General features: G+C 69.2%; 80 protein-coding genes (2 of these 80 running past the window's edge). 68 read left to right on the top strand and 12 right to left on the bottom strand.

Going from position 1 to position 49,944, the window contains the following annotated elements; translation table 11 throughout:
• Positions 1-726, top strand: partial view of a class I SAM-dependent methyltransferase gene (locus ABZX79_RS20700; protein ID WP_355259437.1) — the 3' portion only. It extends 198 nt beyond the left edge of the window; 726 of the gene's 924 nt are visible here — the last part of the coding sequence; its start codon lies off the left edge, out of view; its stop codon occupies positions 724-726.
• Positions 727-749: 23 nt separating this feature from the next.
• Here ABZX79_RS20700 and ABZX79_RS20695 read toward each other — a convergent pair whose 3' ends face one another.
• The 7 genes from ABZX79_RS20695 to ABZX79_RS20665 form a co-directional block, all read right to left on the bottom strand.
• Positions 750-1,250 carry an RICIN domain-containing protein gene (locus ABZX79_RS20695; RefSeq protein ID WP_355259434.1) on the bottom strand — a complete coding sequence of 167 codons (501 nt, stop codon included), beginning with the start codon at positions 1,248-1,250 and terminating at the stop codon, positions 750-752.
• A gap of 161 nt (positions 1,251-1,411) precedes the next feature.
• Positions 1,412-2,242 (bottom strand): aldo/keto reductase, encoded by an 831-nt coding sequence (locus tag ABZX79_RS20690; protein WP_355259431.1) that lies wholly within the window; start codon positions 2,240-2,242, stop codon positions 1,412-1,414.
• Positions 2,243-2,289: 47 nt separating this feature from the next.
• Positions 2,290-3,096 (bottom strand): ABC transporter ATP-binding protein, encoded by an 807-nt coding sequence (locus ABZX79_RS20685; RefSeq protein WP_355259428.1) that lies wholly within the window; start codon positions 3,094-3,096, stop codon positions 2,290-2,292.
• Positions 3,093-6,833, bottom strand: a complete 3,741-nt coding sequence (locus tag ABZX79_RS20680) for an ATP-binding cassette domain-containing protein (RefSeq protein WP_355259425.1) — start codon at positions 6,831-6,833, stop codon at positions 3,093-3,095. Before ABZX79_RS20680 ends, ABZX79_RS20685 begins: the two co-directional genes overlap by 4 nt.
• A gap of 16 nt (positions 6,834-6,849) precedes the next feature.
• Positions 6,850-7,098 (bottom strand): hypothetical protein, encoded by a 249-nt coding sequence (locus tag ABZX79_RS20675; RefSeq protein WP_355259422.1) that lies wholly within the window; start codon positions 7,096-7,098, stop codon positions 6,850-6,852.
• Between the two features lie 120 nt (positions 7,099-7,218).
• A complete protein-coding gene (locus ABZX79_RS20670; protein ID WP_355259419.1) occupies positions 7,219-8,673 on the bottom strand; it encodes an integrase in 1,455 nt (484 codons plus the stop codon).
• A gap of 430 nt (positions 8,674-9,103) precedes the next feature.
• Positions 9,104-9,535, bottom strand: coding sequence for a hypothetical protein (locus tag ABZX79_RS20665; protein WP_355259416.1), 432 nt, complete (start codon positions 9,533-9,535; stop codon positions 9,104-9,106).
• Between the two features lie 175 nt (positions 9,536-9,710).
• On the opposite strand from ABZX79_RS20665, the gene ABZX79_RS20660 reads away from it, so the two are divergent.
• From ABZX79_RS20660 to ABZX79_RS20550, 23 genes are all read left to right on the top strand, one after another.
• On the top strand, positions 9,711-9,953 hold the full coding sequence (locus ABZX79_RS20660) for a helix-turn-helix transcriptional regulator (RefSeq protein ID WP_355259413.1): 243 nt from the start codon (positions 9,711-9,713) through the stop codon (positions 9,951-9,953).
• A 1-nt stretch (position 9,954) separates the two neighbouring features.
• Positions 9,955-10,200, top strand: a complete 246-nt coding sequence (locus ABZX79_RS20655; RefSeq protein ID WP_355259410.1) for a hypothetical protein — start codon at positions 9,955-9,957, stop codon at positions 10,198-10,200.
• 92 nt (positions 10,201-10,292) lie between these two features.
• Positions 10,293-10,574, top strand: coding sequence for a hypothetical protein (locus ABZX79_RS20650; RefSeq protein ID WP_355259407.1), 282 nt, complete (start codon positions 10,293-10,295; stop codon positions 10,572-10,574).
• The gene (locus tag ABZX79_RS20645) at positions 10,571-10,819 is read left to right on the top strand and encodes a hypothetical protein (protein WP_355259404.1); all 249 of its coding nucleotides are present in this window, start codon (positions 10,571-10,573) and stop codon (positions 10,817-10,819) included. Before ABZX79_RS20650 ends, ABZX79_RS20645 begins: the two co-directional genes overlap by 4 nt.
• On the top strand, positions 10,816-11,397 hold the full coding sequence (locus ABZX79_RS20640; protein WP_355259401.1) for a hypothetical protein: 582 nt from the start codon (positions 10,816-10,818) through the stop codon (positions 11,395-11,397). Before ABZX79_RS20645 ends, ABZX79_RS20640 begins: the two co-directional genes overlap by 4 nt.
• A complete protein-coding gene (locus ABZX79_RS20635) occupies positions 11,394-11,660 on the top strand; it encodes a hypothetical protein (protein ID WP_355259398.1) in 267 nt (88 codons plus the stop codon). Before ABZX79_RS20640 ends, ABZX79_RS20635 begins: the two co-directional genes overlap by 4 nt.
• Entirely contained in the window at positions 11,657-11,959 is a 303-nt protein-coding gene (locus tag ABZX79_RS20630) for a hypothetical protein (protein ID WP_355259395.1), read from the top strand. The genes ABZX79_RS20635 and ABZX79_RS20630 overlap by 4 nt, the downstream gene beginning before the upstream one ends.
• Positions 11,956-12,708, top strand: a complete 753-nt coding sequence (locus tag ABZX79_RS20625) for a hypothetical protein (protein WP_355259392.1) — start codon at positions 11,956-11,958, stop codon at positions 12,706-12,708. The genes ABZX79_RS20630 and ABZX79_RS20625 overlap by 4 nt, the downstream gene beginning before the upstream one ends.
• Positions 12,705-12,923: a hypothetical protein gene (locus ABZX79_RS20620; protein WP_355259389.1), complete on the top strand. Its 219-nt coding sequence runs from the start codon at positions 12,705-12,707 to the stop codon at positions 12,921-12,923. Before ABZX79_RS20625 ends, ABZX79_RS20620 begins: the two co-directional genes overlap by 4 nt.
• Positions 12,920-13,597: a hypothetical protein gene (locus ABZX79_RS20615; RefSeq protein WP_355259386.1), complete on the top strand. Its 678-nt coding sequence runs from the start codon at positions 12,920-12,922 to the stop codon at positions 13,595-13,597. The genes ABZX79_RS20620 and ABZX79_RS20615 overlap by 4 nt, the downstream gene beginning before the upstream one ends.
• A gap of 99 nt (positions 13,598-13,696) precedes the next feature.
• The gene (locus tag ABZX79_RS20610) at positions 13,697-13,858 is read left to right on the top strand and encodes a hypothetical protein (protein ID WP_355259383.1); all 162 of its coding nucleotides are present in this window, start codon (positions 13,697-13,699) and stop codon (positions 13,856-13,858) included.
• Positions 13,855-14,322: a hypothetical protein gene (locus ABZX79_RS20605; protein ID WP_355259380.1), complete on the top strand. Its 468-nt coding sequence runs from the start codon at positions 13,855-13,857 to the stop codon at positions 14,320-14,322. The genes ABZX79_RS20610 and ABZX79_RS20605 overlap by 4 nt, the downstream gene beginning before the upstream one ends.
• Complete coding sequence (locus ABZX79_RS20600) at positions 14,319-14,543, top strand: hypothetical protein (protein ID WP_355259377.1); 225 nt, start codon at positions 14,319-14,321, stop codon at positions 14,541-14,543. Before ABZX79_RS20605 ends, ABZX79_RS20600 begins: the two co-directional genes overlap by 4 nt.
• Before the next feature lie 120 nt (positions 14,544-14,663).
• Complete coding sequence (locus ABZX79_RS20595; RefSeq protein ID WP_355259374.1) at positions 14,664-15,197, top strand: hypothetical protein; 534 nt, start codon at positions 14,664-14,666, stop codon at positions 15,195-15,197.
• 120 nt (positions 15,198-15,317) lie between these two features.
• The gene (locus tag ABZX79_RS20590; protein ID WP_355259371.1) at positions 15,318-15,560 is read left to right on the top strand and encodes a hypothetical protein; all 243 of its coding nucleotides are present in this window, start codon (positions 15,318-15,320) and stop codon (positions 15,558-15,560) included.
• Positions 15,561-15,663: 103 nt separating this feature from the next.
• Positions 15,664-16,527, top strand: a complete 864-nt coding sequence (locus ABZX79_RS20585) for a PD-(D/E)XK nuclease-like domain-containing protein (protein ID WP_355259368.1) — start codon at positions 15,664-15,666, stop codon at positions 16,525-16,527.
• On the top strand, positions 16,524-17,372 hold the full coding sequence (locus tag ABZX79_RS20580; protein WP_355259365.1) for a hypothetical protein: 849 nt from the start codon (positions 16,524-16,526) through the stop codon (positions 17,370-17,372). Before ABZX79_RS20585 ends, ABZX79_RS20580 begins: the two co-directional genes overlap by 4 nt.
• 70 nt (positions 17,373-17,442) lie before the next feature.
• Positions 17,443-18,087 carry a hypothetical protein gene (locus ABZX79_RS20575; RefSeq protein WP_355259362.1) on the top strand — a complete coding sequence of 215 codons (645 nt, stop codon included), beginning with the start codon at positions 17,443-17,445 and terminating at the stop codon, positions 18,085-18,087.
• A gap of 67 nt (positions 18,088-18,154) precedes the next feature.
• Positions 18,155-18,535, top strand: a complete 381-nt coding sequence (locus ABZX79_RS20570; protein ID WP_355259359.1) for an ASCH domain-containing protein — start codon at positions 18,155-18,157, stop codon at positions 18,533-18,535.
• On the top strand, positions 18,532-18,900 hold the full coding sequence (locus ABZX79_RS20565; protein ID WP_355259356.1) for a hypothetical protein: 369 nt from the start codon (positions 18,532-18,534) through the stop codon (positions 18,898-18,900). Before ABZX79_RS20570 ends, ABZX79_RS20565 begins: the two co-directional genes overlap by 4 nt.
• Entirely contained in the window at positions 18,897-19,184 is a 288-nt protein-coding gene (locus ABZX79_RS20560) for a hypothetical protein (RefSeq protein WP_355259353.1), read from the top strand. The genes ABZX79_RS20565 and ABZX79_RS20560 overlap by 4 nt, the downstream gene beginning before the upstream one ends.
• Positions 19,184-19,900 carry a hypothetical protein gene (locus ABZX79_RS20555; RefSeq protein WP_355259350.1) on the top strand — a complete coding sequence of 239 codons (717 nt, stop codon included), beginning with the start codon at positions 19,184-19,186 and terminating at the stop codon, positions 19,898-19,900. The genes ABZX79_RS20560 and ABZX79_RS20555 overlap by 1 nt, the downstream gene beginning before the upstream one ends.
• The gene (locus tag ABZX79_RS20550) at positions 19,897-21,582 is read left to right on the top strand and encodes a DNA cytosine methyltransferase (RefSeq protein WP_355259348.1); all 1,686 of its coding nucleotides are present in this window, start codon (positions 19,897-19,899) and stop codon (positions 21,580-21,582) included. Before ABZX79_RS20555 ends, ABZX79_RS20550 begins: the two co-directional genes overlap by 4 nt.
• A gap of 70 nt (positions 21,583-21,652) precedes the next feature.
• On the opposite strand, the gene ABZX79_RS20545 is transcribed toward ABZX79_RS20550, so the two are convergent.
• Positions 21,653-22,018 (bottom strand): hypothetical protein, encoded by a 366-nt coding sequence (locus ABZX79_RS20545; protein WP_355259345.1) that lies wholly within the window; start codon positions 22,016-22,018, stop codon positions 21,653-21,655.
• A gap of 105 nt (positions 22,019-22,123) precedes the next feature.
• Between ABZX79_RS20545 and ABZX79_RS20540 the strand changes: the two genes are divergently transcribed.
• The 22 genes from ABZX79_RS20540 to ABZX79_RS20435 all read left to right on the top strand — a co-directional run bounded on the left by ABZX79_RS20540 (position 22,124) and on the right by ABZX79_RS20435 (position 31,908).
• Positions 22,124-22,987 carry a hypothetical protein gene (locus ABZX79_RS20540; protein WP_355259342.1) on the top strand — a complete coding sequence of 288 codons (864 nt, stop codon included), beginning with the start codon at positions 22,124-22,126 and terminating at the stop codon, positions 22,985-22,987.
• Between the two features lie 2 nt (positions 22,988-22,989).
• Positions 22,990-23,709 carry an ATP-binding protein gene (locus ABZX79_RS20535; RefSeq protein ID WP_355259339.1) on the top strand — a complete coding sequence of 240 codons (720 nt, stop codon included), beginning with the start codon at positions 22,990-22,992 and terminating at the stop codon, positions 23,707-23,709.
• On the top strand, positions 23,709-24,023 hold the full coding sequence (locus tag ABZX79_RS20530; protein ID WP_355259336.1) for a hypothetical protein: 315 nt from the start codon (positions 23,709-23,711) through the stop codon (positions 24,021-24,023). The genes ABZX79_RS20535 and ABZX79_RS20530 overlap by 1 nt, the downstream gene beginning before the upstream one ends.
• Complete coding sequence (locus tag ABZX79_RS20525) at positions 24,020-24,451, top strand: hypothetical protein (protein ID WP_355259333.1); 432 nt, start codon at positions 24,020-24,022, stop codon at positions 24,449-24,451. Before ABZX79_RS20530 ends, ABZX79_RS20525 begins: the two co-directional genes overlap by 4 nt.
• Positions 24,448-24,756 (top strand): hypothetical protein, encoded by a 309-nt coding sequence (locus ABZX79_RS20520; protein ID WP_355259330.1) that lies wholly within the window; start codon positions 24,448-24,450, stop codon positions 24,754-24,756. Before ABZX79_RS20525 ends, ABZX79_RS20520 begins: the two co-directional genes overlap by 4 nt.
• Positions 24,753-25,832 carry a hypothetical protein gene (locus ABZX79_RS20515; protein WP_355259327.1) on the top strand — a complete coding sequence of 360 codons (1,080 nt, stop codon included), beginning with the start codon at positions 24,753-24,755 and terminating at the stop codon, positions 25,830-25,832. The genes ABZX79_RS20520 and ABZX79_RS20515 overlap by 4 nt, the downstream gene beginning before the upstream one ends.
• Complete coding sequence (locus ABZX79_RS20510) at positions 25,829-26,119, top strand: helix-turn-helix domain-containing protein (RefSeq protein WP_355259324.1); 291 nt, start codon at positions 25,829-25,831, stop codon at positions 26,117-26,119. Before ABZX79_RS20515 ends, ABZX79_RS20510 begins: the two co-directional genes overlap by 4 nt.
• Positions 26,120-26,186: 67 nt before the next feature.
• On the top strand, positions 26,187-26,708 hold the full coding sequence (locus tag ABZX79_RS20505) for a hypothetical protein (protein ID WP_355259321.1): 522 nt from the start codon (positions 26,187-26,189) through the stop codon (positions 26,706-26,708).
• A 76-nt stretch (positions 26,709-26,784) separates the two neighbouring features.
• Positions 26,785-27,186: a hypothetical protein gene (locus ABZX79_RS20500; RefSeq protein ID WP_355259318.1), complete on the top strand. Its 402-nt coding sequence runs from the start codon at positions 26,785-26,787 to the stop codon at positions 27,184-27,186.
• Positions 27,183-27,482 carry a hypothetical protein gene (locus ABZX79_RS20495; RefSeq protein WP_355259315.1) on the top strand — a complete coding sequence of 100 codons (300 nt, stop codon included), beginning with the start codon at positions 27,183-27,185 and terminating at the stop codon, positions 27,480-27,482. Before ABZX79_RS20500 ends, ABZX79_RS20495 begins: the two co-directional genes overlap by 4 nt.
• Before the next feature lie 26 nt (positions 27,483-27,508).
• The gene (locus ABZX79_RS20490; RefSeq protein ID WP_355259312.1) at positions 27,509-27,796 is read left to right on the top strand and encodes a hypothetical protein; all 288 of its coding nucleotides are present in this window, start codon (positions 27,509-27,511) and stop codon (positions 27,794-27,796) included.
• Between the two features lie 45 nt (positions 27,797-27,841).
• Positions 27,842-28,069 (top strand): hypothetical protein, encoded by a 228-nt coding sequence (locus tag ABZX79_RS20485; protein ID WP_355259309.1) that lies wholly within the window; start codon positions 27,842-27,844, stop codon positions 28,067-28,069.
• Positions 28,066-28,260, top strand: coding sequence for a hypothetical protein (locus ABZX79_RS20480; protein WP_355259306.1), 195 nt, complete (start codon positions 28,066-28,068; stop codon positions 28,258-28,260). The genes ABZX79_RS20485 and ABZX79_RS20480 overlap by 4 nt, the downstream gene beginning before the upstream one ends.
• Entirely contained in the window at positions 28,257-28,442 is a 186-nt protein-coding gene (locus ABZX79_RS20475; RefSeq protein ID WP_355259303.1) for a hypothetical protein, read from the top strand. The genes ABZX79_RS20480 and ABZX79_RS20475 overlap by 4 nt, the downstream gene beginning before the upstream one ends.
• Positions 28,442-28,792, top strand: coding sequence for a helix-turn-helix transcriptional regulator (locus ABZX79_RS20470; protein WP_355259300.1), 351 nt, complete (start codon positions 28,442-28,444; stop codon positions 28,790-28,792). Before ABZX79_RS20475 ends, ABZX79_RS20470 begins: the two co-directional genes overlap by 1 nt.
• Before the next feature lie 166 nt (positions 28,793-28,958).
• Entirely contained in the window at positions 28,959-29,453 is a 495-nt protein-coding gene (locus ABZX79_RS20465) for a hypothetical protein (protein ID WP_355259297.1), read from the top strand.
• The gene (locus ABZX79_RS20460; RefSeq protein WP_355259294.1) at positions 29,446-29,997 is read left to right on the top strand and encodes a hypothetical protein; all 552 of its coding nucleotides are present in this window, start codon (positions 29,446-29,448) and stop codon (positions 29,995-29,997) included. Before ABZX79_RS20465 ends, ABZX79_RS20460 begins: the two co-directional genes overlap by 8 nt.
• Positions 29,994-30,209 carry a hypothetical protein gene (locus tag ABZX79_RS20455; protein WP_355259291.1) on the top strand — a complete coding sequence of 72 codons (216 nt, stop codon included), beginning with the start codon at positions 29,994-29,996 and terminating at the stop codon, positions 30,207-30,209. Before ABZX79_RS20460 ends, ABZX79_RS20455 begins: the two co-directional genes overlap by 4 nt.
• On the top strand, positions 30,206-30,400 hold the full coding sequence (locus ABZX79_RS20450) for a hypothetical protein (RefSeq protein WP_355259288.1): 195 nt from the start codon (positions 30,206-30,208) through the stop codon (positions 30,398-30,400). The genes ABZX79_RS20455 and ABZX79_RS20450 overlap by 4 nt, the downstream gene beginning before the upstream one ends.
• Positions 30,401-30,461: 61 nt before the next feature.
• On the top strand, positions 30,462-31,076 hold the full coding sequence (locus ABZX79_RS20445; RefSeq protein WP_355259285.1) for a hypothetical protein: 615 nt from the start codon (positions 30,462-30,464) through the stop codon (positions 31,074-31,076).
• 157 nt (positions 31,077-31,233) lie between these two features.
• A complete protein-coding gene (locus ABZX79_RS20440; protein ID WP_355259282.1) occupies positions 31,234-31,677 on the top strand; it encodes a hypothetical protein in 444 nt (147 codons plus the stop codon).
• Between the two features lie 15 nt (positions 31,678-31,692).
• The gene (locus tag ABZX79_RS20435; protein ID WP_355259279.1) at positions 31,693-31,908 is read left to right on the top strand and encodes a hypothetical protein; all 216 of its coding nucleotides are present in this window, start codon (positions 31,693-31,695) and stop codon (positions 31,906-31,908) included.
• A 49-nt stretch (positions 31,909-31,957) separates the two neighbouring features.
• Here the strand turns inward: ABZX79_RS20435 and ABZX79_RS20430 are convergent, their stop codons facing one another.
• Positions 31,958-32,425 (bottom strand): hypothetical protein, encoded by a 468-nt coding sequence (locus ABZX79_RS20430; RefSeq protein WP_355259276.1) that lies wholly within the window; start codon positions 32,423-32,425, stop codon positions 31,958-31,960.
• Between the two features lie 759 nt (positions 32,426-33,184).
• Here ABZX79_RS20430 and ABZX79_RS20425 point away from each other — a divergent pair.
• From ABZX79_RS20425 to ABZX79_RS20370, 12 genes are all read left to right on the top strand, one after another.
• On the top strand, positions 33,185-33,940 hold the full coding sequence (locus ABZX79_RS20425; protein WP_355259273.1) for a GntR family transcriptional regulator: 756 nt from the start codon (positions 33,185-33,187) through the stop codon (positions 33,938-33,940).
• Between the two features lie 145 nt (positions 33,941-34,085).
• A complete protein-coding gene (locus tag ABZX79_RS20420) occupies positions 34,086-34,313 on the top strand; it encodes a hypothetical protein (protein WP_355259270.1) in 228 nt (75 codons plus the stop codon).
• Positions 34,313-34,561 (top strand): hypothetical protein, encoded by a 249-nt coding sequence (locus ABZX79_RS20415; RefSeq protein WP_355259267.1) that lies wholly within the window; start codon positions 34,313-34,315, stop codon positions 34,559-34,561. The genes ABZX79_RS20420 and ABZX79_RS20415 overlap by 1 nt, the downstream gene beginning before the upstream one ends.
• Positions 34,562-34,655: 94 nt before the next feature.
• Positions 34,656-34,895 (top strand): hypothetical protein, encoded by a 240-nt coding sequence (locus ABZX79_RS20410; RefSeq protein ID WP_355259264.1) that lies wholly within the window; start codon positions 34,656-34,658, stop codon positions 34,893-34,895.
• A complete protein-coding gene (locus ABZX79_RS20405) occupies positions 34,895-35,044 on the top strand; it encodes a hypothetical protein (protein WP_355259261.1) in 150 nt (49 codons plus the stop codon). Before ABZX79_RS20410 ends, ABZX79_RS20405 begins: the two co-directional genes overlap by 1 nt.
• 41 nt (positions 35,045-35,085) lie before the next feature.
• The gene (locus tag ABZX79_RS20400; RefSeq protein WP_355259258.1) at positions 35,086-35,268 is read left to right on the top strand and encodes a hypothetical protein; all 183 of its coding nucleotides are present in this window, start codon (positions 35,086-35,088) and stop codon (positions 35,266-35,268) included.
• A gap of 256 nt (positions 35,269-35,524) precedes the next feature.
• Positions 35,525-35,698, top strand: a complete 174-nt coding sequence (locus ABZX79_RS20395; protein WP_355259255.1) for a hypothetical protein — start codon at positions 35,525-35,527, stop codon at positions 35,696-35,698.
• A gap of 88 nt (positions 35,699-35,786) precedes the next feature.
• A complete protein-coding gene (locus ABZX79_RS20390; RefSeq protein WP_355259252.1) occupies positions 35,787-35,981 on the top strand; it encodes a hypothetical protein in 195 nt (64 codons plus the stop codon).
• A gap of 32 nt (positions 35,982-36,013) precedes the next feature.
• Positions 36,014-37,279 (top strand): hypothetical protein, encoded by a 1,266-nt coding sequence (locus ABZX79_RS20385; protein ID WP_355259249.1) that lies wholly within the window; start codon positions 36,014-36,016, stop codon positions 37,277-37,279.
• Positions 37,276-39,477: an FtsK/SpoIIIE domain-containing protein gene (locus tag ABZX79_RS20380; RefSeq protein ID WP_355259246.1), complete on the top strand. Its 2,202-nt coding sequence runs from the start codon at positions 37,276-37,278 to the stop codon at positions 39,475-39,477. The genes ABZX79_RS20385 and ABZX79_RS20380 overlap by 4 nt, the downstream gene beginning before the upstream one ends.
• A 211-nt stretch (positions 39,478-39,688) precedes the next feature.
• Positions 39,689-40,159, top strand: coding sequence for a hypothetical protein (locus tag ABZX79_RS20375; protein WP_355259243.1), 471 nt, complete (start codon positions 39,689-39,691; stop codon positions 40,157-40,159).
• A 24-nt stretch (positions 40,160-40,183) separates the two neighbouring features.
• Entirely contained in the window at positions 40,184-40,489 is a 306-nt protein-coding gene (locus tag ABZX79_RS20370; RefSeq protein WP_355259240.1) for a hypothetical protein, read from the top strand.
• A gap of 70 nt (positions 40,490-40,559) precedes the next feature.
• On the opposite strand, the gene ABZX79_RS20365 is transcribed toward ABZX79_RS20370, so the two are convergent.
• Positions 40,560-40,736: a hypothetical protein gene (locus tag ABZX79_RS20365; RefSeq protein ID WP_355259237.1), complete on the bottom strand. Its 177-nt coding sequence runs from the start codon at positions 40,734-40,736 to the stop codon at positions 40,560-40,562.
• Positions 40,737-40,833: 97 nt separating this feature from the next.
• On the bottom strand, positions 40,834-41,025 hold the full coding sequence (locus ABZX79_RS20360) for a hypothetical protein (RefSeq protein WP_355259234.1): 192 nt from the start codon (positions 41,023-41,025) through the stop codon (positions 40,834-40,836).
• A 106-nt stretch (positions 41,026-41,131) separates the two neighbouring features.
• Here ABZX79_RS20360 and ABZX79_RS20355 point away from each other — a divergent pair, with 106 nt between their 5' ends.
• The 3 genes from ABZX79_RS20355 (at position 41,132) to ABZX79_RS20345 (ending at position 42,647) form a co-directional block, all read left to right on the top strand.
• Positions 41,132-41,515: a hypothetical protein gene (locus ABZX79_RS20355; protein WP_355259231.1), complete on the top strand. Its 384-nt coding sequence runs from the start codon at positions 41,132-41,134 to the stop codon at positions 41,513-41,515.
• Positions 41,516-41,781: 266 nt separating this feature from the next.
• On the top strand, positions 41,782-42,456 hold the full coding sequence (locus ABZX79_RS20350) for a ParB/RepB/Spo0J family partition protein (RefSeq protein WP_355259228.1): 675 nt from the start codon (positions 41,782-41,784) through the stop codon (positions 42,454-42,456).
• On the top strand, positions 42,456-42,647 hold the full coding sequence (locus ABZX79_RS20345; protein WP_355259225.1) for a hypothetical protein: 192 nt from the start codon (positions 42,456-42,458) through the stop codon (positions 42,645-42,647). Before ABZX79_RS20350 ends, ABZX79_RS20345 begins: the two co-directional genes overlap by 1 nt.
• A 77-nt stretch (positions 42,648-42,724) precedes the next feature.
• On the opposite strand, the gene ABZX79_RS20340 is transcribed toward ABZX79_RS20345, so the two are convergent.
• Positions 42,725-42,934, bottom strand: a complete 210-nt coding sequence (locus ABZX79_RS20340) for a hypothetical protein (protein WP_355259222.1) — start codon at positions 42,932-42,934, stop codon at positions 42,725-42,727.
• Positions 42,935-43,168: 234 nt separating this feature from the next.
• Between ABZX79_RS20340 and ABZX79_RS20335 the strand changes: the two genes are divergently transcribed.
• From ABZX79_RS20335 to ABZX79_RS20305, 7 genes are all read left to right on the top strand, one after another.
• Positions 43,169-43,810, top strand: coding sequence for a hypothetical protein (locus ABZX79_RS20335; protein ID WP_355259219.1), 642 nt, complete (start codon positions 43,169-43,171; stop codon positions 43,808-43,810).
• Positions 43,807-44,046 carry a hypothetical protein gene (locus tag ABZX79_RS20330; RefSeq protein ID WP_355259216.1) on the top strand — a complete coding sequence of 80 codons (240 nt, stop codon included), beginning with the start codon at positions 43,807-43,809 and terminating at the stop codon, positions 44,044-44,046. Before ABZX79_RS20335 ends, ABZX79_RS20330 begins: the two co-directional genes overlap by 4 nt.
• A gap of 3 nt (positions 44,047-44,049) precedes the next feature.
• Positions 44,050-45,600 (top strand): hypothetical protein, encoded by a 1,551-nt coding sequence (locus ABZX79_RS20325; protein WP_355259213.1) that lies wholly within the window; start codon positions 44,050-44,052, stop codon positions 45,598-45,600.
• A gap of 98 nt (positions 45,601-45,698) precedes the next feature.
• The gene (locus ABZX79_RS20320; protein ID WP_355259210.1) at positions 45,699-47,240 is read left to right on the top strand and encodes a phage portal protein; all 1,542 of its coding nucleotides are present in this window, start codon (positions 45,699-45,701) and stop codon (positions 47,238-47,240) included.
• Entirely contained in the window at positions 47,240-48,265 is a 1,026-nt protein-coding gene (locus ABZX79_RS20315) for a hypothetical protein (RefSeq protein ID WP_355259207.1), read from the top strand. Before ABZX79_RS20320 ends, ABZX79_RS20315 begins: the two co-directional genes overlap by 1 nt.
• A gap of 32 nt (positions 48,266-48,297) precedes the next feature.
• Positions 48,298-49,086: a hypothetical protein gene (locus ABZX79_RS20310; RefSeq protein ID WP_355259204.1), complete on the top strand. Its 789-nt coding sequence runs from the start codon at positions 48,298-48,300 to the stop codon at positions 49,084-49,086.
• A 135-nt stretch (positions 49,087-49,221) separates the two neighbouring features.
• A protein-coding gene (locus ABZX79_RS20305; RefSeq protein WP_355259201.1) for a phage major capsid protein crosses the window boundary here: on the top strand, positions 49,222-49,944 show its 5' portion. 192 nt of this gene lie beyond the right edge of the window; the window shows 723 of its 915 coding nt (coding positions 1-723); it begins with the start codon at positions 49,222-49,224; the stop codon falls past the right edge of the window.

Here is a 49,944-nt window from a genome sequence, read left to right as displayed (position 1 = left end):
GTCCTGGACATCGGCAGCGGCCCCGGACTCATCACCTGCATGCTCGCCGAGGCCTTCCCGGACGCCGAGGTCGTGGCCGTCGACGGTACGCCGGCTCTCCTTGAGCGCGCCCGGGCGCGGGCGGAGCGCTCCGGCCTGGGGGAGCGGGTCCGTACCCTCGTCGCCGAAGTGCCCGACGAGCTCGGCTCCTTGGGCGAGGCCGACCTGGTCTGGGCCGCCAACTCCCTGCACCACGTCGGCGACCAGCGTGCGGCCCTCACCGGCTTCGCCGGGCTGCTGCGCCCCGGCGGGACGGTGGCCCTGTTCGAGGGCGGCCTGGCCCCGCGCCACCTGCCCCGCGACATCGGGATCGGCAGGCCGGGCCTGGAGGCGCGGCTGGAGGCCGTACGGAGCGAGTGGTTCACCGAGATGCGGGAGGCGCTGCCCGGCGCGAAGCCGGAGGTCGAGGACTGGAGTGCGCTGCTGGCCGCCGCCGGGCTGACCCCGGGCGGCAGCCGTTCCTTCCTGCTCGACCTGCCGGCCCCGCTGCCGGCCGCGGCGCGCGAGCTGGTCGTCGAGACCTTCGGGCGGCAGCGTGAGGTCTTCGCCGACCGCCTCGCCGACGACGAGGACGTGGCGACGCTGGAGCGGCTGCTGGACGCGCGGGACCCGGCCGGCCTGGCTCAGCGCCCCGACGTATTCCTGCTGCAGGCGCGCACGCTGCACATCGCGCACCGCCCCGCCTGAGCAGCCGGGCGGACCCTGCGGCCTCAAGGGTTGAACACCGGCTCCAACTGCCACCACTGGCCGGGCGAGTCGGTGTCCTCCCACTGCCGCACATTCGCGCCGTCGTCCATGCTGCCGTCCGCGACTTCGAGCAGCAGCCCGCTGACGTAACTGATCAGCGTGACCGTGCCCGGTGCGTCCAGGTGCTGTTCGACGATCCACTCCTGGGCGCCGAAGTTGTTGGCCTTCCACTGCTGGATGTTGGCGCCGTTCTCGGTGGAGGCCCCGGCGACGTCGAGCCGCTTGCCGCTGGCGGCGTTCACCAGGTGGTAGAGGCCGCCGCCGCTGTGCACCGCGGACACCTCCCACTGCTGCGCGGGTGCGCCGGTGTCCTTGCCCTGCTGGACGTTGGCGCCGCTGCCCTTGTGGCCGCCGTACACCTCCAGCAGGAGCCCGCTGCCGGCATTGCGCAGCCGGTACGGGCCTTCCTGGATGGGCTGCGGCTGTGGCTGCGGCTGTGGCTGCTGGGCGACGTCCCCGCTCATGTTCCGTACTCCTTCAGGCAGGTGGGGCATTGAGGACGGCGGTCAGCAGTCCGGGGAAGCGGTGGTCGAGGTCGTCGCGGCGCAGTTCGGCGAGAGCATGGCGAACGGCGCCAACCGGACCGAGCCGGTTGACGCCGTAGTTGCCGTCCTCGACGTGGCGCTCAGGCGCCGAAGGTCGCCGGGTCGGGGCCGAGGCGCTTGCCCTCGTCGAGCGCGGCGAAGGCCGCCAGGTCGTCGGCGTCCAGCTCGAAGTCGAAGACGTCGAGGTTCTCCTCGATCCGGGACGGCGTCACGGACTTCGGGATCACGACATTGCCGGTCTGGAGGTGCCAGCGCAGCACCGCCTGAGCCGGGGTCTTCCCGTGCTTGCGGGCCACCGCGACGACCGTGGGGACCTCGAGCAGCCCCTTGCCCTGACCGAGCGGCGACCAGGCCTCGGTCGCGATGCCGTGCTCGGCGTGGAAGGCGCGCGACGCCGCCTGCTGAAGCTGCGGGTGAAGCTCGATCTGGTTGACGGCCGGGACGACCGAGGTCTCGCCGATCAGGCGCTCAAGGTGCTCGGGGAGGAAGTTGGAGACGCCGATCGCCTTGGCGCGGCCGTCCGCGTAGATCTTCTCGAAGGCCTTGTACGTGTCCACGTACGCGTCCTTGGACGGCAGCGGCCAGTGGATCAGGTACAGGTCGACGTAGTCGAGGCCGAGCTTCGCCAGCGAGTCGTCGAAGGCGCGCAGCGTGGAGTCGAAGCCCTGTTCGGAATTCCAGAGCTTTGTCGTGATGAACAGCTCGTCGCGGGCGACACCAGAGGCGGCGATGGCTTTTCCGGTGCCGGTCTCGTTCTCGTAGATCGCGGCCGTGTCGATGGATCGGTACCCGGCCTGGATCGCGGTGCCGACGGCCTTCTCGGCCTCGTCGTCAGGCACCTGCCATACGCCGAAGCCGAGCTGGGGCATCTCGACGCCGTTGTTCAGAGTGAGGGTGGGGGCCTTGCTCACGAGCGATCGATCCTTACGTCGTCGGTTGGTACTCCCAGCGTCAACGATCAAGCGTCCCGGCGCATTCCCGCGACGGTCCCGAGATATGCGTCACGGACGGCGGGGTCCTGTCGCACCTGGGCGGCGCTGCCCTCGGCGAGAACCGCGCCGAGGTCGAGGACGACGATGCGGGAGCAGAGCTCCATCACGAAGGCGACATTGTGCTCGACGAGCAGCACGGCGCAGCCTTCCTCGGCCGCCAAGTGCCGGATGATGGCGGTCAGTTGCTCCCTCTCCTCTCCCGACATGCCGGAGGCGGGTTCGTCGAGCAGCAGGACGCGGGGCGGGTCCGCCATGGCGCGCGCCAGTTCGACCATGCGGGCGCGGCCGACGGGGAGCGTCCCGGCGTACGACTCGGCGAGCGCGTCGAGGCCGCACGAGCGCAGGACCGTCGCGGCGCGTTCGCGGCGCGCGGCCTCGCGGGTACGCCGGGTGGGCGCCGCCAGCAGATCGGCGGCGAGGCCGCCCCCGCCGCCGCGCCACTCCTGGGCGACGAGGAGGTTGTCGGCGACGGTCAGCCGGCCGAAGAGCTGCTGGCGCTGGAAGGTGCGGCGCATGCCGTGGCGGGCGCGCCAGACGGGAGTGCGGCGCGTGATGTCCGTTCCGTCGAGAAGGACGCGGCCGGTATCGGGGCGGCGGATGCCTGACAGGACATCGAACAGGGTGGTCTTGCCGGCGCCGTTCGGGCCGATGAGACCGCACACTTCGCCGGGGCGGACGGCGATGCGCACGCCGTCCAGGGCGGTGACGCCGCCGAAGCGAACGCCGATTGCGGCTGCCTCCAGTACGTACGTGTCGCTCCTGGTCCCGCTCATGAATTCGGGTCCCCGATCCCCAGGTATGCCTCGGTCAGCCGGTCGGTCGTTACGTCCGCGCGCGGCCCGCACCAGGAGACGCGCCCCTGCGCGAGGTACGCCACGGTGTCGGCGATGCCGAGCACCTCGGCGGCCTTCTCCTCCACGAGCAGCAGCGCGGTGCCTGCCTCGCGCAACTCCGTGAGCAGGCGGAACACCTCTTCCACGACGCGCGGCGCGAGGCCGAGCGACGGCTCGTCGGCGATGAGTACGGCCGGCGGGCGCTGGAGCAGCGGTGCGAGCGCCAGCATCTGCTGCTCGCCGCCGGACAGCGAACCGGCGGGGACGGTGCGGCGGCGGCCGGCGAGGGCGGGGAAGCGCTCGTACACCGCGTCGCGGGCGGAGCGGTCGGGGAGGCGCAGGCTCAGGTTCTCCTCGATGGTGAGCGAAGGGAAGATCCCGCGCCCCTCGGGGGCAAGAACGACCCCGGCGCGCGAACGCCGCACCGCGCCGTCCCGGGTGGCGTCGCGGTCGCCGATGCGGACGTGGCCGGAGGTAGGCGTGAGCAGGCCGGCGGCGACGTGGCAAGTGGTGGACTTACCGGCCCCGTTGGGCCCGAGAAGAGCCAGAATCTCCCCTGCCCGTACGGTCAGATCCACCCCGCGGAGTACGTCGGCCCCGCCGTACCCAGCCCAAACCCCGCGCAGCACGAGGCCGGCCTCCCGCGCTCCGCGGGCCACAGTCCCGTGCCCGGCGAGCCCGCCGCCGTCGGGAGTCGGGGGTGCGGAGGGGAGATCGTCCGGAGAACGGAGGCCCGCCGCCTGCGCGACGGGGGCCCGGGGGCCTGCCCCCGGTTTCGGGAAGGGGCGGGATGGGGGAATTTCGCCTCCGACGCCGGCGCCCGCCGACACGGCGGGCGTGGGCGTCGGGAGCGCCGCTTCTCGTACCGACGTCTCCGTTGTTGGCGCGGGCGTGGTGCCCGAAACCGCACGGGTCTCGGCTTCCGGCGTGGTGCCCAGAACCGCACGGGTCTCGTTTTCGGTTGGGGCTGTTGGCCGCAGCGACGCTGCGGCCGGTGCGGAGGCGTCCGCGGCACCCGCACCCGCCGACACCGCGGGCGTGGGCGCCGGGAGTGCCGCGTCTCGTACGGCTGTGTCCGGTGTTGGGGTGGGTGTGGCGCCGGGAACCGCACGGGTCTCGGCTTCCGGCGTGGTGCGCAGAACCGCACGGGTCTCGTTTTCGGTTGGGGCTGTTGGCCGCAGCGACGCTGCGGCCGGTGCGGAGGCGTCGGCCGCACCCGCACCCGCCGACACCGCACCCGCCGACACGGCGGGCGTGGGCGCTGGGAGTGCCGCGTCTCGTACGGCTGTGTCCGGTGTTGGGGTGGGTGTGGCGCCGGGAACCGCACGGGTCTCGGCTTCCGGCGTGGCTGTTGGCCGCAGCGGCGCTGTGACCGGTGCGGAGGTGGCGGCCGTAACGGCCCCCGCCGGCGTGGCGGGCGTGGGCGTGGGGGGTGCCGCTTCTCGTCGGGCTGTGTCCGGTGTGGGGGCGGGTATGGCGGACGGCTCCGCACCGGTCTCGGTTTCGGGTGGGGCTGCGCCCGGCGGGGAGGTGGCCCCCGCACCCGACCGCGCCGCTTCTCGTACCGCCGTATCCGGAGTCGGCGCGGGCGCGGGCGTGGCCCCCAGAGATGCTCCGGGGCGCGCTTCCGGGGCTGCTGTGGAGCCGCCCCGCACTGAGCCCGGAGCCGCCCCGGGTGCCGGGCCCGGCACGTCACCCGCCCGCACGGCGCCCGCGCCCGGCGTTGAACCCGACGCCGGCGCACCCACCCGCACCGCACCCGCGCCCGCCCGCACCCGTCGCCGGTGCCTCCGCACCGAAAGCGCCGCGACGTAGCCGTCCGGGTCGTTGGCCAGGGCCAGGCCGGCCAGGCCGAAGAGGATGACCGGGAGTTGCGTCGACTCCGTGACGTACTCCGAGACGAGGTGCGGGACCACCGCGAAGACCAGGCCCGCCACCACTGCGAATTGCGGCCGCCGCACGCCCGCCGCGACCACCACCGCCAGCCAGATCAGCCCGGTCATCGCGGTGAAGTCCGTAGCCGTGATACGGGTGTTGTACGACGCGTACATCACGCCCCCGAACCCCGCGATCCCCGCCGACAGCGTGAACAGCATCAGCTTCGTACGGATGACCGATACGCCCGAGGCCAGCGCCGCCTCCGGAGCCGACCGTACCGCCAGCATCGCCCGCCCCGACGCCGAGTTCCGCAGCGCGCTCAGCGACGCGACGGCCGCCGTGACCAGCACGACCAGCGCCACCCCCATCGCCCGGTCGTCGGACAGGTCCACCGGACCGAACACCGGGCGCGGGATCTCCCACCCTGTGTCGCCGTTCCTCAACCACCGCAGCTGGAAAAGGACTTGGTCGGCCAGAAAGGCCAGGGCAAGCGTCGCCAGCGCCAGCGAGCGGCCTCCCAGGCGCAGCGCGGGAAGCGCCACCAGTGCCCCCAGCACCGCCGCCACGCACGTGCCCACCAGCGCCGCCCCGACGAACGGCCAGCCGTGGCTCATCAGCAGGCCCGCGACCAGCGCCGCCCCCGTCACGAACGTCGCCTGCGCCAGGCTGACCATCGCGCCGAGCCCCGTCACGACCGTGAAGGAGATGAAGACGAGCGAGATCGCGAGGCCCTGCGCGAGCATCCCCCTCCAGAACGGCGTTGTGACCGTATAGAAACCGAGCGCCATCAGCACCGCGCCCGCCGCCCACGGCCCCCACCGCCGTCCCCACGACCGCCCGGCCAGGTAGTCGACCGGCGGCGCGTCCACCGCCGCCGTGCCCGCCGCCCGCTGCCGGCGCGTCATGACCAGCAGCCCCGCGAAGAGGATCAGGAACGGAACCGCCGTACGGAATCCGGTGATGTCGTCGGCGAAGGACGCGTACCCGGCCGTCAGGTTCTGCAGTACGCCCAGCCCCAGCCCGCCCGCGAACGCCAGCGGAACCGAAGCGAACCGCCCGAGCACGGCCGCCGTCGCCGACACGAACAAGAACAAGGTGTAGTCGTGGGCGGAAAGGCCGAGCAGCGGCGTGGCCAGCACGCCCGCAAGACCCGCCAGCCCCGACGACAGCATCCACGCGGTCGACGACAGCCGGTCCGCGCTGATGCCACGCAGTTCCACCAGCGTGCGGTTGTCGACGGTGGCGCGCAGCCGCAGCCCGAGCCGGGTGTGCCGCATCAGCACCCACAGCCCCACCGCCACCACGGCCGTCGCGAGCCACGTGATCAGCTGGTCGGAGTCGATCCCCACGCCGTCCGCCAGCTGCCAGGACACAGCCGGGCTCGGCCCGACCCCCGGCAGCCCGAACTGGTTCTCCGCCGGCACCACCGGAGCGCCCGCCTCCGCCAGCAGCTCCACCGCCCACAGCCCCGCCGCCGGCAGCGCGACCAGCAGCCCGATCGTCGCCACGATCTGCGCCGTCTCACCCACCCGCGCGAGCTTGCGGAACATCAGCCGGTCCAGCGCCCACCCGATCCCCGGCGCGACGACGAACACCAGCAGCACCGCCGTCGGCACGGCCGGCCAGCCGAAGCCCGAGTGCAGTTCGTAGAAGCCGAGCGCACACACGTACGCCGTCGCGCCGTGCGCGAAGTTGAAGAGACCCGACGCGGAGTACGAGAGCACAAGCCCCGTGGCCAGCAGGGCGTACAGCGCACCCGAGACCAGCCCGCTCAGCACAAAACCCAGCAGATCGCCCATCGCGGGGAAACCACCCCTACCCGAAGGGGATGGGCGGATAGCACTTGAACGGCGAGGACACCTCGTACTTCCCGTCCTTCAACCGCACCAGCGCCCCGCACCCGAAGCTCTCCCGCTGCCCCTTCGGCTCGCTCCGGTCACCCACCAGCGTCCCGCTGTCCGAGAACGACCCCGCCGCCTTCTGGAAGGACTCGACGGTCAGGTCCTTGCCCGCCTTCTCGGCGATCGACAGGAAGAGGTCGGCGGACATGTATCCCGTGACCATGTGCATATTGAGGGAATCTGTCTGAGAACTCCCCTGACCTGCATATCACTTGATCAGCGTCAGGCCAGTGGGAAACAAGTGGGAAACCGCGCCCCTACGGGACACCCACCGCTGGCACAGCTACCGCCGAAGCTGACGGCCGAGGGTGCGCTTGACCGTATCCCCAAGGGCCTTCGGCCGCACCTTGTGGACTTCGCGCACTACCAACGTCCGATCCGTGATGCCCTGCGACACCGCCAGGCGAACGAGCTCCGCTACGGACGGAACCGGCGCTCGAGGCAGCACCTCACTGGCAGCCTCCGCGGGAAGCCGGCTCCTCAGCTCGTCCCACCGCTTCCCAAACGCGTCGATAATGGCCCGCTCCATCGCGGGCGTCACGTTGCTGTACGTTCCCTCAACGCCCTGCATCTCGTGGCCCATCCGGGACTCCACAGCGAAGCGACTGTGACCATCCTCGTCCAGCCACGCCTTGTGACCATGGCGGATCAGATACATCCGCTTGCCCTTGAACGACGGCACCTCAGGGATGGCCGGCCGGGGCTTAAGCACGCGCGGCCCCGCGACTGCCTCAGCCCCGTTGACGATCGGCCGCCAGTACTCGCGATGGAAAGCCAGTGCGGCGAGGCAATTGCCCTCGATGCCTGGGAATACGTAATCGCTGTTGTGCGACGCGAGCAGCCTCTCGAGCATGTCAGCCAGGAACGAGGGAACCACCAGAGTCCGCTTGGACCCGTACTTCGGCGGAAAGAACTTTAGCTTGCTGTCCTCGTACTGCATCTGACGCTCCACGCGGATCGCCGGCATCAGCCCTTCGCCCTTGCCGTACCGCTCCATGTCCTCGCCGTACTGGTCCGCCTCGTCCGGGTCAGGCCGCGGGTCGGTGCCGGGCCAGTTCGGGTAGCAGTACTCACGCGTGAGCCCGTACATCTCGGCGGGGCGCATGCCCGTCATGGCCATCGTCCAGAAGAAGACGTAGCCCGCGTATCCCCAGCGGATTTCGGCGTTGCGGGCAATGCGGTCGATCACCTCGATCGGCATGTCCTTCTTCTTCTCACGCGGCTTCCTCTTGAACTTCCCGCGACGGCGCTGTCGTTCCACAGGGGAAGTCTTGCGAAGCCCGGCCGCAACAGCGTCCGTCATCACCATGCTGAAGACCATCAGAATGTGGCGGATCGAGCTGTCACTCAGGGAGGCCTTGGTCAGGTGCTTCTTGAACGCCCGGTGGCCCAGGATGTCGATTTCGCTGACGGTGCTCTTCCCGAAGAACGGTCGGATGTACGAGTTGATCGCCCAGGAATAGGTCCGCAGGGATAGGTGTGCAAGATCGAGAGACGCGAGCCAGTCGTCCAGCCAGTCGGTCATCAGCATCGAGCCATCGCGATTGCTTACATGTGTGCCGTGCCGAATCTCGTAGAGCTGATCAAGTCCGTGCTGAACGGCCTTCTCTTCATCGGTGAATCCACCCTTGGACTCGTACCGTTTGCGCCCGCTAGGAAGGAGCTCCCCTGTCCACCACTTCACGCGGCACGTACCGCCGCGCCACTCGACGTGGACATGCTGATGGACTCGGCTCATGTCGCCTCCTGGGAAGGCTTGATGGTGGGCGGAAGTCGGCGGGCACCCCTGACCGCCCGACTCCGCTATGGCTGCAGTCCTACTGTGCCGTGCCGACGGGGCAGCCGCGACACACTCTGCAATCCATTCCTTGCCTTGCCATCAGCTCTCTCACGCCAGCCTGAATAGGCGTTTCTTTGAGGGCCGCTGGGGGCAGTGCACACACCAACTCTCCGTCGATCTTGAGCGCTTGTCCTAGGAACTTCGGACCCAGCTCGAGAGTGACGACCCTTGTCATAGGCCCTCCCTATCTACTCGCGGAGAACCTCCCCAGGTGTCACTCAGGGTGGCATGCCGAACGCATATACGGGAGGGGATAGTTGAAGGTTACCCAGCAGTGGAACGTCACGATCCGGTTACGGCGAAAAGGTTGTACGGGGATCAGTGCAGATCAAGACGCATTTGGCAAAATTCCGCGCGCCCGCAACTCCTTCACAACCTGATCACTCAGGTCTCGGATCTCCGTCCAGGTGAGGCCCGGCGTCGTCGCCATCGCTGACGACTGGACCGCCTTCCGCGCTTCCCCCTCGAGCCACTCCGGCGGAGGCTTCGACACCATCGAGGTGCCGCCCTCCGACTCGACGTACTCGACCGGCACGGGCTCCCCGCCCTCGGTGATCGCGATGCAGCTGCCCGACGCCCAGGCGAGGGCCGGGTCCATCTTCGCGTAGCTGACCTCCCGAACCGGCAGGCCTTCCTCGACGCGCTGCCACGTGTCCTTGGAGACGCCGGCGGAGGTGGCTGCAGCTAGGCGTGAGGGGTGGAGCTCGAGCCGTCGGGCCTTGACAGCTCTGGCGAGACGAGCCAGATCGCGAGTGGTCATGTCGACATCTTTGCAGGACCGGCCAGGTCCAGCCAGGTCCGGAGGCTAGATCGGCCGAAACGTTAACTAGGTAAGGCTAACTAAATGGATCTTCAAGCCTACGCAAAGTCGATCTAGAGCGAACTGAAGCTAACTAGAGCTAGACATGACGGCTAGCTAGCGCTAGCTTTAAGGCATGCACCAACCCCCAACCTTCGAGGTTGACGGGACGGCAATCCGACAGGAGCGCATGCAAGCGGGACTCGAAATCTCCGAGCTGGCTGAGCTCGCCGGGATAAGCCGGCGCTACCTCTCCCACCTGGAGAACGGCACCCGCACCCGCATGAGACCTAGCCGCTATGCCGCCCTCCGGAAGGCCTTGAAAGCGTCCGCCACACGCCTCCTCGCCCCACCGAGGCCACCAGAAAACAAGGAGTGACATGCCCGGCGACAAGTACGCGAAGTACGGAGTCGCGGTTCCCCCCGCAGATCCGAACGCCGACGTGATGACAGTCCAGGAATCGGCCTTCGTCCTGAAGTGCTCCGTCAGCCACTTGAGGCGCGTGCTCAAGGACAACCCCAAGCTGCGTAGCCGGTCCGGCCGGCGGGTCGTCATGAACCGCGCGGCCCGGGACGCCTACTACCGCATGCACCAGGGCGACAAGCACCTCGCCAAAGCCGCCTAGAGCGGCAATCGGCCCCAACCGCCGGTGGTCAGAGACCGGCAATCGGGGCCCGCGATCCATCAACCCAGCAAGGAAGAAAGCAGGACCGCGCAATGACCATCATGCCCGACCACCAGACCACCTACCGCGTGACGTTCGACCGCATCGGCCGCCACGGCGGCCAGGGCGGCAGCTCGGCACCGGAGCCGATCGTCCGCTCCATGGGTGGCGACCAGCTCGCCGACAGCATCGCTCTCTACGCCCGCCGCTACATCGCCTCCCCCTCCTTCGAGGTCCTCCTCGACATGGAGGCCATGGCCGGGCAGATCGTCGCCGGGTTCCGCAACGCCGGGACGTTCAAGGTGGAGATCGTCACCACTGGCGGTGAGTGGTGATCACCTTCCCCCTGAACTTCGCCGAGGTCCCTGACGGTGTAGCCGTCCTCACCGCCCGGTGTATGCCGCCGGAGGTCATGGAGGCGGAGGAGGCCGCGTTCGACGCTGCCGTGACCGTGTCCCGCTGCCGCACCCCGCTGACCCGCGAGGCCCGAGAGCGTGCGCTCGCCGAGGTCGCCCGCCAGAACAAGATCCTCGCCGCGTACAACCCGGGCCTGATCATCACCGCCGGGGGTGCGTCATGACGAACACGCCGGAGCAGCGCGAGGCTGCCATGGAGTACCTCAACGGATTGACGCCCGACATGCGCTACGGCGTGGCCGCGGTGTTTGCCAAGTACGTCGAGACGTCGGTGAACTTCGCTCCGGGTGCGGCCTTCGAAGGCACCCTTGCCCATCTCCAGTGGGCGGTCGCCGAGATCGAGCGCCTCCGTGCCGAGCTGAAGAAGTGCGTGGGCGTCGAGCCGACCGTGGCCGAGGAGTCGGCCTACCTCAGCCGCTGCCTGGACGCCGTGCGCGAGGTGTGCGACGCCGCCGAGAAGCAGGCCACGCGCTGGGAACACCCGCTGCCCGTACCCGAGTGGGTCGGCGTGGTCCGCGAGGCCGCTGACGGCGAGCGCCCCGACAGCGCGCATGGTGTCAGCCCCGTCGTCGAGTACGGCATCCGCATCCACCCCGACGAGGGCGGCGCGTGGGTCCTCCAGCCGACGAAGGAGCGGACCCTGTGCGAGGCCCGGCTGGTCGGGTATCGGGACAGCTGGCCGACGGCCGTGATGGTGCAACGCCCCGTCCGATGCGGCACGTGGACCGAGGTGACGCCGTGACGACGACCCCGCGCCCTCACCGCATCGACGCCCTGGACGTGCCGGCCGAGACGGTCGCCGCCCTCGTCGCCCGGCAGAAGCAGCAGCGCATCGACGAGTCCGTGGCCCGGCTGCGTCAGCTGATCGCCCACCCGGATGTCGCCGAGCAGGAGCACCAGCTCGACCCGGCCGACAAGGCGTTCGCCCAGCTCGCCTGCGCCCACCCCGAGAAGTGCAGCACCCCCGACGACTATCCCGGCTGGACCCCCGGAGGGACCCGATGACCATGCACGCCTACAGCTTCTGGTCGGAGAATGGCACCGCGAAGGGCAACCTTCCGCCGCTCGCCACCTTGTCGCTCCTCCCGGACGGCCCGTACAAGAGCAGCTTCGACGTCATGTTCAGTCAGGACACCCCCATCGAGCAGCAGCTCGCCGTGGCGGACCGGGTCCTCGCCGGAGTCCAGCAGTGGCGGAACGGCATCGCCGAGCACGCCGAGCAGCAGCGCACCGCCACCGACGAGCTCGAATCGGCCCGCGCTGAGATTGCCCGCCTCAAGTCCGAGGCCGGTGAGTCGGAATGAGCGACTACCCCGAGATCGCCAAGCACTTCAAGAGCGACCTTCCGAACCACGCCATCACGGCCCATCGTGAGGACGGCCCCTTCCGGTACCTGCGGTTCGCCGCCCCGAAGACCAGCATGACCGTCATCGAGCTCGTCACCTGGCCGCACAACCTGGTGATCGCCGGTAGCCACGGCTCGTTCCACTTCAGCCACTACGCCGACGACAGGCAGGACATGTTCGCCGCGTTCCGTGGCCGGGGCGAAGGGCGCGTGGACCCGGACCGCTGGGCGCGGATGCTGGTCAACGGCCGCGGCTCCGTCGCCGAATACGACCGCAGCCTCCTCGAAGCGCAGGTCAGGGAGTACACCCGGGAGGCCATCCGTGACGGCTGGGCACCGCGCGGCGTCGGCAAGGCCGTCACCGAGGACGTGCTCCAGAGCGGATACCTCGACGACGAGAACAACGCCCTCCGAGTCGTGGACGAGTTCGAGTACGGCGCGAAGACCCGCGAGGAGTGCTCCTGCGGCGCCACCGACGAGGACGCCGGCCGCTACGACCGCGGCGTCATGTGGGCGATCCGGCACGAGCGGGAGAACGGCAAGACGCACAAGGTCAGGACGCGTCGACTCGAAGGGTTCGACTTCGACGACGTGAGCGAGTGGACTATCCGCTCCCTCGACTACCACTACGTATGGCAGTGCCACGCGATCGTCTGGGGCATCGGCCAGTACGACGCCGCCCGCAAGGCTGCAGAGGTGGCGGCGTGAACCCGACGACTCGCGTCACGAGCACGACCGTGTGGCTCGACGGCGGCCCGGACGAGATCCACCTCCACATCCAAGAGGGCGGCCACACCGTCCTCCAGATCGGCAACGCGATCACCGTGCACCTCGGGTTCGCCCCGACGGAGACCCTCCTCGCCGTAGCCGCAGCACTCACCCAGGCCGCCGAACAGCGGGCACCGAAGGCGGTAGCCGCGTGATCACCGAACTTGCCGACCGGACCGAGACGGCGCTCGCCGACCTCGACACCGACTACCGCCGCCTGTACGGCGCCGACTTGACCCACTGGTCGCGCGGCGTCCGGGGCGAGTACCTGGACCTGCTGGCCGGCTGCACGAAGCGGGCGAAGTTCAGCGAGCACCTGCCCGTCCGGCCACGCAAGGCATCCGCCGGCCGCCGCCGACGTCACCGCACACAGCTGGGATGGCGCCTCAACCAGATCGCACCCACGGCGGAGACAGTCCTCCTCACTCCGGTGTGGACGGACGCCACCGGCACGGTGGAACGCGTGTACGTGGTCACCGCCCGCGACGGCAGCGGCCGTTCGCTGAAGCTGCCCCAGGGCGGGTCGAGGCGGATCACCGCACTCGTACAAGGCGCCCACCCTGAGGCGGACTGGGCCCGGCCGCAGACGTGGCGGACCTCCACCGCCCGCCTCACCGTCTGGTCGCCGCCGTCCCCGGACTTCCTCGCCACCGAGGCCGCCGGGTACATCGTGTCCCTCGACCAGCTCGAGCGCCGCCGCATCCGGGAAGCGATGCCCGCCGACTGGGCTGAACGCATCCGCTGGGCCGCCTGCCTCACGGCGGTCCTCCTCACCCACCAGGTCGCCGTTCTCGAAACGCAGGTCAACGCGGCAAGGCGGGCCGTCTGATGGCCCGCTTCCTGTTCCAGTGCGCCGCCCTCATGGCCGCACTCACCGCCACCTCCGCCGGGCTCTTCCGCCTCGGCCGTCACCTCTGGGGGACAAGTCATGCCTGAGACCAACGTTCGCTGGTTCGTCTACGGCGAGTGCGACGACTGCGACGGGACGGTGCAGAACGTCTCGATCGGACTCGGATGCGCCTGCCGCCTCAACCAGTACGTCAAGTCCGGCATCTGCACCTGCGGCTCGAAGTCGGAGGCCACGTCGTGACCCTCCTCGACACCGCCCTCGACCGCACCCGCCGCCGCGACAAGCCGGCCGGGAAGCACACCAAGAACTACCGGGTGCAGCAGCTCAAGAGCAAGGTCACCGAGCTGCGGGACGAGAACAGGCACCTGCACAACCGGCAGGCCGCAGCCGACGACTTCTTCGCCGTCCTCATGGACGACCGGGCCGAGCTCCACAACCTGTGGCAGTACGCCGAGCACAAGGCGGCCTGCGCCGAGGACGTCGTCGTCTGCCAGGAAGCCGACATCCGGGACCTCCACCGGCAGATCGCCGACCTGACCGAACGACTCCGGGTCGCATCGCTCGCCGACTCCGCTGCCAGCCGCACGCAGGAGATCGACACCCGCGCCCTGCTCAAGCGCATCACCCAAGGGGCGGACGCCGTCACCGACCCCGGACAGACCACCTGGGGCGCCCGCAACCAGCAGACGGGGGCCACGTCATGAGCATTCACCCCGAGAGCTGCTTCGTCATCAGGTGCGACGTGTGCAACGAGGCGCTCGACAGCGACGGCTTCGGAGTCGCCCACTTCGCCACCGGAGAGCAGGCCACGGCCGCAGCGGTTGACGAGGACTGGACCGTGCTGGCCGGCGGGCGCATCAGCTGTTCCGTCTCCGACCCCGAGCACGACGACGCCCGCGACGCCGCAGCGCTCACCCCGGCCTGACCCCACAGCCCGCCGGGCCGTCGGATGCCGCCGGCCAACGAGCCCGGCGATCCACCTGCACAGCCGCCCCGCCGACGGGAATTCGGCGGGGCGCCCCACCAGCATCCCAGGGAGAACCCCATGAGCGCATTCCGTGAACTCACCCTCACCTGCCCCGACGGCCAGAGCTACACCGTCGACCACGCCACGGAGATCGTCCCCGGCCTCCTCGTCTACCGCATCCCCGAGGGCATGCACCCCAGCAGCCCCCACCGCTGGCGCATCGGCCACCACAGCGGACTGTCCGTCGCCGACGCCATGCTCCGCGAAGACGCCGTCGCCGGCGCCGAACTCCTCGGCACCCTCGCCGACTGGACCCAGGACGCGGCGGCGCTCAAGGCCAGCATCGACCCGACGGACCTGTTCGCGAAGCTCAGCTACAAGTACTGCATCGCCCCGGCCAGCGAATCCCTCGCCCCCGGTGCCGACGCCAGCAGCAACGGCCGGTACACCGACGACGACATCCGGGATGCCGCCGCCGAGTTCAAGGCCGCCGGGTTCAACGCCCTCGACGTCCTCCTCGCCATGGCTCACCGCATCCCGTGGTCCGGCCTCGACACCGACGAGTTCAACGAAGCGCACAGCCGCATCGCGGAACTCGCCGACGCCGCCTGACCCACCCCAGACCGGCCGTTGAGCGTCCCCCCAGCGCTCCGGCCGCCCGGGAGCCGCCGCCCCAGCACCCCCCCAGGCGGGGCGGCGGCTTCCACACCACGACACCCGAAAGGCAGCCACATGAGTCACACCATTCGCATCGGCCGCTGGACAGCCGAACTGTACCAACGGGCGATCTACCTCCAGAAGCAGCCCGACCCGCACTGCCGCGACTGCCAGGGCAACGGCGAGGTCGCCTACGGGCCCGGCCTCGGCCCCTTCGGCGAAGAGCCCGACATCCAGCCCTGTCCCTGCTGGGACCCCTACCGCTCGCTCCGCATCCCCCTCTGGCGCAAGCCCGCCCCCGACGGGTGGCCCTTCTGATGGCCCCGATCGCCTGCACCCGCTGCGGAGGCACGGCCGGCCCCTTCACCCGCCAGCCCGAAGGCCCCGTCTGCGAAGACTGCCTCGACGAACAGGACAACGCATGACGACCGTCGACTTGGCCCCGCCCGTCATCCGCGACGACATGACCGCGGACGAGTACCACGCCGACAAGGACTCGGTCTCCTCGACCGGCCTCCGCAAGATCCTCGCCCCCGGCTGCCCCGCCCAGTTCAAGTACGGCCGCGACAATCCGCAGCCGCCGAAGAAGGAGTTCGACCTCGGGCACGCCGCCCACCTCCTCGTCCTCGGCGAGGGGCCGGAGCTGGAGGTCATCGACTTCCCGGACTGGAAGAAGGCCGACGCCCGCGAACTCCGGGACGCCGCCTACGCCGAAGGCAAGGTGCCGCTGCTGACCAAGGACTTCGAGATGGTCACCGCGATGGCAGAGGCGATCCGCCAGCACCCCATCGCCGGCCCGCTGTTCGCCCCCGGTACAGGCGTGGCCGAACGGTCGATCTTCTGGACCGACCCGGCGACCGGCGTCCGCTGCCGGGTGCGCCCCGACTGGCTCAAGCAGCTGCCCGGCGTGACCGTCGCCGTCGACTACAAGACGATCAAAGCAGCGGACCCGGAGACCGTGTCCCGCGCCATCCGCGACCACGGCTACCACCAGCAAGATCCGCTCTACATCGATGGCATCGAAGCTGCCGGGCTCGCACCAGATGGCTGCCGGTTCGTCTTCGTCTTCCAGTCGAAGATCGCGCCCTACCTGATCACGGTCCGCGAACTTGCCGACCAGGACCGCGACATCGGCCGGGCCAAGAACGAACGCGCCCTGCGCCTGTACGCCGACTGCACCGCCACCGGCATCTGGCCCGACTGGACCGGCCCCGTCGATGACATCCCCCAGATCGGCATGCCGCCCTGGGACACCATCCGCCAAGCAGAGGAATACCTCGGATGACCAGCACCGACGTCGCCACCCGCGACGAGCAGCACGCCGTCGCAGTACCGAACGCCCCCGCGAACCAACCCATCGAGTCCAGCCTGGAAAAGTGGGCGCGCGAAGCCTCCGCCATCTCCACCATCGCCGCCGCCATCGCCACCACTAGCCTCGCTGGCGCCTACCGCGGCAAGCGTGACGAGATCGTCGCCGTAATCCTCGCAGGCCACGAGCTCGGCCTCCAGCCGATGACCTCGCTGAAGAGCATCGACGTCATCAACAACCAGCCCGCCCTGCGAGCCCACGCCATGCGCGGCATCCTCCAGAGCAAGGGCCACGAGGTCGAGCTCGTCGAGTCCACCGGCACCTACTGCAAGATGCGGGGCCGCCGGAAGGGCGCCGAACAGTGGCAGGAGGTCGAGTGGGACACCGCGCGCGCCACTCAGATGGGGCTGATCAACAAGCCTGAGTGGAAGAAGCAGCCGAAGACCATGCTGATCAACCGGGCTACTGGTGAGATCTGCCGGCTCGTCGCCTCTGACGCTCTCCACGGCATGCCCTACGCCGCCGAGGAACTCGACGGCTACGTACACGGCGAAGCCGTCCAAGCGAAGCAGGCACCCCTATCCCTCGCCGCCATCACTGGCCCCGCACAGCGGCCGGCACCTTCGGGCGTCGTCGACGTCGACACCAGCGACGAACACGCCGCCGCAGTCTCCGAGCTGCACTCCTTCGGCATGGACCAGGGCATCGAGGACATCGACCTCCTCGCCCATGAAGAACTCGGCGCTCCCATCGAGCACGTCTCCGCGCAGGCCATCCGCACCCTCGTCGAACGTCTCCGCGCTGCCGTAGCAGCCACCTAAGCCCACCGCACCCACAGAGGCCGCCCCGCGGGCAATGCGGGGCGGCCTCCTCAGAAGGAGACCACACGCCATGACCATTAACCACCGCGCCGAAGCGTTGCGCCTGGCCGAAGAGTCGCACGGCGTCCTGCGCCCCCACGACGAGGGCCCATGCGAGGCAGACCGCCTGCTCGCCGAAGCCCAAATCCACGCCACCCTCGCTCGTGACGAGGAGCGGGCGGCCGCGACCGCCGACCTGCGGGATGCCATCACCCTCCTGCGCCGCCGCGAGTACGCGACCCGCGAGGCCGTGTCCAGCCACATCGCCCAGGCTCTCGCCAGCCGGGAGGCCGACCGCTGGAAGGCCGGACTCAACCTCGCCAAGGCCCTCGACGAAGCCGACTGCAACATGGACGCCCTCGTCGACGCCCGTCTCACCGACGACGGCTGGGACCCGCGGTCCGCGTACAAGGCCCCTGCATCTGCGGTCCGCCGCGACGACCCGTGGGCGGCCACACCGGACATCACCGCAGAGGTCCCGGAGCCCGTCCGCCGGGTCATCGCCGAGCGCCTCGCCGACATGCTCCTCAGTCGCCAGGACGACGGCTGGGGCGCCGAGCAGGCCCGCCGCTTCGCCTTCGCCCTGAAGAACGAAGGCGCCGACCTCACCGGCGACATCGAGAAGCGGATCCGCGACCTCACCCTCGGCCGCGACCCGTCCGACCCCCCGTTCTAGCCCAACCGTCTCCGGAGCCCCGCCCGCCGATAACAGGCGGGGCCCCGCTCACCAAGGAGAACACGACATGCGAGCACTCACCATCCGCCAGCCCTGGGCCGACGCGATCGCCCACCAGACGAAGCGCACCGAGAACCGCACCTGGAAGACGAAGTACCGCGGTCTCGTACTCATCCACGCCGGTGCCGCACACGACCCCCAGGCCGTCATCTACGGCCCGCGCCCCGACGCCCGCAGCGCCGTCATCGCGACCGCTCAGATCACCGACTGCCACTACTCGGACGACGGCCAGTGCTGCGGGCCCTGGGGCGAGGAGAACGTCTACCACTGGACGCTCACCGACGTCACCGTCCTCCCGACGCCCGTCCCGTGCAAGGGCCGCCTCGGACTGTGGACCCCGGACGCCGACTTGCTGGCCGCGGTCAACGCCCAGGCGGTGACGCTGTGACCCGCCGCCTCTCCGTCGCCGAGCGTCTCGCCGCAGCCGAGAAGGACATGCTCCTCGCCGACATAGCCGACCGCACCAGCTGGGACCGGTTCCTCGTCGAGCAGGCGGTGTACGCCTACGGGCTGGCCAACGACACGTTCAGCGCCAACGACTTGCGCAACGTGCTCCCCGAACTGGGCCACGGCTACCTCGGCGCCGCCATCGGATCCCTCCGAGCCGGCGGAGTCATCGAGCACACCGGCCACATGGTCCCGTCCACCTCCGGCCCCACCCACGGACACCGCCTCAGCGTCTGGCGCCTCACCGCCAAGGGCCATGCCATCGCCGCCCAGCGTCGCGCCGCACGGACGGAGACGGCCGCATGAGCGTCTGGCAGATCCTCGCCGCCACCAGCTGGCTGGCCGTCACCGCCGCCATCGCCATCACCCTCGCGGCCGTCGCCCTGACCGCCGCCATCCTCCGCCTGCTCTACCGAACCATCCGCTGGGCCATCGACCGGGCCCGATGGCAGCGGAGCACGGCGCCCGCGCTGCCGGCCGAGGCCGACCTCGCCACCTGCCAAGCCATCTGGCCCGACCCGCCCAGCCCTCGCGTCATCGAAGCCCAGCACCGCCTCGAAACCGCCAAGCCGCGAAAGGAGGAACAGTGATGGCGCTCGCACCGCAAGTCATCAAGCGCAAGCAGCGAAACCTCAACCGCAGCCGAGGCATCCCCAACCGCCTGCCGGCCACCGAAGCCGCCGAGCACATCCAGCGTCTTCGCCAGACGATGAGCTGGGCCGACCTCCGGGACGCCAGCGGATGCAGCGCTGCGCACCTGCGCAACATCGCCTCCGGACGCGAACCCCGCATCAACCGCCACACCCACAACAAGATCCTCACCGTTCAGCCCAGCCCGCGCGGCTACCTCTACATCGACGCCCTCGGTAGCCGGCGACGCATCCAAGCCCTCATGTCCTGCGGCCACTCCCAGTACGTCATCGCCGCCGCCGCCGGAACCACCCAGTACCGCATCGGCCTGATCTGCAACGGGCAAGCGACAGTCCGCCTCCACCTCGCCCAGCGGATCACCGCCGCCTACGGGCAGCTCGCCAACAGCGAAGGCTCCAGCACTCGGGGGCGCAACGTCGCGGCCAAGAACGGGTGGGCCGGCCCGGACTACTGGGACGACGGCGACTTCGACAACCCCGACTTCCAGCCCGCAGACGGCGCGACCCCCCGCTACATCGTCCTGGCAGAGAACGGCCTCGAGCTCGAGCAGCAGGGCCACACCCGCGAGCAGGCCGCAGAGCGCCTGCGCGTCTCGAAGATCAACCTCCAGCAGTCCATCAGCCGCTACCGGAAGACACAGGAGGCGGCGGCATGAGCTACCGCAACGACAACGACGCACTCACCGTCATGGACTGGTTCTGCGGCGCCGGCGGCAGCAGCCAGGGCGCGCACGCCATCCCTGGCGTCCGGGTCGAGAGGGCCGCGAACCACTGGGCGCGGGCCATCGAGTCCCACGCCGCGAACTTTCCCGAGGTCGACCACTACAGGGGCGACATCCGCGAAGCCCCCGTCGCCTCCTGGCCGACCACCGACATCTTCTGGGCCTCACCCGAGTGCCCTCAGTGGTCGAACGCCCGGGGCAAGAAGCGGGACTTCGCCACCTCGATGCAGGACGGTTTGTTCGGTGACGCCCCCTCCGAGGAAGTCGAACGCTCCCGCGCGCTCATGGAGGAAGTCCCCATGTACCTGCGCGGGGTCCAGGAGCGGGGCGGGCTGGTCAAGGCCGGTGTCGTGGAGAACGTCGTCGATGTCCGGGCCTGGGACCAGTGGGACCGGTGGATAGGAGAGATCCGCAAGCTCGGATACGAGACCCGCACCATCGCCCTGAACTCCATGCACGCCGACCCTCGGGCCGTACACCGGGCCCCCCAGTCCCGCGACCGCCTGTACGTCGCCTACTGGCACAAGAGCCTCGGCCGCACCCCGGACTGGAACAAGTGGCTGCGCCCCCGCGCCTGGTGTACCGGGTGCGACGAGTGGGTGCGCGCCGTCCAGGTCTTCAAGGACCCCAGCCGCGACATGGGCCGCTACCGCCAGCAGTACGTCTACCGGTGCCCGCAGGTGAAGTGCCGCAACCAGATCGTCGAACCGTCCGTACTCCCCGCCGCCGTCGCCATCGACTGGGCGCTCCCCGGCCAGCGCATCGGCGACCGGGCCCGGCCCCTTGCCGACAAGACGCTCGCCCGCATCCAGGCCGGCCTCGACAAGTTCGCCAAGCCCATGGTCGTCCCCGCCGGAGGCACCTGGCGCGAGGACGCCGTACCGCTCACCGAGCCCATGCCGACCCGCACCACCAGGGAAAACGACGGCCTCGCCATCCCGCCGCTCCTCATCCCCGTCGAGGGCAGGGACGGCAAGGAACCCGCCTCCGCGAACAACCCGCTGCGCACCCAGACCGCCCGCAACGAAACCGGCCTCGCCTGGCTCCCCTTCATGGTCACCATGCGCGGCGGCGGCGACCAGCTCCGCGGCCGGTCCATCCGCGACGCCCTCGGCACCGTCTCCGCCAACGGCAACCACCACGGGCTCGTCACCCCCGACATCCCCGCGATGGTCATGCGGAACAACGGCTCCAAGGGCGACGGCGGCGAGCACTGCACCTCAGCCGCCGACTTCCTCCGGACCATGACCACAGCCGGCCACCAGTCCCTCGTCACCTGGGAACACCTCCTCGTCCCCTACTACGGCAACGGCACCGCGAAGCCCGTCACCGAGCCGGTCGGGACCCTCTCCACCCGAGACCGGTACGCGCTCGTCAAGGGCGACGTCGACATCAACGACGTCCTCTTCCGGATGCTCGAGCCCCACGAGATCGGCCGGGCCATGTCGTTCGCCGACCAGTACATCGTCCTCGGCTCCAAGCGCGAACGCGTCCGCCAGTACGGCAACGCCGTCACCCCCAACGCCGCCGAAGTCATCCTCTGCGCACTCGTCGAAGCCATCAACGGCAACGACCTCGAGCGGCACGCCGCGCCCGAGCTCGCGACCGCCGCGTAACCCAGCTAGCCGCCGCACGACAAAGCCCCGCGGTGATCGCCGCGGGGCCCGGAGGAGAGGAAGAGAGATGTCAGTCAGGTTCGTAGTCAGCGAAGCGCTTCGCGGCGGCTGCATCACGATCTTGGATCTCCATCAGATGCCTGGCCATGACGTCCAGGAACTTCTCGGCGCTCTCGGTCTTAGGCACCTCGCCGGCAGCGAGGTGGAACGCCTGGACCATGCGCCGATCCGACTGCGCGGTGTCGAAGGCGCCAGGTGTGACGAGGTAGGCCCGGCGACGCCCGCGCACAGTCAGGGCGCTGACCAGCCCGTCTTCGCGAACCTGCTCGATGAGTCGAGTCAGGAGGGCGCGGGCGCGGGTGAGAGGCACTTCCTGAATGCCGTCCTCGGTGATGCGGGGCTCCAGATCAGACGCCATGTCGAGAGTGTAAGCCATGGTGATTCCTTCCATTCTTTCCAATCTTTAAAGTAGTATGGCAGGCGAGGGCCGGGCCTGCCAGCACGTCAGTCCTTCACGCAGTCGCGATCGAGAGAAGACACCGTGGGAATCCGCCTGATCGTCGAGGTGCTGACCAGCGCACCCGAGGCCCTGACACACAGGGAGAAGCTGCTCCTCGTCGTCTTGGCCGAGGACGCGAACGACGACACCCGGATCACGTGGAACAGCGTCGAGCGGCCCGAGGTGCTCCGCGGCGCCAAGCTCAGCCGATCGCAGCTGTACGCGGTCCTTAAGACGTTGATCGCCAAGGGTGTTCTCGCGAAGCTCGCGGCAGGCCAGAAGAACGGCACAGCCAAGTATCAGATCGCTAAGTTCCCCGAGTCTCAGTGTCAGGGAATTGCTGACACTGACGCACCTCCTCAGGGTCCGGAAACTCCTGACACTGAGAGCCCTCAGAGTCCCGGAACTCCTGACACTGACGCGAACGGTCAGCGTCCCGAAAATGCGGACACTGAACCGTCTCAGTGTCCCGGAATCCGGGACGTCAGTGTCAGGGATTCCGGGACCCCTACCCCTCTTAACCCCTCCTCTACTACCCCCTCTAGCAAGCAAGCGGGAGCAGAGGAGCCAGCCGACATCTCGTTCGGCATCCCCGCGGACGCACGCCCCCTTGTCGACGGACTCACCGCTGCCGGCGTCGTCGTCCGCTGGCCCTTCAAAGGCAACAGCTGGTTCCCCGTCCTGGCGCTCATCAAGAAGTCCGGCGTCGACGCGATGGTCGACCACGCCGTCAAGGCCGCTTCCCGGACCTCTGTCGAGTCCGCGAACTACTTCATCAAAGGCTGGAGCGAACTCCCGCCGCAGCCCGGCCCCGGAGTCGAGCGCCCCAAGCTCCACGCCGTTGCGGGCACTGGCTATCGGCCCTTTCAACTCGCCAAGAACGTCGACTACTCGAAGGGATTCTGACCATGCCCGACCCCCAGCCCCTCGGAGGAGAAGCGGTCACCCGCCGCTTCCAGCGCATCCTCGAAGCCCGCGGCCTCGACCACGTCGAGCCCGGCCCCATCGACGACGAACCCGAGCCGGCCGAGCCCGGCCACCCCGAGTACCACCGCAAGCGACGTGCCGACTGGGCTCTCAAGCGCTGGGCCACCGCCACCCCGTACCGCTACCAGACGGCGACCGCCACCCACCCCGACGTCATCGCCTGGGCCGACCGTGCGGCCACTACCCCGAAGGCGGCCGGGTTCCTGCTCCTCACCGGCCCGTTCGGCACCGGCAAGACCCATGAGGCTTACGGGGCGCTGCGCCGGATCGCCGACGCCGGGCCGGAGCGGTACGAAGTCATCGCCCTCACCGCCCCCGACATGTACGCCCTGCTCCGCCCCAAGGGCAGCGACAACGGCCCCGAGTTCGAGGTGAAGCGGCTCATGCGCGCCCCGCTGCTGCTCATCGACGACCTGGGCACCGAGAAGATCAGCGAGTTCACGGAGGAGGCCACATACCGGCTGCTGAACGCCCGGTACAACGAATGCCGCCCGCTGATCATCACCAGCAACCTGCCGACCCAGTGCACCGACGGCCCGGACCTCATCGACAAGCTCGGCGAACGGATCACCTCCCGCCTCTCCCAGATGACGACCGTCGTCGAGATCAACGGCCGCGACCGCCGGCGGGAGAGCGCGTGATGGACGTCGACCCGGATGACGTGAAGGCGATGCGCGCCGAGAACGGCGGCGCGGACTTCCGGGCCTTCATGCGGCAGCAGATCACCAACGGCAAAGCCCGCCGCGAGAAGCCGGTACCTGCCAAGCCGCCCCCGCCGCCCGGTCACCGGCCCGGCGCCTGGCCGGTCGGCACCCGGCCCCCGGACCCGCCACCAGCCCACCCGCCCGGCCTGTGGATAGCCGCCCTCGACCGGCTCCGCACCGGAAGCCAGGACAACCGGCCGTGCGAATGCGGCACCTGCACACCCGACGACGACACCGAGGAGAACCGATGAGCACCGGACCCAAGCCCGTGTACGCCTCTCAGGGCGGCAGCCGCTATCACTCGACCCGTCTCTGCAACGCCTTCCTGGTCGGCCAACACCTGTGGCGCTTCGACCCCATGCAGTGGGTGCCGGGCATGCCGCAGATCATGCTCACCAATGGTCACCGCCTGGACGAAGTGGTCGTCACCGAGGCTTTGGGGCGGGGTAAGGAGCCGTGCGCCGACTGCTTCCCCGGCCAGCGTGCCGAACTCCACCGCAGTAGCAGCGAATACGACTTCGGGCACCAGCCGGTCGAGATTCAGGGCGACTGGTTCTGCGGTCGCTGCCGCACCCGCTATATCGACGAGCACGGCGATCACGAGAGCTATCCGACGCTCTGGCCCTGCACATCGGCTGTCGTCCTCGGCCTCGTCGACCGGCCGGCGGTGGCCGCATGAGCCGCCATTCCCAGGCCCCGATGCCGGATTCCCTGCGGCACATGATGCGCGCCGGCCAGCACCCCGCCCGCGCCCACGCCTGCCCCCACTGCGGCGCCCACCCCCACCAGCCCTGCCACCTCCGCACCAACGGCAAGCACGTCCAACCCCACCCCCAGCGCATGGCCACCTGGGCGCAAACCACCGCCTGCTGCCCCACCTGCCAGGTCACCCCCACCGTCCCCTGCCACGCCGACGGGCGCGCCCTCCCCGGCGGCACCGTCCACGCCGAGCGGTACACCGAAGCCGAAAGGACAGCCGGATGAGCTCCCGTAACCAGCGCCGCCAGCTGCCCGGCGACATGTTCCCCGGCATGCCCGACGTGCTGACGAAGCGGCCTCCGAAGGCCGAGGACGGCGAGCACACGGCCCGCACCCTGGACGAGGCGATCGCCCGGTCCTTCGAGATCCTCGACGAAGCCCTCGCCACGTACCCGATCGTCGGCACGTACTGGCTGTCGTCGGGCGGCGGCGACTCTGGGAACCTCGGGCACCTGATGCGCGGCCGGTACGACGCCGTCCTCCACGTGAACACCGGCACCGGCATCCCGGAGACCACGCAGTACGTGCGGGATGTCGCCGCCGCCTGGGGCGACACGCTCCACGAGCTCCACCCCCGCAACTCCTACCGGGATCTTGTCCTCGGCAACGTGCTCGCGAGCCGCGGCCCGAACGCCGGGATACGCGCCGTCTGGCAGGGCTTCCCGGGACCGGTCGGGCACCGGGTCATGTACCGGCACCTCAAGGACGAGCCGCTGATGACGTTCCGTCGCAGCGTTGTCGGCGACGAAGGCCGCACCAAGAAGATCATCTATCTGGGTGGGATGCGATGGGCTGAGACTGAGCGCCGTTTCCGCAACGCCGAAGCCATCGACCAGGACGGCGCGATCGTCTGGGTCTCGCCGCTCGTCCATTGGACCGACGCCCACATGCGCGAGTACCGGACCCGGCACCGCTGCCACCAGGAGCACGAACACGCCCCGCACCGCCTGTGCTTCGACGCAGCGCTGCCGCTGAACGAGGTCACCGAGCACATCCACATGTCCGGCGAGTGCCTGTGCGGCGCGTTCGCCAAGCCGGGCGAGTTGGACGAGATCGGATTCTTCTACCCCGAGACCGCGGCAAGGCTCCGCGCCCTTGAGGAGCAGGCCGAAACCGCCGGGATCCCCGCCTGCCGCTGGGGCCAGAAGCCGCCGACCGAGAAGGGCAGCACTGCCCCGGCCGGGCGACTTTGCTCTAGCTGCGTCGCTATCCCCGGTCAAGACGACCTTGTCGACCAATGGCGCGACAGCGGTCTCATCACTCCCGACCAGCATGCCGCGTTCACCCGGGAGGCGTCGTGAAGATCCGCGCCGACATCGTCGAACTCATCGGTCAGGGCTTCAACAACGAAGAGATCGCCCGCCACCTCAACGTCGACCCGAAGACCGTTTCCCTCGCCCGGCAGCGACTCGGCGCCGACAACGCCCCCGCCCGCCGGCCGGCCACCAGCGTTGAACGGCTGTACGCCGAAGCCGTCCCCACCGGGCAGGTCCGCGACTACAAGCCGGCCCGCATGCCCATGTCGCCCGCCCAGCAAGCCGCCAACCGGGCCGCACTCCTCGCCGGGCTTCGCACCCCCGCACGTTGACCCGCGACCCAGGCCCGGCCTGATGCCTTACCCCGAACCCGCACGCACCGCGACCAAGGAGACCCGCATGAACATCACCGAGATCCACGAGTCCGGAACTTTCTACTGGGAGCCCGGCGCCGAAGAGTGCCCGCACGCCGCCGAGCCCAACTACGAGACTGAGGGCGACGCCTGGGACGTCTGGACTGAGCGGCACCCGGCCAGCGACAACGGCCGCATCTGCCTCGACGCCCCCGCCGGAGAGGCGTGCCTGACCTGCTCCGAGGAGGAGGGCGACATGGTCCCGTGGTCCCGCTGCAGGGGCCGCGACCACATTCGCCCGCTGCCTGGTCTGACCCGAGTCGACAGCACAGCCCACGCCTCGCTGACCGTCCTGGTTGGCGGCCTGGAGTGCCTGGAGCGGGAGTGCGAGGAGTTCTTCACCGACGACGGTGACGAGATTCCCGGCAAGACCACGTGCTCCCACATGCACGAGGAGGAGGTCTGCGGCGGCTGCTCCGTCGAGCAGCCTGACGGGATCTTCGAGTCGACGGTCGCCTGGGTCGACTGCCCGCAGCGTCCGGCCGTTGAGCCCACCCCCGCCCCGTGACACCAGGCGAGCCGTGCCGGGGCGTATCCGGCACGGCTCAGCCCCCACCCCACCACACAACCCGAAGGAGAACCACATGTCGTACCCGCAGCTGCTCACCCCGGAAGAGAAGCTCGCTGACGGCAAGGCCCGTCTCGGAATCCCGCCGATCGTCGTGATCTGCGGGAGCACCCGGTTCATGGCTGAGATGACCGAGGCGGACGTGGAGCTGACGGCGAGCGGCTACATCGTCGTCAAGCCCGGCTGCAACATGAAGCAGCCGCACGCGCTGTGGGCCGATCCGGCTGATGCCGAGCGAATCAAGCTCGCCCTGGACGACTTGCACCGGGCGAAGATCCGGCTGGCTGACGACGTGCTCGTCGTCGGCCCGTACATCGGAGACTCCACCCGCGCCGAGATCGCCTACGCCCGGTCGCTGGGCAAGCCGGTCCGATTCACCCACCCCGAGGTCGACCCCGCCGCCGAGGCGCAGCAGTGACCGCCGTCGACCTGCCGCTGCCGGTGGTGGTGACCCGGCACCAGTGCCCGTACTGCCGGATCACCCGCAGCAAGCGGTCCGCCGCCGTCGCGCACATGGCCCGCTGCTGGAACAACCCCGCCAACCGGACGTGCCGCAGCTGCGTCCACTTCGAGCCGGCCGTCTCCTACGGCGACTGCGAACCCGGCCGACGGTGCAGCTGCGGCGACGAACCCGCCAACTGCGGCGTCGAGGTGGAGCTGCCCGACTACGACCAGATGCCCGTCACTGACTGCCAGCAGTGGGAGACCCGATGATCCCCAACCTCCCGGAAGGAGAACACATGAGCAAGCACACCGATCCGCTCGAAGTCGCTTACGCCGCCCCGTCCGCCGTGGTCGCCCCCACCAGTCCACGCGCCGAACTCCTCGCCGCCGCCGAGGTTCTGCGGTCCCAGCAGGGCTGGCTGTCCGGGCAACTCGCCCTGTGGCTGGCCGACACGGCGACGGTGCACGGCCCGGACGACGACGGCCGCACCTGCTTCAGGGACGGCGACTCGTGGCCGTGCTTCGACGTCCAGGCCGCCCAGAAAGTCGCCTTTGCCGTCGGCTACGAGCCCCCCGCTCCGTGACACCAGGCGAGCCCCCCCGCCCCATCACATCCCCGAAGGAGAACCATGATGTTCATCCGCGTGACGTACACGTACTCGGCCGGATCCACGGTGAACGGCGTCGCGAGTTGCGTCCGCCTGGACAAGCCGAACAACGTGCTCGACGGGATCGAGAAGGCCCGGCGTAAGAATCAGTTGATCCGGATCGTCGACCGCGAGCAGGGCACCGCCCACGCCTTCCCCGCCAGTCGCCTGATCTCCGTGGCGGTCGAGCCCGCCAAGGACGCGTCGTGACCGCCCGCCCGCCGTCCCCGCGCCGTGCCCCGGTCGACGAGTGGTCGACGAAGGCCCTGGCGTTCTATGCCCGCCGGGGCCAGGGCGGCCAGGACGTGCTCCACCGGGCGCTGCTGATGCTCCTCGGCGCCGACGGCCACCTCGACACCCAGGGGCGGATCGTCAGCGACACCGGACGGAGGGTCACGTGAGCGCCCACCAGCCGCCGCTGTGGCTTGACGACTGGGCGACCGAACCGTGCGGTGACGCGGACCCGGGCGAGCGGCGGCAGGCGATAACCGGCGACTACGGCCGCAGCCCCAGCCGCGGACGCCGGTGGGCCGACTGGGCGCGCGGAGCCGAGACGGTGGACGTGGTCGGGGGGTGGCTGTGATGGCACCGCCGGGCAGGCCGCAGCTCAGCGACCGGCAGATGCAGATCCTCCGCCTCCGGGCCGAGGGCTACACCGGGCCGGAGATCGCAGCCCGGCTGGTGATCGCGCTCGGCACCCTCGACTACCACGAGCGGGTCATCCGGCATCAGCTCAGAGCCAGGAACCCGGCGCACGCCGTGCACCTCGCCCACAACGCGGGCCTGTTGCGGCGCGACCGGCACGGCAACCACGCCGGGTTCGCCGCGCACGTCCGCGCCAAGGAGGAGCCGTGCGACCGCTGCTTGGCCGCCGAGCGGGCGTACCAGGCCGATCGGCGGGCAGTGCGCCGGGCCGCGAAGAGGGCGGCGTGAGCGCATCTGTGCGGCTGCGAGTAGTCACAGGAGGGCTGAGGCGGCCCAGAACGGGGCCTAGGAGCGCCTCGCAGCGTTCCGGCGGACTCCGCCGCCCACGCACCCGCACGCGGCAGCGAGGCGCACAAGCCAAGCCCGCGACCGTAATTGGTGGAAAGGAACCGAAATGACCGACCAACTCCCGCGCCGCTTCACCCTCGTCCGCAACATCGACGAAACCGGCGTCTCCGGCACCGGCGTCATCGTCGAAGGCCTGGAGTTCACCGACGGAACCGTCGCCCTCCGATGGCTCACTGGCACCACCTCCACCGCCATCTACGCCTCGATGCGCGACGTCGAAACCATCCACGGCCACGGCGGCAAGACCCGCATCGTCTGGATCGACGACCAGCTCGCCGCCGGTCTGAAGTCCCTGCTCGAAGGCAAGAACGCCGAACTCAAACGCCACCACCTCGACGCCCGCATCGGCAACCTCCAGGGCTCCCGCGTCCAAGCCGTCCGCGAAGTCCTCGCCCAATGGGCCCCCGAGGCTGGCACCCCGCTCGCCGCCCTCTGGCAGCAAGTGCGGGACGCAACCGAGCTGTACACCGCCCAGATCGAAGCCATCAACACCGAAGCCGCCCGCGACATCCCCGGCATCACCGGAGGCACCGATGCCTGACCAGCCTGCGCCTGTCCGCAAGAGCGAGCTTCCCTGCATGCCGCCCCCGGAGTGGGAGTTCTTCCGCATCGGCGACCCGGGAGAGCTGCCCATCCCCGGAGACAACCCGCGCATGAACGGCCACATCTGGGCCATCGTGCGGCGCCGTGTCACCTACGGCGACTGGGAGCCCGTCCGCCCCGACCACTGGGCTGAGGAGGAGCCCGTCCGCCCCGTCGTCGGTCTCGCCCGAGGCGGACGGTACGACGAGCAGCAACTCAAGGTCGCATGGGACGACGCCAGTGCAGGGCCGACCGCCCCGGGTGGGCTGCGCGACCAGTACGCGGCGGCGATCTACGAGCGCAACAACCCGACCCGCCGATGGGCTGACGCGCACCCCGATGACCTGCTCGCTTACGCAGGCGACGCCGACGCCGTGCTCGCCGTCCGCGACCAGGAACTGACCCACTTCCGCGCCCTGCTCGCCGAGGCCGTCGAGTGGATCCACGAAGGCGAACTCCGTGAGCGCATCTGCGACGCCCTCGACCCGCAGGAGACGCCGTGATCGCCGCCCTGGTCGGCCGCGCCGCCACCGCCCTGACCCGTCTCGCCCACCGCCTCGGCACCCACCGCTACCTCTCCACCGGCTGTTTGCACGGAGGCGACGGTCACGGCTACTGCCAAGGCGACACAGGAAAGCTGGGCGCCAAGAAACCCCAATCTTGTAAATGGTGCGACGCCAAATGCCGTTGCGCTTGCCACCAGGAGCGCCCGTGACCCCGAAGCGCTTCACCGCGCGGCTTGCCGCCATGGCCCTGGCAACCGCCTTCATTGCCGCCATCTCCATCGGCGCCTACTACGACGTCGGCGGATGGGCCGGCGTCGCAGCCGTCTGGGGCACCGTCGCTGTCCTCTTCGGCACGGTCCGGGCCCTCATCTGGGCCCTCGACAACTGGAACGCCCGGTGACGACACCCCGCCCCACCGCCTGAGCCCGCCCCGCACCCGCACCGCCTGCAAGGAGTACGCCGTGAACGCTCCCGCCCCGCTGTCCTGGCCCTGCCCCCTGTGTGACCGCCCTTGCAACGGCCCCGTGCACGAGGGATGCCAGGCGAAGGTCGACGAGAACCTGACCGCCCTGCCCGCCCTGTACGTCCAGCTCGCCGACGCCCTGTACCCCGGCCGGCGAGGCGGCGACGGACGCACCGGCACCCGAACCGCACCCCTGCCGTGCAACGAGGAGGCGCTGGATTTGCGCTCCCGCGGGGGTATCGCTGGGGTGCTGTCCGGCTGGACTTTGGACCTGTACGAGCGTGAGGGATGGCAGAGCTTCCCGGTGTTCGGGTCGGTCGAGACGGCCGTCACCGAGTACGCGAAGATCCTGCGCATCAACCTCCCGTGGATCATCGACCAGCATCCGGCCGCCCGGGAATTCGCCGACGAGGTGCGGCTCATAGCCGGGCAGGCCCGGCGGCTCGTCACCGGGGAAACCCCGCCCCGCCGCGTCACCGTCTCCTGCCCCTGCGGCGGCACCATGCGCGTCACCCTCGACACTCCTGGCGCCCGCTGCCCCGGCTGCTCGACGCAGTACGGGCACACCGAGGTGCTGCAACTGCCGGCGGCGGAACGGCGGACCGCGGCATGACTGGGTGCGAGCTTTCAGAGAGGCAGCAGTGGGTTCGATTCCCCACCCGGGCACAGGGACGCAAGGATGGCTCCTCACATGCAAGCGCAAGGGGAGGGGAAGTATGGCCGGAAGATGGAGGCACAGAGCCAGCGCCGCGGGGATCGCCGCTCTGCTCATGTCCGCCACGGCATGCGGGCAGGACGACGGCGCCCCGCAGATCTGGACCGAACCGCCCCGGACCCACAGCGATACGCTGCCACGCTCCTGGGTCGGCGGCGCGTCCGACGAAGTCGTCCTCATCCAGATCACGCAGGACGGCACGAAGATCACCGGCACCCTCAATGGCACCGAACTGGAGGGCAACGGACGACTGGACGTCGACCAGGGCGCGTTCACCGGCACCACTCAAAACGGAGCAATCACGCTTCTCTTCGAGACGGGCTTGGGCACGCAACGGTCGATCTCGGGGACCGTGACCAGCACCGAGATGGTCCTCAACCACGCGACCAAATCCGGAGGCATGGAGACGTACACCCTGCGCCCCGGAACGATCGACGAGTACAACGCCCGGGTCGCTGACCTCGGAAACCCGAACAGCAACTCCGCACTCAACAGCTAGCGGCGAGGAGCCGTCATGGGCGACACCCCGACCGGCTCCAGCTGGCGCGGTCTAATCTTCCTGTCCATCCCGGTTCTGTGGCTGGTGGCCGTCGTGCTCCTCGCCGCCTTCGACGCCTGGCCCACCCGAACGCCCTCCACCCCCAGCCCCACACCAAGCGCGAGCAGCTGGGAGTGCGCCATCGACCCTGCGACCCGCGAAACCGCCGACTGCTGGCAGCCCACTCCATAACGACGAAGCCCCCACCTGCAACGGAAGGTGGGGGCATTCGTGCGTCCGGCTACTGGGCCAGCCTCGCCCGGTACTCAGCACGCGCCCGGATCAGCTCGGCGTGCGCCTCCCGCATGCTGTCCAGCCGCTCCGCCAGGGTGTTGATGACCGTCTCCAGGCCGTCCGGGTCCAGGCCCTCAATCCAGCAGTCGTCAATCATCTCGATGGAGACGTGCGGCAGCCGGTACGCCAGCGTCTTCGAGAACGGCAGCACGTTCGTCGTGATGCTCAGCACCCGAAACTCCTCCGGCGCCCCGTTCTCGTTGATCGGCAGCGTCACGTTCTTCCGGAACGACTGGCACCAGATGTCATCCGGGTCCGTCGGCGTCGCCGCCTCGTGGTCATGGTTCAGCTGGCAGCCCCGCAGACACGTCACCGACATCAGCTCACCGGTGGTGCGGTCGGTGAACGACCACGTTCGGGGGGCATCCGTGACCGAAGTCGCAGAGACGGGGGTGGAGGTGTCGAGTAAGCTCATGGCGATTCCTTCTTTCACTGGGATGGATCACTGATCAGCGAGCTAGTGACTCGCTGGTTGAACAGGCCGGACGGGTGATGACCGTCCGGCCGTTCGCGTTTCCAGGGGCTGACGCTAGGCCAAATCCCGCCCCCTTACATGCGGTGGGAGGTAGATCCAGACCCCACCCCAACCGGCCACCCACCTGCGAGAACCGTGGAATTGACCAGAGCGGTAGGATTCGTCGCGCTCCCCCAATCTCGCGCGGCCAAGCACAGGCCATGGGTGAAAGCGGCCGGAATGAACCGGTGCTGCTAGCCGGCCGATGCTGCTGACAGGAACCTACAGCCGTCTCGGGCGCTGCCGTTCCGGCCACAGATACCGCGTGTCTGGTTCGGCAAGGTGCGACCTTCCTCGGCGTCCCGCCTGTCCCCAACTTGGCGCACTGTGCAGTGCGTTTCCCGCAGGCCGGCTAGCTGGAGCAGTGCAGTTGCGGCACCGTCGGAGGCGGAGCCTTACCGCGTGAATGGTCGCTCTTCGTTGGCGCTGGAGGTTGGCCGGAAGTACGCCATGAACTGCGCCCTTGATCGACGGAGGCATGAGTCTCCCTTGAAATCGATGATGCTTCGCAGCGCACCGTGATGCACCGACTACGAAACCGTAGCTCTCTAGAGCAATTCATGGAAGTCGCTCACCGAAACTGGCAGCGGCCAGACTCTCGGCCTGCTCACTACAGCGGGTAGCGTTGCTCTAGATGGATTCGTCATCAGAGGAGGTCACGTGCCACGCAAGCCCGGCGAACCGCTGAAGTACAAGGAGATCGCCGACGACCTGCGTGGGCGCATCCGTGCAGGAGAGTTCCCCGCCGGCCAAAAGCTGCCTCCCGAGAGGGAGCTCGCCAAGGTCTACGCCATCGCTCAGGGGACCATGCGCCAGGCCCTCACCGTCCTGCGCAACGAAGGCATCGTTACCTCCCGAGTGGGGTCCGGCTGGACCGTCGTGGAGTGGCGACCGATCGTCCGCAACGGTCTCGGGCGTCTGAAGTCCGACCAGTGGGGTGCGGGCAAGTCCATCTGGGATGTGGACGTCGAGGACCGCGACCTCGCACCCGAGGACATCACCATCCAGCACCTGCCAGCCGATGCGTCAGTCGCTACCGCCCTCGGACTCGACGAGGGCGACCTCGTGTGGCGCAGGGATCGCCGCTACCGACTCGACGGCGTACTGGTGCTGCGCTCCACGGAGCACTTCCCCGACGACCTTGCCCGCGGTACGCGCATCACGCAGACCGACACCGGCCCTGGCGGCGTGTACAAGCGCCTCGAGGAAGCGGGCCATAAGCCCGTCGGCTTCCAGGAAGACCTCCACTTCCGTAAGGCGTCGCCCGCAGAGGCGCAGGATCTCAGCCTCGCCGTTGGCGCGCCGGTGGTGGAGCTCGTGCGCTATGCCCGTGATGCATCCAGCCGTGTCGTGGCCGTCAATCGAATGATTCTGGACGCTTCTCGCTACATCTTCAGGTACGAGTTCTCGGCCTGACCTGCGCGAACTGGGCCCCCGTCGACATCGGCGGGGGCTTTTCGCTGTCCGGAAGTCGACACGATTGATGCAGAGCGATTGATTGCATCAATGCAATCTGCTCCAATGTGGGAGTCAGCCCAGTCGATCCACATGGGAGCACTCAATGACGCCCACCCCCGCCGCTCCCGTGAGCGGCTTCCTCACCACCGGACAGGCCGCCGCCCGCATCGGCGCCACCTCCAACTACGTCCGCGAACTGATCCACTCCGGCGTTCTGGACGCCATCGACATCGGCATCGGCGACCGGCCCCGCTTCCGGGTCTCCGCCGAGTCCGTCGCCCGCTTCCTCTGCGACCGCGTCGTCACTCCGTCCGGAAAGGCGGTCGCCTGATGTCCACGACCACGCACCCGGCCTCCATGTCGCCGGCTGACGCTGCCGCCCACGCCGCTGCGTCCCACGTTCGTCCCGTGCCGGTCGACTCCGACCCTGCCGCCGACGAGGCCCTGCGCCGAGTGCGCGCCTCCCGCATCTTCTCGACCCCCACGACCGTCGAGACCTGCCAGGCCGACTACGCGGCCAGCGCCGACGTCCGCCGCAAGCTCGACGCCACCGCGCGCCGCCAGCACAGCGCCGCGTAACCCCCAGACCGCCGCGGGCGCGGGGTCCATCCCACGCCCAACCCCGCCCCGCGGCCTCCACCCCATCCGCTTGACCACTTGAGAGGACACCCCCATGTCGCTCCACCTGATCACCGCCGACCTTGACGCCTACGACGCCGAGCAGCAGGCGGCCCGGCAGCGCGACGAGGACACGGCCCCCGCCGTCCTCGCCGAGCGCGACCGCCTCACGACCCGGTACGAGATCGCCCTCGACAGCGGCGACGACCTCGACCTGCGCCGCGCCGAGGCCCTCATCGCCGCCCACGACCACGTCCACGGCGGCCAGCTCCTCACCGAACTCGCCGCCGCCTGATGGCTGACCGCTGCGAACAGTGCGAGGAGCACGCCCGACTGCACGCCGGCAACTGGCTCGGACTCGGCTCCCAGGACGAGCCGTGCGGGCCGTGCGAAGACCACGCCAAGAACGGGTGCCCCGACCGGCGCAAGACCAGCTGGTGGTGACCCGCACCCCATCCCGATCCGACCACCCGAAGGAGCCCGCCATGGGCCTGTTCAGCCGCACGCCGGAGCCGAAGGGCTACCAGCCCACCGACGCCGAAGTCCAGGACGCCGCGACCAAGCTCAACGCCGGCAGCCACCACGCCGCCTGGGACCTGACCCTCCACTCCGGCGACTACTCGCAGGAGACCGCCATGCGGATCCTCGGCGCCTCGATCGAGGACTGATCGCCGTGAAGACCGTCTTGGACGAGCACTTCCACTGCCCCGACTGCGACCCACAGCTTCAGCGGGGCGTCACACGGGCCATCTGCGGCCAAGTGATCCCGGCGCCGATCGTCGGCAACGGGCCCACCCGTAAATGCCCGCCTTGCAAGTCCGCCCTCCGCAGCCACAAGGCCAGCCACAAGACCCGACGCCGCTGACCGGCTGTCCGCGATCCCCGCCCCGCCCTCACCCCGTATCCAACTGAAGGAGAATCCCCATGCCCAAGTGGACCCTCACCGCGACCAGCCGCACAGGCAAGAAGGTCAACCAGATCACTGGCGGACCGAGCGACAGCGTCGCCGTACACGACGAGGCCGACCTGAAGCGCCGCCTCAAGGCTGCCGAAGACGACCCGCGCGACCTCGACGTCAAGGTCCGCCGCATCAGCTGACCGGCTGCCCGATCCGCCCGTCTCACACGGGCGGTGAGGAGAACCGGCGCAGACCACCACCCACGACCGCCCGAAGGGCCGACCACCCATGAAGAAGCTGTTCTGGATCCTCGCCGCCGTTGCCCTGCTTCTGATCTTCCCGGGCCTCGGCAGTGCGATCGCTGCCGCTCTCACCCCCGTCATCGCCTGGGCCGTATCCCAGCCCGTACTCCTCGGCTTCGGCCTCGGTGCCGCGGCCGTGCCCCACATGCGCCGCACCCAGCCCACCGCCAAGAGCGCCTGACCACCCCGACACCCGGAAGGGAACCGATCATCGTGAGCACCGCCATCGACAAGATCAACGGGCACGCCGTTGCCGAGCCGCGGTTCGACCCGGTCGCGCTCGCCGAGGCGGACGCGATCCGGGCCCGCACCGAAGCCGAGACCGAAGCCCGACTCACCGTCGCCCGCGCCGAAGCCAAGGCCATCGAGATCAAAGCCGCCGAGGACGCCGAGAAGCAGCGCATCGTCAACGAGCGGGCCGCGCTCCGTCACGAGCGAGAGAAGGCCGAACAGCTTGCGAAGATCGCCGAAGCGAACCGGAAGCGTGAGGAAGCCGAGAGGCTCGCGGCCGAAGCTGAAGCTGAGGACAATGCCAAGCATCAGGCTGTGGCAGACCTTGAGCAGGCCGAAGAAGCCGCGGCCAGCCGCTGGCGCAACGCCGCCATCGGGTTCGCCATCGCCTGTGGAATCGTTGCCCTCCCCGTTCAGATCAGCGCCTTCTGGGACCCGAGCGCCTGGTGGCTCACCGCCACACCGCTCTTCCTCGAAGGCGGCGCCTGGGTCGTCCTCGCCGGTGCTGCTGCCGCTGTGGCCGCCCGCCGCCCGCACTGGCACTTCCGGCTCATCGCCTGGGCGCTCGCGTTCGTCGCCGCTGGGGTCAACCTGTGGCACGGGCTCAACGCCTTCGACACCGCGACCGCCTGCGCGACCGCCTTCGCGTCGCTCGCCGGCCCCGGAGTCTGGGACCTCCACGAGCACGGCCGCATCCGCAAGCGCGACGGTGCCCTGTCCTGGCGGCGGCTCCGCAAGCAGCAGAAGGCGGAGAAGGCGGCTGCCGCCGAGAAGGCGGCTGCGGAGAAGCGCGCCGCCGCCGAGCGCGAGGCGGCGGACAAGGCCGCGGCCGAGCAGGCGCAGCAGCTGGCCGCCGACCGGGCCAAGTACTTCCCGAAGGTGTGGGAGCACGCCGTGAAGCTCGCTGCTGCGCTCGGCGAGACGACTGTCACCGACGCCGTATGGAAGCGCGCGCACAACGACATCGAGGGCACCGACCCGAGCGAGTCCGTCGGCATCATCCGTGGCCGGAACGTGGCCGCCCGCCGCGTCGCAGCAGCTCGCTCAGAAGCGCCCGGCAGCACGCCCCGCAAGGTCACGAACGTGCAGCGTGCATCACAAATGCCCCCCACGCAGAAAACCCGCCGTTACACCCCGCCCACGCGGCGCGGCGTGCGCACCAAGGGCGACACCGCGCCCTACGTGAAGCCCGCTCGCACGCAGGCCGCCATCACCGCCCGCAGCGCCGCCGCCGAGGAGCAGAAGTGAGCATCGAGACGACCCCCAGCAGCGCGCCCGACCCGGAGTGGGAGCAGTTCGTGAACGGCTACCTCGGCGGGCCTCGCCAGGCGCCCGACGCAGCACCGGTCAATCAGCCCGACCACATGGGCGACACGCCCCTCGTCCCCAAGTGGACCCGCACCGGCGACGGCTGGAAGAACCGCGGAGCAGCCGCCCGACTGAACTCCACCCGCACAGCACGCCGCTGGGCGCGCCGGCAGGCGACCGAGCACGGGGCCACCGCCCGGATCATCCGCGGCCTGCGCCGCACCGCCACATGGGTGCAGGGCGTCGAAGGCACACAAGTTGCCGTCGCCAAGCACGAGGCGGCCCGCGCTCACCACGACTACAAGGCCGCCAAGTGGGCCTACGGCAAACGGCTGATCCCCGGAAAGGAGAAGGACAAGCGCCGGGCCGACATGGCCAAGGCTTCCGCCGCATCCGTCTCGGCGATGGCCGGCTACAAGAAGGCGCGGATCGACGCCCGGGTGAAGCGCACGATCCGCGGCGCCGCAGCCCTCGCCCCGGTCGCTGCCGTTGAGGGTGCCGGTTTCTACCTGATCGGCGGCCCCGGCGGTCTGCTCGCCACCGGTTCGGCGCTGCTCGCGCTCGCGCTCGTCGGGCGCCGCACCGACGCGGGCGAGCTGTACAACGATCGCGACGCGAAGATCGGTGACGGCGACCGCATGACAGACGAGATGATCGACCGGGCGTTCCGCGACGCCGGCATCATCCGCGCCGAACAGGCCGTCGTCTTCCGCTCCCCGGTCATCCAGGACGGGCGTGCCTGGCTTGTCCACGTCGAGGTGACCGGCGCCGTCACCGTCGCAGAGGTGCAAAAGAAGGCCGACGCCCTCGCCTCCGCACTGGGCATTCCGCGCCACCAGATGGACATCCGCAAGGAGGGCCGCGAGGACCAGTTCAGCTTCTGGGTGTCCATGACCGACCCGTTCGGCCGCACCGTCGCCAACCCGCTGATCGGCACCACCGACAAAGTCAACGCCTGGCGCGACGGCCTGCCGCTCGGTTTCGACAAGCGAGGCTCCATCGTCCTGGCCACCATCTCCGACTACAGCCTCCTCGTCGGAGGCACCACCCGCTCCGGCAAGGGCATGGCCATCGCCAACATCCTCGTCGGCGCCATGCTCGACCCCCGTATCCGGGTCCGTCTGTTCGACGGGAAGGGCACCGGCGAGTACGTCGGCATCGCCACATCCCTCGACACGTTCGTCCGCCGCAACCCCGAACGGCTACTGCAGTTCCTCAAGGTGCTCGCCGCTGAGCTGGAGCGGCGCACCGAGATCCTCGTCGACCTCGGGGTGTCCAAGGCGACGGAGGAGCTCCTGGAGCAGCTGGGCGGGATCGAGCTGGTCATCGTCGACGAGCTCGCCACCTACACCGTCAAGGGCGGCCTCAACGGCCAATACGCCGAAGAGATTGTTGAACTCCTCGCCCAGATCGCCGCAGTGGGGGCCGCGGTCGGCATCGTCCTGGTGCTGGCCACCCAGTCCCCGAAGGTCGACGTCGTGCCGTCCCGGCTGCGTGGCAACTGTTCCGGCAGGTGGTCCATGCGAGTGGAGTCCGCGACCGCCTCGAACACGATCCTCGGCGACGGCGCTGCGGGCGACGGCTACGACGCCAGCAAGATCGAGAACAGTAAGTCGACTCGGGGACGCGGCTGGCTGACCACTCCCGACACCGGGTTCATCGAAGCCCGCTCCCTCTTCGTCGATGTCGAGAACGGCGACCTGCGCAAGGCGGCAACCGCCGGCCTGGCGCTGCGAAGCACAGTGGGACGCGTACCGGGCCGCTGCCCCGACCCGATCGAGGACCGGCTCAAGGCCGAGACCGGCGTATCGATGACCGCAGGCGGCCCAACGGGGAACGGGCGAGTCGAAACCGTTGACGAGGCGCCAACGGTCCTCGACCACTTGGTCAAGGCCGTCACAGCGACCGGTCGGCGCGAAGCGACCCGGGCCGAAGTGTTCGCCCACCTTGCCCTGGTGGATCCGCAGTACGAGCGCGGAGCCGACGAGAGCGACGCCCAATACGGGTCCCGCGTGGGGAAGCTGCTCGCCGCCGCGCTGGCCGCTGACGGCGTCGACCTCAAGGCCGTGAAGGTTGCCGCGGCCGACGGTAGGGAGTCCCGCGGCTACCGGCTCGACGACCTCCATGCCGTCCGATAGCTTGCATTGGCACCCTGCCCGGTGTCCTGGTTTGTACCTGTCTGCACCCTGCCTGTGCCGTCAAAACCCTGCCTGAGCCGGGCAGGGTCCCGGCTCGCCCAACACTCACCGGACACGGTCTAGGGCACTACCTGACCTGCGAAGACGCAAGCACCGGACAGGGTGCCGGGCACGGTTCAAGCCCTCAATCGATCACCAACTGGAGAATCCAATGCCCACCGAGATCAACCCCGCCATCGCCGCCATGACCGACGCAGAAGCCGAAGCGACAGCGCGTCAGATCATCACCGACTTCGCCACCTCGTACCGCGACCCCAGGCCCCTGCCGACCACCGGAACCGCCCCGCCCGTTCCTCAACCCGGTCGGCCCGCGATGAGCGAGAAGGCGACCAACGCCAGTGTCGTCATGCTGTCCGCGGGGGCGACATCCCTGCTCGTCAGTGGCGGCGCGAGCCTCGTCATGCTGACGTCCGGCTACGCCGACCCCGTCGTGATCGCCTCGATCTGTGCCGCGCCCGCCGCACTCGCCGTCCCGATCCTCGCCCTCAGCAGGCTCCTCAAAACCGCCGGACAGGCCGCGCCGCCCGAGCATCACCACCACTACAACGGGCCCGTACAGAACCACAACCAGACTGTCCACAACCACAACCGGCTGTTGGGCAAGAGCGCCACTAACCTCTAAAGAGCGATGAAGGGATGATGAGGCATGGCAATTAACGAACCCGCGCCGACCAACGACCGGGGCTTCCTCTTGTATGGCGGAGAGCCCATCCAGACGGACTACGGGCACACCATCCGAGTCACCGAATCCTCCTCCGCCGATGGCCCGCACGTCTGGCTGTTCGTTGACGAGAGCGAGGTGGTGCCTGGACCTCCGAACCCGCATCTCAACCTGGAACAAGCGATCCGGCTGCGCGAGGCCCTCGATCAGTTCATCGAAGGGGTACCCGATCGGTGGACGGACGGAGCGAAGATGCTGGCTGAGGCTAAGCGGCAAGCACTAGGCGAGTAGCCCCCAGCGCGCAAGGCGCCCCCTGGCCGAAGCAAGCGGCCAGGGGGCGTTGTCGTGCAGCGTAGGCGCTTCAGCGGTCCGCGCTCTCCGTGTCAGCCTGTAGGGCGGTGGCTCGCGCCACCCAGCCGGGCCCGATGCAGTCCGTCGGCCGCAGCGTCGGCACCGCACCCAGCAGCCGGCACAACTCCGCCAGCCGCTCAGCGCATTGCTCGCGGGATCCGGCGCGGATCATGTACGAAACCCCCATGCGGGCAGTCTGCCCGGCATGAGGGTCACGGTGAGGCGGAACGAGGGAGGAGTGCCCGATCAGGGGCGTGCGGCTGCTTCCCAGCGGTTGATGCCGCTCATGAACGCCACTCCTCAATTTTGGGGCGGGCGGGCTCCTTAGTGCCTGGGCGCCGCAGGTACCAGGCGACGAGTTCTTTGATGACGCCGCCTCTGTCGCTGTCCTGTGTTTTGGCGGCGGCGAGGAGGTCGCGCCAGTCGTCGTCGCTGATGCGGACTGAGCGGTGCTGGGTTTTCGGCTGGTCGGGCATGTGTTCAAGGTACCTGGGTGTACGTACAGATCGCCACCCCCAACACCTTGCGGTGTACGTACACCCCGCACTACGGTGTACGTACACCAAGAACGAGGGGGACCCGATGACTCGCAGGCTCCGCACCACCCGCCGCACCATCCGCGCCGCAGCAGCCGCGTCGAAGGCACTCGCCTACCGCACCCTCTCCGGCATCATCGCCGTCCACGTCGACGCAGGCCGGCTCATCCGCACCGGGGACTTCCTCGACCGCATCGGCGGCAGTGACCTCCCCGACGGACAGAAGAGCTGGTTCGGCCGGCACGTCGCCAAGGCCTACCGGGCGGCGAACGGCGCGGAGCCCCTGAAGGTGTGGGCGCAGCACCGCACCACCGGACGCTGGATTCACGTCAACGTCGTCGGCCCCATCGACCTCGCCCTCTACGAAGCCCTGCGTACTTACAAGGGCACTCGCCACCTCGCGCAGGTCTCGTACCAGGAGGTCGCCTAAACCAACTTCAACGCCGCCCGCCTCTCGCTCGCCACCAAGGAGAACGCCATGCCTCGCATGATCGGCCGTAACTGCCCCGATGGCCCCGGAGGCCGCGACTGCCACTGCTGCGGCCAGCCCCCCCGGCCGTGAGCGGAAGACCGCCCGCCGCAGCGCCAAGCGCTCCGAGCGGCAGAACTGGAAGCGCCAGGCCTGGAAGGGCGAGCAGCCGTAACCCGGAACCTCCGGCATCCGCCGCGCCACACCACCCTCTGAAGGAGCCCGCCATGATCCGCACCATCACCGTCCGCGAAGTCCTCAACATGACCTCCTTCGAAGACAACCCCAACGACGACTGGACGGTGCAGGGCTCCCTCACCACCAAGCGAACATCCCCCCATTACCAGGACCTCGTTGACAGCATCCGCCGCAACGGCTTCACCATCCCCATCCTCATCGAAACCCACCCCGAAGGCCCCGTCCTCGCCGACGGTCACCACCGCGTCACCGCCGCACACGAACTCGGCCTCGACACCGTGCCCTGGACCAGCGACCCCACCCTGGCCGCCCGTATCGAGACCATGCAGTGGACGCTGACCCCCGGCGTCATCAACGCCACAGCTATCGAGGCGTTCACGCGCGACGGCTCCGGTGGGCTCGCCATCGCCATCCACGACGCAACCGGCTGGCCCCTCATCGAGGTCGGCAGCTGCGACGGAATGCCCATGCACTTCATGGTCCGCCGCCCCGACGGCCTGCTCCTCGACATCAACGGCACCCACACGGACGCCGCCGTGGCCGACGAGTTTTGGTTCTACGCCGATGACGACGTGACTCTCACCGAAGCGCCCCGCGGAGCGGTCTGGTTCTCCTACTACGACGAATGCGGCGAGCCCGTCCCCCTGGACTTGGCGCGCACTTTCGTCGACGCCGTGCTCGACAGGGCCGGAGCCGCAAGGTGATGCCGGCATGGGAGCTCACCCCCGCCGAGGAAGCCGCACTCGACGACGCCTACTGGGGCGACCGATACGCCGACGACGACACCGACGACTGGCCGGAGCCACCCAGGTCCAACTGCGACTGCGGTACCTGCTGCAACGTCTGCGGTCACGAACCGAACTGCACCAGCAACCAGGCTCCTGTCGACGAGTAGCCCGACGGATACGCGCATTGCGCCCGCCCTCTGATCGCATGGGGCGGGCGTTGCCGTGCGCCGGATGGCGGGCGGGTTCAGCCCCGGTAGTCGTCGGTGTACGCGTTGCCGCCGAAGGACTCTTCGCAGCCCTCGTGTTGGTCCGGGCCGCCGCCGTGCGTGATGGTGAACATGTAGCCCTGGCTGAGACTGCAGTCCTTTCCGTCCCATTCGCTGGCCGCCCCGGACCAGGCGAACAGGACGATGATCCCGGCGATGATGCCAATGAGCTTGCGGTTGCTCTTCATGACGAACCCCCCTTGCGGTGCGCACAAGGTACGGCAGTGGCGGCCGGGCGGGGAGTGGTTGCGGTTTCCTTCCATGCCTTCGTGGAGTCCTGGCGGTCACGCCCGCCTGTGCGGGCGCCTCACCTCCCGAAGCTGCGGTTGTTGATACGCAGACCCAATCAACCGAATGGCCTACGATTCAATGGTGATAGCGCTATTGCGCTAGCCGATCGAGGGCAAACTGGGAGTGTGGGTATGCCAGGTGGAGGCAGCGTCTACAGCAAGGCCAACCCCGCCGAGCGCACGGAGCGGGCCGCGATCGTCTTCGACCTCAAGCTCCAAGGGCTCTCATACCGGGCCATCGACGCCCTGACCCAGACCCCCGACGGGCCGACCGGCGGCACGCGCATCAGCCCCACCACCGCCAAGGAGCTGGTGTACGAAGAGGCGGCCCGGCGTATCGACCCCCGCGTCGAATCCCTGCGCGCCATCGAGTCAGAACGCCTTGCCGGAAGCCTCGTCCGTCTCGAAGCCAGCCTCGCCCGTCTCGACGGCCTCCAAGCCGCAGCTATCGAGGTGCTGGAACGCGAGCACATCACCGTCAACAACGGGCGCATCATCGTCCTCAACGACCAACCCCTGCCCGACTCCGGCCCAGCCCTTCAGGCCATCGCCCAGCTCGTGCGCATCGAGGACACGCGCCGGGCCACCGAAGAGACCCGCCGGCGCATCTCCGAGTCCTACCGCAAGCTCTTCGGCCTCGACGCGCCCGCGAGGACCGAGGTTCAGATCACCGAGGTCACGCAGCAGGACATCGAACTGCAGGAGCTGATACGGGAAGCGAAGGCGAAGGTCAACGCCGAGGAGGCGGCCATCGTCGAAGGGGACGCCCCGTGACCCAGTCCACCTACGGCTTCGAGTCGCTGGTCCCGTCGTGGCTGATGCACGACGGCGGGTACCGTGCCGGGCTCACCCAGCACATGCGCGACCGGATGGAGTTGCAGGGTTACAACGTCGTCGGCCCGGTTCGGATCCGCGATGCGGGGGGAGACGTACCCCCGCCAGTCGGGATGATCCTGCTCCGTGTTGAAACGACCGTCGAGGAGTTCGACGTCGAGGTCGGCGAGGGCTGACCGGTGGCGACCGCGGTCCGCACGCGCGGCTACCTCGAGGGTCTGGACGCGGAGACCTTCAACCTCGACGCCTACCTGTCCCGCTTCGACGAGCGGCTCCTCGCCACCCCGGAAGGGCGTCGAACTCTCACCCGCCTCGACCCGCTGCTGTTCGCCCTCGTCTACGTTCGCCACCACCTCCGCGACAGCGAAAAGCAGATCACTTTCGGGGACGCGCACCTCGACTGGTGCCGGGCCGCCCGCGCCTGGATCCGCCCAGTGACCGGACCGGCCGAGCAGCGCGACGCCTACATCGCCCCCCGAAATATGGGCAAGTCGACGTGGTGGTTCCTGCTCTTGCCCCTGTGGGCCGCCGCCCACGGGCACGTCAAGTTCGCCGCGGCGTTCGCCTCGTCGGCTGGGCAGGCAGAGACTCACCTCGCCAGCTTCAAGCGGGAGATCGACACCAACCAGCTGCTCCGGCAGGACTTCCCCGACCTGTGCACCCCAGCCAAGCGGCCCAGCGGCACCAACGTCGCCGACACGCAGTCCATGTACATCGCCAAGTCCGGGTTCGTGTTCGCCGGCCGCGGCATCGACTCCTCCAACCTCGGCATGAAGGTCGGCGAGCAGCGGCCTGACCTGCTCCTCTGTGATGATATTGAGCCGGATGAGTCAAGCTACTCGGTGGAGCAGGCGAAGAAGCGGCGCACGACGCTGATCGATGCCGTCCTGCCTCTCAACGTCTACGCCCGCGTGGTGATCTCCGGGACGGTAACGCTTCCGGGGTCGATCGTGCACCAGTTGGTGAAGCACGCCCGTGGGGTCGACACCGAGGACTGGGTCGCGGAAGAGGGCTTCCGGGCCCATTACACGCCGCCGATCGTGATGCGGGATGACGGGACGGAACGCAGTGTCTGGCCGGCGAAGTGGCCGCTCGCCTACCTCAAGAGCATCGAGCACACCAGGTCGTTCGCGAAGAACTACGCCAACGACCCCATGGGCTCGGACGGCGACCTGTGGACCCCGGACGACTTCCGCTACCCAGGGGAGGAAGGGCTGGACCCGATCACCCACATGATGCTGTCGATCGACCCTGCGGTGACGGCGAAGAAGGGCAGTGACTTCACCGGCCTGGCGGTGGTGTCGTGGTCGGCGCAGCACCGGCGGTGCACGGTGCACGCCGCCGTGGCGGTGAAGATCCCGCCCGGGGTGCACATGCGGGACCGGGTGCTGGCGTTGCTGGACGAGTGGCCGCAGATCGGACTGATCCTGCTGGAGGTCAACCAGGGCCAGGACGTGTGGCAGTCGGTCTTCCATCACATGCCGGTGAAGGTGAAGACCGTGAATCAGAGTGAGCCCAAATTCTCCCGGGCTGAGGGCGTGCTGAATCACTACCAGCGCGGCCGGGTCCTGCACGCCAGGAAGCTCCGGGAGCTGGAGGAGCAGATGTGCGCGTTCCCGAAGGCCCCGCACGACGACCTCGTTGACGCGGTGGGATCGGCCGTGCGGCGATTCATCCCGGCCGGGCCGAAGAAGGCGCCGCCGTCGGCGTCGCGGGCCAGTTACGTCTAGCTCCTGCAATTCGCAGGTCGACCCCACCCAAGGGAAAGCTATGTGATGCCCGACGGCTCGGCTATCCTTCGAATCAAAGGTCGAGTCCGGAGGACGCATTGGATGACGAGTCGCTCGACGACCTCATGCTGGGAATCGAAGAGCTGAGGCAGGCCCGCCCTGAGTACGACCGCGCCCAGGCTTACTACGACGGCAAGGTCCCCGAGGTCTTCACCAGCACCCGCATCCGCCGCGCGCTCGCCGCCCACAACATCGACTTCGACCTCAACTTCGCCAAGACGCCAGTCAACGCCGTCACGAACCGGCTCAAGATCGCATCGGTCACCAGCCCCGACGAGTCCGTCACCGAGCTCATCTCGAAGATCTGGCAGGACAACCAGCTCAACCTGGAGATGCCCGACCTGTTCCGCCGGGCAGGCGAGTACGGCGACGCCTACCTGTTCGTCCTCCCCGTCGAGGACGACAAGGGTGACGTCGTCCGCGTCGACATGTTCTACAACTCCCCTCAGACCGTCAGGGTGATCTACGACGAGGAGAACCCGCGCCGCAAGAAGTTCACGATCAAGCGGTGGTGCGAGTACGGCTACCAGCGGGTCGAGTTGCTGTACGACGACCGCACCGAACGCTGGACCACAGGCAAGGACTCAAGGGGCGACAAGCTCGGCGACTGGATGCACTGGCCCGCAGTCCCGGACGAGGGTGAAGTCGAAGACCCGGACTCGTGGCTCATCTCCCACGACTGGGGCGAGCAGCCTGTTTTCCATTTCCGTACCGACCGCCCGTATGGGGTGCCGGAACACTACGGCGCCTACGGCCCACAGAACGCCATCACCAAGCTCCAAGCCACCCACATGGGAACAGTCGACTACCAGGGGGCGCCCCAGCGCTACGCCCTCACCGAAGCCGCCACCACCGACACGAGCGACCTCGAACCTGGCGACTTCGACGACCCGGACTTTCCCGCCGACGAGAACGGTGCAGGACCCAGCGACTCAGGCGACGACAGTTCCCTCAAAGCCGGGCCTGGGGAGATGTGGCTCCTGCGGGGCTTCAAGGCGGTCGGCCAGTTCGATGCGGCAAACCCCGACGTCTTCCTTGATCCCATCCAGTTCAACGTGCGGGCCATGGCGCAGATCACGGACACGCCGCTGCGGATGTTCGACCCCCAGTCGAATCAGCGGTCGGGCGAGTCCTACCGTGAGGAAGACGGCCCCTTCATCAGCAAGATCGACAACCGGCAGATGTCCTACGGGGCGACCACGCATGAAGCGTTCACGTTCGCTCTGCGCCGCCTCGGCGTGCCTGACCCGGTGATCAGCGTGGACTGGGTGCCCGCCAGGTCGGTCACCGACGCGCAAGGCTGGCAGACCGTTCAGGCAAAAATCGACGCTGGCGTGCCGCGGAAGCAGGCGCTGATGGAAGCCGGCTACCGGGCCGAGCAAGTCGACACGTGGCTCGAGGGCGTCGACGACGCAGAGCTCGCCCGCCGCGTCAACATCCTCGCCACCGTCGCTGACAGCGCCCAGAAGCTCGGCGCCGCCGCAACCCTCGGCGTCATCGACAACGCCCAAGCCCAAGCCCTCCTCAACGGGGCGCTCTCAGACGTCGAACTCCTCGCCGGCATAGAGGCCCGCACGTGATGGCCACCAACGAAGAGCTCGCCGCCCTTGTCCAGGGCGAACACACGGATGCGGTCATCGCCCTCGAGCAGGCCGTCGCCGCGCAGGCCGCTGGCCAAGTCGAGGAAGAATTCGAGGCGCTGTCCCGCAGTACGGTGGCCGCCTGGGTGGCCGCCTTCGGGAGCGTCGAAGCGCTCGCCGTAAGTGGTGCAACGCTGCGCCGGATCCTGAAGGCTGTACGGGCCGCAGTTCGCCGCCTGCTGGGGCCGCTCGGCCCGCGTGCTCAGGCCGCCATCGGAGGCTCCTTGGCCGCGGCGGTACTGCTGGGTGCACGTCAGCATGAGGCGTTCGTCAGCGCAGTCCGTGGGCGCCGCACCTCTGGGGTACCCACACGCCCCAACCGCACTTTGCGGGATGCGGCAGCCGCCGCCCCGGGCATCGTCGCTGGCCGCCGCGACCGCGCCCTGTCCCTGCTGCGCCCCCAGGTGGTGCGCCGGTGGACGGACGTCCTCACTGGCATCGGCGCCGCACGCAGCGCCCTGCCCGCAGTCCGCGCCCACGTTGCCTGGGTGATCAACCAAGCCGTGAACCACGGTCTCGTAGCAGGGATCCGGGCGATTGGGGCCCGCAAGCTGTGGGTCGCCGAAGCCGATGCCTGCGTCAACTGCGCCGCCTACGCCGGGCTCGTCGTCGACGTCGGCGAACCCTTCCCCGGCGGCCTCTCCTGGGACCCGACGCAGCGTGGCCGCACCGAGCCGATCGACGCTCCGCCGCTGCACCCGCACTGCCGTTGCCGCACGGTCGCCTGGAAGGACGCGTGGGCTGTCGACGGCCTGCCGTCCCTGCCGGAGGCCCTGACCCGTGAGGCGCGCCGGTCTGTCGCCCGCGGCTGGTCGCTGCCCACCGAATCCGGCGCGGCACGCATCCGCGCCGCCCGCGAGCTCCTGCGCACAGTCGCGGGACTACCCGAGAGCGTCGAAGAGTACGCAGCACTGGCCGTGCGCCAGGGCCGCTTCGCCGACCGCACCGTACCGACAGGCCCGTGATGGGCAACCCGCAACCCCGTGATGGGAGCACCGTGAACCATCTGCCCCGCACCACCCTGCCTGCGGCGACAAGCATCAGCCTGCCGCCGTACACCGTCCTCGGCTACCGCTCGGATGGCCGCCCGATCCACGTCATCGCCGGTGGCGCCGAAGCCGACGACGAGCCGGATATCGAAGTCCCCGGCGAGCCGGAGTCCGATCCCGCGGAAGAGGCCGAGCCGGAGAACGACGAGACGCCGAAGCCGAAGCCGCCCGCGAAGAAGGACGAGCCGGCCCCCGGCGACGACGACTACGTTGCACCGTCGAAGACCGAGTGGGCCCGCACCCAGGCCGCGCTGAAGAAGGCGAACGACGACGCCAAGAGGCACCGGCTCCGCAACAAGGAGCTGGAGGAGAAGACCCGCGCCGACGAGACTGAGCACGAGAAGGCGCTGCGGGAGGCCCGCGAGGAAGGCGAACGCCGCTACCGGGCGCCGCTGGTACGCACCGCGGCACGCTCTGCTCTCGTCGAGGCAGGGGCGCTGGCGTTTCTTCAGGACGAGAAGGACCCCGAGTCCACGGCCGCCCGCGAGAAGGGTGAGTCCCGACTGACGAGGCTCCTCAAGCTCGTCGACACCGAAACTCTCGACATAGACGACGACGGCTCAGTCTCTGGCCTGGAGGCGGCGGTTGACGACCTGCGCCGTGACTACCCGGAGTTGTTCGCCGCTCCCGCGCGGAGGCCGAAGGTCCGGCCGACGGGGGCACCCCGCCAGCCTGCACCGGAGAAGCCGAAGTCGACGGCTGAGCAGCACGCCGCGCGACTTCTGGGCAGAGCTTGACCCCAAGAGGTATATTCAGCACCAGGTGAATTGTTTCGGTGATCGGAACAGCCCACCGCCCTGCTTTGCGAAGGCGCCCGTGATGGGGCCCGAGCCCACCAGCTTCCCCATCACGCCGCCCGCAGGAGGGCCCCCGTGGCACGCAACACACTTGAAGCCTGGATCCCGGAGGAGTACGAGACCTCCCGCGTCATCCAGTCGATCAACCAGATCTCCGCCGTCGAAGCACTCGCAGCCCGCATCACCATGGGCTCCGACACCAAGCACGTCCCGCGGACCGCCGGCATGGGCGTCGATGTCGTCGCCAAGGGCGGCGCCTACGGCGAGGACACGTCACTCAACGACGAAGTCCTGCTGACCGCGGTCAAGTTCGGCAAGGCCGCGCGCATCGCCGAAGAGGACATCGACGACTCGGTGGCCGACGTCATCGAGGCGAAGATGATCGGCTGGGGCAAGTCCTACGCCAAGATGATCGACAACGCCAGCCTCGCCGTCTCGGCCGCAGCGAACGGCACCACCGTCCCGTTCACGTCGCTGTACCAGCTGCTGAACACCACGGACGCCACCCTCAGCTACACCGGCGGCACGAACATCTCCACCGCCGCGGCCTCCGGAGCTCCGACCTACGGGGAGTTCTCCACCGCGATCGGCGCCGTCGAGTCCGGCGATTTCTTCGACCCCGGCAGCATGGTCGCGATCGCCCACCCGGCGTTCCGCAAGAGTCTCCGCGGCGTCGTCGACGGCCAGCAGCGCCCCATCTTCAACGAGAATGGCGTCGGCACCCCCGACACCGTGTTCGGTGTCCAGGTCCGCTGGAGCCTCGGAGCGAAGATCTCCGCGACCGCCACGGCGACCCCG

It is taken from the genome of Streptomyces sp. NPDC002994 (genome assembly GCF_040611155.1).
Taxonomy (GTDB): domain Bacteria; phylum Actinomycetota; class Actinomycetes; order Streptomycetales; family Streptomycetaceae; genus Streptomyces.
This window is presented reverse-complemented; position numbering and strand designations above follow the sequence as displayed.

Excerpts from the sequence above, each read along its gene's own strand:
- ABZX79_RS20665 (WP_355259416.1), bottom strand. The coding sequence starts at position 9,535 with ATGACCACTCGCGATCTGGCTCGTCTCGCCAGAGCTGTCAAGGCCCGA.
- ABZX79_RS20560 (WP_355259353.1), top strand. The coding sequence starts at position 18,897 with ATGAGCGTCTGGCAGATCCTCGCCGCCACCAGCTGGCTGGCCGTCACC.
- ABZX79_RS20360 (WP_355259234.1), bottom strand. The coding sequence starts at position 41,025 with ATGCCCGACCAGCCGAAAACCCAGCACCGCTCAGTCCGCATCAGCGAC.
- ABZX79_RS20580 (WP_355259365.1), top strand. The coding sequence starts at position 16,524 with ATGACCAGCACCGACGTCGCCACCCGCGACGAGCAGCACGCCGTCGCA.
- ABZX79_RS20570 (WP_355259359.1), top strand. The coding sequence starts at position 18,155 with ATGCGAGCACTCACCATCCGCCAGCCCTGGGCCGACGCGATCGCCCAC.
- ABZX79_RS20435 (WP_355259279.1), top strand. The coding sequence starts at position 31,693 with ATGGGCGACACCCCGACCGGCTCCAGCTGGCGCGGTCTAATCTTCCTG.
- ABZX79_RS20695 (WP_355259434.1), bottom strand. The coding sequence starts at position 1,250 with ATGAGCGGGGACGTCGCCCAGCAGCCACAGCCGCAGCCACAGCCGCAG.
- ABZX79_RS20375 (WP_355259243.1), top strand. The coding sequence starts at position 39,689 with ATGCCCACCGAGATCAACCCCGCCATCGCCGCCATGACCGACGCAGAA.
- ABZX79_RS20430 (WP_355259276.1), bottom strand. The coding sequence starts at position 32,425 with ATGAGCTTACTCGACACCTCCACCCCCGTCTCTGCGACTTCGGTCACG.
- ABZX79_RS20640 (WP_355259401.1), top strand. The coding sequence starts at position 10,816 with ATGACGAACACGCCGGAGCAGCGCGAGGCTGCCATGGAGTACCTCAAC.
- ABZX79_RS20610 (WP_355259383.1), top strand. The coding sequence starts at position 13,697 with ATGCCTGAGACCAACGTTCGCTGGTTCGTCTACGGCGAGTGCGACGAC.
- ABZX79_RS20520 (WP_355259330.1), top strand. The coding sequence starts at position 24,448 with ATGAGCCGCCATTCCCAGGCCCCGATGCCGGATTCCCTGCGGCACATG.
- ABZX79_RS20555 (WP_355259350.1), top strand. The coding sequence starts at position 19,184 with ATGGCGCTCGCACCGCAAGTCATCAAGCGCAAGCAGCGAAACCTCAAC.
- ABZX79_RS20500 (WP_355259318.1), top strand. The coding sequence starts at position 26,785 with ATGTCGTACCCGCAGCTGCTCACCCCGGAAGAGAAGCTCGCTGACGGC.
- ABZX79_RS20350 (WP_355259228.1), top strand. The coding sequence starts at position 41,782 with ATGATCCGCACCATCACCGTCCGCGAAGTCCTCAACATGACCTCCTTC.
- ABZX79_RS20440 (WP_355259282.1), top strand. The coding sequence starts at position 31,234 with ATGTCCGCCACGGCATGCGGGCAGGACGACGGCGCCCCGCAGATCTGG.
- ABZX79_RS20315 (WP_355259207.1), top strand. The coding sequence starts at position 47,240 with ATGGCCACCAACGAAGAGCTCGCCGCCCTTGTCCAGGGCGAACACACG.
- ABZX79_RS20420 (WP_355259270.1), top strand. The coding sequence starts at position 34,086 with ATGACGCCCACCCCCGCCGCTCCCGTGAGCGGCTTCCTCACCACCGGA.
- ABZX79_RS20545 (WP_355259345.1), bottom strand. The coding sequence starts at position 22,018 with ATGGCTTACACTCTCGACATGGCGTCTGATCTGGAGCCCCGCATCACC.
- ABZX79_RS20465 (WP_355259297.1), top strand. The coding sequence starts at position 28,959 with ATGACCGACCAACTCCCGCGCCGCTTCACCCTCGTCCGCAACATCGAC.
- ABZX79_RS20485 (WP_355259309.1), top strand. The coding sequence starts at position 27,842 with ATGATGTTCATCCGCGTGACGTACACGTACTCGGCCGGATCCACGGTG.
- ABZX79_RS20515 (WP_355259327.1), top strand. The coding sequence starts at position 24,753 with ATGAGCTCCCGTAACCAGCGCCGCCAGCTGCCCGGCGACATGTTCCCC.
- ABZX79_RS20550 (WP_355259348.1), top strand. The coding sequence starts at position 19,897 with ATGAGCTACCGCAACGACAACGACGCACTCACCGTCATGGACTGGTTC.
- ABZX79_RS20415 (WP_355259267.1), top strand. The coding sequence starts at position 34,313 with ATGTCCACGACCACGCACCCGGCCTCCATGTCGCCGGCTGACGCTGCC.
- ABZX79_RS20535 (WP_355259339.1), top strand. The coding sequence starts at position 22,990 with ATGCCCGACCCCCAGCCCCTCGGAGGAGAAGCGGTCACCCGCCGCTTC.
- ABZX79_RS20625 (WP_355259392.1), top strand. The coding sequence starts at position 11,956 with ATGAGCGACTACCCCGAGATCGCCAAGCACTTCAAGAGCGACCTTCCG.
- ABZX79_RS20335 (WP_355259219.1), top strand. The coding sequence starts at position 43,169 with ATGCCAGGTGGAGGCAGCGTCTACAGCAAGGCCAACCCCGCCGAGCGC.
- ABZX79_RS20650 (WP_355259407.1), top strand. The coding sequence starts at position 10,293 with ATGACCATCATGCCCGACCACCAGACCACCTACCGCGTGACGTTCGAC.
- ABZX79_RS20505 (WP_355259321.1), top strand. The coding sequence starts at position 26,187 with ATGAACATCACCGAGATCCACGAGTCCGGAACTTTCTACTGGGAGCCC.
- ABZX79_RS20400 (WP_355259258.1), top strand. The coding sequence starts at position 35,086 with ATGGGCCTGTTCAGCCGCACGCCGGAGCCGAAGGGCTACCAGCCCACC.
- ABZX79_RS20585 (WP_355259368.1), top strand. The coding sequence starts at position 15,664 with ATGACGACCGTCGACTTGGCCCCGCCCGTCATCCGCGACGACATGACC.
- ABZX79_RS20670 (WP_355259419.1), bottom strand. The coding sequence starts at position 8,673 with ATGAGCCGAGTCCATCAGCATGTCCACGTCGAGTGGCGCGGCGGTACG.
- ABZX79_RS20530 (WP_355259336.1), top strand. The coding sequence starts at position 23,709 with ATGGACGTCGACCCGGATGACGTGAAGGCGATGCGCGCCGAGAACGGC.
- ABZX79_RS20405 (WP_355259261.1), top strand. The coding sequence starts at position 34,895 with ATGGCTGACCGCTGCGAACAGTGCGAGGAGCACGCCCGACTGCACGCC.
- ABZX79_RS20410 (WP_355259264.1), top strand. The coding sequence starts at position 34,656 with ATGTCGCTCCACCTGATCACCGCCGACCTTGACGCCTACGACGCCGAG.
- ABZX79_RS20675 (WP_355259422.1), bottom strand. The coding sequence starts at position 7,098 with ATGGTCACGGGATACATGTCCGCCGACCTCTTCCTGTCGATCGCCGAG.
- ABZX79_RS20470 (WP_355259300.1), top strand. The coding sequence starts at position 28,442 with ATGGCACCGCCGGGCAGGCCGCAGCTCAGCGACCGGCAGATGCAGATC.
- ABZX79_RS20355 (WP_355259231.1), top strand. The coding sequence starts at position 41,132 with ATGACTCGCAGGCTCCGCACCACCCGCCGCACCATCCGCGCCGCAGCA.
- ABZX79_RS20525 (WP_355259333.1), top strand. The coding sequence starts at position 24,020 with ATGAGCACCGGACCCAAGCCCGTGTACGCCTCTCAGGGCGGCAGCCGC.
- ABZX79_RS20680 (WP_355259425.1), bottom strand. The coding sequence starts at position 6,833 with ATGGGCGATCTGCTGGGTTTTGTGCTGAGCGGGCTGGTCTCGGGTGCG.
- ABZX79_RS20395 (WP_355259255.1), top strand. The coding sequence starts at position 35,525 with ATGCCCAAGTGGACCCTCACCGCGACCAGCCGCACAGGCAAGAAGGTC.
- ABZX79_RS20390 (WP_355259252.1), top strand. The coding sequence starts at position 35,787 with ATGAAGAAGCTGTTCTGGATCCTCGCCGCCGTTGCCCTGCTTCTGATC.
- ABZX79_RS20630 (WP_355259395.1), top strand. The coding sequence starts at position 11,657 with ATGACCATGCACGCCTACAGCTTCTGGTCGGAGAATGGCACCGCGAAG.
- ABZX79_RS20575 (WP_355259362.1), top strand. The coding sequence starts at position 17,443 with ATGACCATTAACCACCGCGCCGAAGCGTTGCGCCTGGCCGAAGAGTCG.
- ABZX79_RS20590 (WP_355259371.1), top strand. The coding sequence starts at position 15,318 with ATGAGTCACACCATTCGCATCGGCCGCTGGACAGCCGAACTGTACCAA.
- ABZX79_RS20655 (WP_355259410.1), top strand. The coding sequence starts at position 9,955 with ATGCCCGGCGACAAGTACGCGAAGTACGGAGTCGCGGTTCCCCCCGCA.
- ABZX79_RS20345 (WP_355259225.1), top strand. The coding sequence starts at position 42,456 with ATGCCGGCATGGGAGCTCACCCCCGCCGAGGAAGCCGCACTCGACGAC.
- ABZX79_RS20660 (WP_355259413.1), top strand. The coding sequence starts at position 9,711 with ATGCACCAACCCCCAACCTTCGAGGTTGACGGGACGGCAATCCGACAG.
- ABZX79_RS20365 (WP_355259237.1), bottom strand. The coding sequence starts at position 40,736 with ATGGGGGTTTCGTACATGATCCGCGCCGGATCCCGCGAGCAATGCGCT.
- ABZX79_RS20685 (WP_355259428.1), bottom strand. The coding sequence starts at position 3,096 with ATGAGCGGGACCAGGAGCGACACGTACGTACTGGAGGCAGCCGCAATC.
- ABZX79_RS20370 (WP_355259240.1), top strand. The coding sequence starts at position 40,184 with ATGGCAATTAACGAACCCGCGCCGACCAACGACCGGGGCTTCCTCTTG.
- ABZX79_RS20460 (WP_355259294.1), top strand. The coding sequence starts at position 29,446 with ATGCCTGACCAGCCTGCGCCTGTCCGCAAGAGCGAGCTTCCCTGCATG.
- ABZX79_RS20600 (WP_355259377.1), top strand. The coding sequence starts at position 14,319 with ATGAGCATTCACCCCGAGAGCTGCTTCGTCATCAGGTGCGACGTGTGC.
- ABZX79_RS20340 (WP_355259222.1), bottom strand. The coding sequence starts at position 42,934 with ATGAAGAGCAACCGCAAGCTCATTGGCATCATCGCCGGGATCATCGTC.
- ABZX79_RS20490 (WP_355259312.1), top strand. The coding sequence starts at position 27,509 with ATGAGCAAGCACACCGATCCGCTCGAAGTCGCTTACGCCGCCCCGTCC.
- ABZX79_RS20595 (WP_355259374.1), top strand. The coding sequence starts at position 14,664 with ATGAGCGCATTCCGTGAACTCACCCTCACCTGCCCCGACGGCCAGAGC.